This window comes from Ectobacillus ponti, assembly GCF_024294785.1.
GTDB lineage: Bacteria > Bacillota > Bacilli > Bacillales > Bacillaceae_G > Ectobacillus > Ectobacillus ponti.
Genome location: NZ_JANCLT010000002.1, coordinates 227,836 through 285,506, shown reverse-complemented (window position 1 = coordinate 285,506; position 57,671 = coordinate 227,836). Strand labels below are relative to the sequence as shown.

Here is a 57,671-nt window from a genome sequence, read left to right as displayed (position 1 = left end):
ATAGCGACTGCTTGATACATACGGCAGCATAGTCACAAAATCCTGCGCCTCACCCTTTGCCCATTTCTTCATAGTATATAGCAACAAAGAGAATGGGGGCGATGGTATGACGGTATTTGTTATCTTTCTCCTTTGCTTATTCCTGTGCTTCCTGGCTGCGGTCGGAGCCCTTCTCTGGAAAACAGGGCGCCACATTTCGGCCTACGAGCTGCTTTTGAAGGAAGAGCATTACGACGAGGGCCTCGATTGAAAAAAGGAACATGCCCTGCCTCCTCCTGTACTATAATCAAGACAGGGGGGATGTACGGTGCCAAGAGAGGAAACGCTGTATCAAAGGGATGGAGTCACCATCCGATGGGGGCTGCTGGAGGCTGGCGGAAAAATTTATTCGGCCAATTATTTTACCTCGGTGGAGAAGAAGGTCCACAAGCCGGATCCGCAGAAGGGGATGATTGCCAGCGTCTTCGGGCTGCTGGGCCTGGGGGTGTTCGCGTACCTGCTGCTGGCGGGCACATGGCCGCGCCTCATGTACATCCCGGGTGTGGCCGCTGTCTGCTGCTTCCTGTACGCCATCCGGCTCAATCTGAGCCAGCTTACGACATACAAGGTTATCGTGAAAACGACAAATGAAGGAGATATTGTCATCCCGGCAACAGGCGAACAGGATATGGGCCTCATCTATCAAGCGCTCGGCCGGGCCATTGCCGCTTGGGATGTATACGATACAAACCACTCGTTATAAAAATTCCACAAACCCGCCTCAAACCTTTTAAAAAAAGCTGTAAATTTTGTCAGCTTAGTCCGCAAAATTGGGCAATGTGTGGCATATACGTAAGATACGGGCCATACAATGGTATAAACCCAACAAAGAGAGTGTTTGAGGTGAGAAATCGTGGATCAATTGAATATAAATAGCAAAGCACCCAGATTTGACATACAGTACGCGAACTTGCCTGATCCCAAACAGCGAGTCTCATTTCACACTTCTCACATCCATTTTAGGGAGGCGAGCAGTGTGCACGATTACATCAAAGAGAGAACTATCAAGATTGGTAAGTATATCGTGGAGACCAAGAAGACCGTCCGTGTCATCGCGAAGGAGTTCGGCGTGTCCAAAAGCACGGTCCACAAGGATCTGACGGAGCGTCTGCCGGAAATTAATCCTGAGCTGGCCAATGAGGTGAAGGACATTCTCGATTATCACAAGTCCATCCGTCATCTGCGCGGAGGGGAAGCCACGAAGCAGAAGTACCGCAAGGAAGATTCAGAGGAAACCGTCCGTCAGTAAACCTGACATCTCGGGCAAGCATTCTGTTCTCCTGTAAAAGTTTTTTCACTGTAAAACCTTTTACATCAGTTACGTTTCTGATCGATATATGATAAAATCAGAAATTAGGTGTAAAAGAATTCGGGACCCTTATCGAGGGGGCATTACCAAGGAGGATAAGGCAGGAATGTTTGCGAGAGATATCGGGATCGACCTTGGCACAGCCAACGTTTTGATTCATGTTAAAGGAAAAGGTATTGTATTGAATGAGCCGTCTGTCGTAGCGATTGACCGTAATACAGGAAGAGTTTTGGCTGTTGGGGAAGAAGCAAGACGCATGGTGGGACGTACGCCTGGCAATATTGTTGCAATTCGTCCTTTGAAAGACGGGGTTATCGCAGACTTTGATATTACTGAAGCAATGCTGAAGCATTTTATTAATAAATTAAATGTAAAAGGATTCCTATCCAAGCCTCGTATTCTGATCTGCTGTCCAACCAATATCACATCCGTGGAGCAGAAAGCAATCCGTGAAGCGGCTGAGAAGTCCGGCGGCAAGAAGGTATATCTGGAAGAAGAGCCAAAGGTTGCGGCCATCGGCGCAGGCATGGACATCTTCCAGCCAAGCGGCAACATGGTGGTGGACATTGGGGGAGGGACAACGGATATCGCAGTGCTTTCCATGGGCGATATTGTAACCTCCTCCTCCATCAAAATGGCGGGCGACAAGTTCGACGCCGAAATCCTCAGCTACATCAAGCGCACGTACAAGCTCCTCATCGGTGAGCGTACAGCAGAGGACATTAAGATTAAAGTCGGAACGGTATTCCCAGGCGCACGCAAGGAAGAAATCGACATCCGCGGCCGTGACATGGTAACAGGCCTGCCGCGTACGATTACAGTCGGTTCTGAAGAAATCCAGCAGGCGCTGAAGGAAAACGCTTCTATTATTGTACAAGCTGCCAAGGGTGTGCTCGAGCGCACGCCGCCTGAATTGTCTGCGGACATCATTGACCGCGGCGTCATCCTGACCGGCGGAGGCGCGCTGCTGCACGGCATCGACATGCTGCTGGCAGAAGAGCTGCACGTGCCGGTGCTGATCGCGGAAGACCCAATGCAGTGCGTGGCAATCGGAACAGGCATTATGCTTGAGAACATCGACAAGCTGCCGCGCCGCAGCCTGCTGTAAGAATGAGAGCCGTCTCCCCAGGGAGGCGGCCTTTTTTCGAGAAGAAATATCTTGAATTAAGGAAATAAAAGAAAAAGCCAGAAAAATGGAGCAAATGGACCGGATTCCCACCAAAAATACCAAATTTGCCATTTCCATTTTTCTCTGCACTACTTTATAATCATGATTGAATACGACACATGGGGCAACGTGCTCCACTTCAAAAGTGGATCGAATCTTGCATATTGCCTTTCCCCTAACTTGGACATACACCCTTCTTACCTCCGTGTCTAGAGGTATGGCTTCCACCATTGTTTGCTTTTTTCAGGAAGGGTGTATGCTTTTTTTTATGCCTATAAATACCTATATAGGTATTTATGATTTGAGCAATTCAAGAAGCTGGGATGACCTGTGTGAATATTAGGATTTTATGATGAAAAACAAAATTTCGACAGAATATGATATACTCGTACGAGTGAATCTTTGTAGAGACTTACAAGTATAATGGGGGCAAGATTAAGTTGAAGATACAGCTGTTTCTCCGGGACGTCCAAACTGTGTCAGATGATGCAGTTTCTTTTGTAATCCAAGTAGATACAGATGAGAAGATCTCAGCTATTGCTGATGTAATGGAAGGATTGGTATTGCGTCAGACAGAAGATGCCCAGACAATTTTCCCAGTTTCTTCTCCATCGGTTCAGCACAAGGAAATGATTTGTACAGTTCCCATTCAAGAGTTTACTGGAATCCAGGGCGTCGGCACCTTGCAGTTGGCCTTGAATCTGGATGGGGACCGGATGATGTTAGATTTGCAGAATGGCTTGGCGAAGCCGTTCTCTCTATACACCAAGCAGCAAACGATAAGGATAGATACGAGGAATCTTAGAGATTCCCTGGTACATGTGTTAGTAGAAGGACCAGTATATTTAAATATAAATGTAAAAGGAATACAGCCGGCAGAGGAAGGATTTCGGGTAACGGGTATATTTGAAGCTCCTTTGAAGCAGGCCGGTGTTTCAATTTCGGGGTTTTTCCTTCAGCACCGGATTACGCAGGAGCAGCTTCAGCAGACAGCGTTCCAGATCAGTGCATATACCTTTTCTCTCCATATAAGCGATAGGGAGTTGTACAGCGGACAGTGGGATTTGTTTTGCTGCGGAAGGCTTGAGAATGAACCGCTTCAGGTCCCGGTGCACTATGCCGGCAAAGAGCTGCCGGGCCGTTATGTCAATGATAACGGGACACTGCACAGCTTAAAGGCCGGACGCACCAGCTGGAACGAACTCTTCTTCAGCCTGGAAAGCTGCGGTGAAGAGCTGATACAAACCACGGTGGAACAGTTGTATATACGTGACAATAAGCTGTTTATTAAGGGACAGGCAGCCCTTGCGGCAGAAATAGATTTAGAGCCTGCGGTTTCCAGGCTGGTTCTCACCCACAGGGTGTCCAGAAGCGAAAGGGTCTATCCGCTTCAATCGGTGCAAGGCTCCTTCCAGGGCGAATGCAGCCTGAGGGAAGCCGGCTTCCTGAAGGAAACAGGCGCATGGGACATGTCTATCGGATTTCAGCTTCCCGGTGCAGAGGGGCGTGTGCCATTAAAGGCGGATTCCGTGCAGCATTCGTCCGTTCACTTTCTGATCCTGCCGGAGACTGTATATAACGGGAACGGCCTCATCAGGAGGGTGCGTCCGTATCAAGCGCAGGATAACACGCTGGCTCTTTTGGTCAGGGAAGAGACGATATATGGCGACATTACAAGGCTCGACTATGAGGATGGGCGGATTACGGTAAGGGGTTCTGTTTGGGCGGATCACTTCGAGCTTCGCCTGAAGGATATGTATTTGCAGGATGCCGCCGGCGAAGTAACGCTTGGTTGTGTCAACCATTTTGAAGAGCGCGGGGGCAAGTGTTGTTTTGTGTCCTCCTATGATTGGTCTGCCTTCCGTATCCAGCATGGGCAGGAGTTGGACCTGTATGTCGTAGCTGAAGGCGAGATAGAGGGAGACCCTTTCAGCTTCAGGCTGCAGTTCAATGCCGATGATATCCTGCATAAGAAGCAGGCCATTATATATCCGGCCCTGCACAATGACATAGAGGGGTACCCGCTGCGGGTGCAGCCTCATTATACGGGCAGGAATGAACTGGCAGTGGCGCTCCGGCATTCCTTGGAGGCGCAATGTGAAGCGTTGCACATGAGCCGTTCCGGGGTGCAAATTCTGATTCGGCCGCACCTTGCACAGTCCTTCAGGCTGGAGAGTGTCCAGCTTGTATTCAGAAATGAGCAGGAGGACTTTGCATTTGGCTTTGGGCCGGGTGCGTTTGCGGACGGCGTGTATACGTTCGAGCTACCGGTGGACGCCCTCCGCGAAGAGGGGCTGTCAGCCGGACAGTGGCGGATGGATCTGACAGCGGCAGTAAATGGCTTCGTCCTCAGGACAAGGGTATACGCGAAGGACCAGAAGCTGATTCATAAGAACTCGCTCTTTAAAAGGAATGCGATAAAAATCGGCAAGCAGGCCTTCTTCTCGGTCTTTTTTGATCGAAAAACCGGTCTCATGACGAGTGAGGTTCGGGACTTACGGGCATTTGAACGGAAAGCTGAGGCACTGCGGTTTCTGGCTGCCAAGGGAGCTGCCCGCCTGCTGCAGCAGGTGCTCAAGAAGCCAATCTGGCTGGTGGGCGAGAATTTGGGCGAAGTGGCGCAGGATAATGGATTTGCCTTCTTCGAGCATTGTGCAGGAAAGAAGGCTGAGCGGGTCTACTATGTCAGCAAAGAGAATAACAAGAATGCTGAGAACCTGGACAAGCACCGCCGCCATGTGATCCGTTATGACAGCTTCCGGCATCTGGTGCTGTATCACTTGGCGCAGTACATGCTGGTCAGTCATGGCATCCGCGATACGGCCCCGAGCTATGTGCATAACAAGATGGGGATCAACACCAAGCAAATTATCTATTTGCAGCACGGGATCATTGCCATGAAGCGGCTGATGTTCAACCGTAAATCTTATAACGGCATGATTCGGAAGTTTGTAGTGTCTTCTGAGCAGGAGAAGGACATTCTGGTCAAGGAAATGAACTTCAGGGAAGAGCAGATTATGGTCACAGGCCTGGCGCGCTTCGACACACTGGCGGATACAAGCGGTGAGAAGGAGGCAAAGGAGATTCTGTTGATCCCGACCTGGCGGGAATGGCTGGTGGATTCCAAAGCGGACTTCTTGTCCTCTGACTTCTACCAGCATTACCGCGGGCTGCTGGAAAACCCGGATCTGCATGCTTTGCTGGACAAGTACAATCTTGTGTTGAAGTTCTTCCCGCATATTGAGATTCAAAGGAAATATCGTGACTACTTTCAATCGGAGAATCCGCGCGTTCAAATCGTGGAGGTTGGCGAGGAAAGTGTAAAGGACTTGATGCAAAGCAGCTCGCTGATGATTACAGACTACTCCAGCGTTGTATTTGATTTCGATTATATGCGCAAGCCGGTCATTTTCTACCAGTTCGATTTGCAGGAATACCTGAAGCACCGCGGCTCCTATGTGGATCTGAAGCGGGACTTGAATGGGGATATCGCTGATACAGGCGGGCAGGTCATCCAGTATATCAAAGAATATGCGGAGCGTGATTTCCGCTATAAGCCAAGGTTTCTGCTGCAATCTGAGCGCTATTTCGCATACCACGACCGCAAGAATGCCGAGCGGATTTATCAAGAAGTCAAGAAGCTGAGAGAGAAGTGACGTTCAGAATGGAGGCGGAAGCTTGAAGATTACATTTCTTGTATACAATATCTTTGGAATGGGCGGGACGGTAAGGACAGTTTCCAATACGGCCAACTACTTTGCCTCCCGAAACTATGAGGTGGAGATTATCAGTGTCAGACGAACAAGCGCCAAGCCGATGTTTGAGCTGGATGGGCGCATTACCATCAAGACAATCTTTGACGCAAGGCGCGGGAAGCTGTTCGGAAAGCATACACCGTTGTACCAAAAGATCATTAAGAGAATTCTTATGAAACTCCCAAGTGTTTTTATAGATAAAGCCGAGGACCTGTACCACATGTTCAATCTGTTCGTTGACCTGAAAATCATTGCGGCGCTGAGGCAGGTGAAGGAGGGTGTTTTCATTACGACCATTCCTTCCTTTAACATTTTGGCAACCAAGTATGTCAGCCCTCAGGTCATTAAGATTGGGCAGGAGCACAAGTACTTTGCCGGGCACGGCCCCAGTCTGCGCAAAAAGATTCGCAAGCATTACAGGAAGCTGGATGCCTTAACTTGCTTGACTGATTCGGAGATTGAGAGCTACAGTGAGGTCCTGAAAGGCAGCAAGGTTGCGCTCTATAAGGTTGAAAATGCCACTGCTGTCCCAAAAGAGACAGCCAAGCTGAATCAGAAGACGGTAATTGCTGCCGGCCGCTATGTGCCGGAGAAGGGCTTCGACCTGTTAATCTCCGCCTTTTCCAAGGTGCTGGAGAAGCACCCGGACTGGAAGCTGAAGATTTTCGGGGGCGGCCGCGAAGAGAAAGCGCTGAGAGATCAAATTATGGAAACAAAGACCTTCAATAATATCTATCTGATGCCGAAAACAAGTGATGTCTTGAAGGAAATGGAGAATGCCTCGGTCTATGCCCTGAGCTCCCGTGAGGAGTCCTTCGGAATGGTTATCATTGAAGCAATGTCTGTAGGGCTGCCTTGTGTAAGCTTTGCCTGTGCCGGACCGAAGGAAATCATCCGCCACCAGGAGGATGGGCTGCTGATTGAGGAAGGAAATGTAGAAGCGCTCGCCGATGGCCTTGTCCGGCTGATGGAATCCGAAGAGCTGCGCAAGGAATACGGCAAGCGCGCGAAAAAGAACGTGCTCAGCTACACCTTCGACGTCGTCGGCGGGAAGTGGGAGCACATACTGAAGGAGCAGAGTGAACTAAAGTTCCCGGAGAACAAGGGAACAGAGGAGCGGGATGTGAGGAAGGGAACAGCAGTATAGGCAGCCTGCTCCATCTGCTCCTGAACCAGAACCGGGGAAAGGTGATTGTATGCAGCGGGAGATGTTGGTTGCAGCATATTTGTTTGTGTTCAAAGTGCTGTTTGCTCTCTTTAAAATGATGCCTCTCCAAAGGAAGGTAACATTTGTGGTTTCGTATGGAGACAATGCAACCTATATATACGAAGAGATGCTGAGGCAGGGCTTGCAGTATCAGGTTGTGTTTTTATATAAGGAAACATGCCAGTACAACCTGGGGGCTTATCCAGAGGCGAAGGCTTTCCCATTTGAAACGGCAAGCCCGTTGAATATGCTGAGGGCTGCCTATCATTTGGCAACAGCCTCGCAGGTGATTGTGGATAATTACTTTGGATTTCTGGCCGGCGTCCGCTTCAAGAAGGGTGTGCAATGCGTGCAGACGTGGCACGCAGCGGGTGCAGTGAAGAAGTTTGGCATGATGACGCCTTCCTTCTATAGACGGAGCGGGAAAGCGCAGAAACGGTTTCGCCGGGTGTACGCAAATTTTCATCAAATTGTGGTTGGTTCCGATCTCCAGGGGGAGATTTACAAGGAGGCCTTTGGAGTGGAGGAGCACCAGCTGCTTAAGACCGGCATTCCGAGGGCAGATTTGTTTTTCGATGAGAAAAGGAAGCAGGACATTCTTTCGCGGCTGCTGAAGGAGAACCCGAAGCTGCGCGGAAAACGGGTCATTCTGTATGCACCGACCTTCCGTGATAAGGAATTGAAAGAATTCCGGCTGCAGCTTGATATGGAAAGGATGTATCAGGCCCTGCATGAGGATTATATCCTGGTTATGAAGCTTCATCCGGCCATCCGGCATCTGATGGAGTATGACCGGCGCTATGAAACGTTTGTATACGACTATAGCCAGCATCCGGATATCAACGATCTTCTTCTCCTTACAGATATCCTCGTCACCGATTATTCCTCCATTCCGGTGGAGTTCAGCCTGCTGGGCAAGCCCATGATTTTCTTTGCCTATGACCTGCAGCGGTACAGGAAGAAGCGGGGCATCATCGGCAGGTATGAGGATGTGCCAGGACCGGTTGTGTTCCATACGGAGGCCCTGATTGAGGCCATCCGGAGCAACCAATTTGACTATGAAAGAATTCAACGCTTCGCCGAGGATTGGAATCAATATTCAAACGGGCGCGCAAGTGAAGGCTTCGTAGAGGCTATGCGGCGGCAGCTTGGCGGGCGGCATACAGGGGGCCTGCCGCCGGAACGTCCATGATAAGCTGTTATTCTTTTCCTTTCCGAAACACATGACACATATATATAGGCCATGCTATAATCCTCTCTATGAATTCAACGGAAGTATATGTGTAAATCTGTGAATTATTAATATTAAATTATAGTAAAGTATATGGATGCTTGAATAGAGATTTCATATTCTGTAAGTGTTTTCTATGGGACAGCTTTTCCTGCGGTGCAGGAAAGGCTGATGTACAAGGTAAAGGAGGGAGGGAGAGGATGCGGAAAGTACTCACGTACGGAACATTCGACCTGCTGCATTGGGGACATGTGAATTTGCTGAGACGCGCGAAGGAGCAGGGAGATTACCTGATTGTGGCTCTCTCAACTGATGAGTTTAATGGGCGGAAGGGCAAGAAGTCCTATCACAACTATGCGCACCGCAAAATGATTTTAGAAGCCATTCGTTATGTGGATGAAGTGATTCCTGAATATGATTGGGACCAGAAGGTTAGTGATGTTCTCGAGCAAGATGTGGATGTATTTGTAATGGGGGATGACTGGAAGGGGCATTTTGATTTTCTGCGGGATCATTGTGAGGTTATGTACTTGCCCCGTACCATCGGCATTTCCACCACCAAAATCAAAAAGGAGCTTGTAGCTGCCAGAAGATAAGCGGTGCACTGCTTGTTCATGCCGGAGATGCGGCGAAAAAAACATCTAAGCATCCGGCGCCTTGCCGGAGCGGGGAAAAGCATGTACTGGACTTATAGGAAGCTTGGTACATGCTTCTTTTCCATTCATGGATGATAGAAATATATCTATATGTACTGTATGGATAACAAGGAAACGTGTAAGCCGGATATAGGGCTTCCGCTAGTAAACATCATTGGGGTAAGAATGGATGAATACGATAACAAAGATTAGAAGAGGCCTCATCACCAGACTATTGAGGCGCATGTTTGTTTGCATGAGCCGGCTTCCGGTCCGGGAGCGGCTTGTGATGTTTGAGAGCTTTCTGGGCAAGCAATACAGCTGCAACCCGCGGGCCATCTATGAATATATGCGGGAGCACCATCCGGATTTTCAAATGGTATGGAGTGTGAATGCCGATGCGGCCGGGTTGTTTGCGGAAAAAGGAATTCCGCATGTGAAGCGCTTCTCCATCAGATGGTTCTACCTGCTCGCCCGCGCGCGGTATTGGGTGACGAACAGCCGGATGCCGCTGTGGATTCCGAAGCCGAAGCATACGGTGTACGTGCAGACCTGGCACGGCACACCGCTGAAGCGGCTGGCCGGCGACATGGAAGAGGTGCATATGCCGGGCACCACAACGGAGGCGTATAAGGAAAACTTCTACAAGGAATCGCGCAATTGGGATTATCTCCTGTCTCCCAATGCATATTCCACGGCCATCTTCCGCCGGGCCTTCTGGTTCAACAGGCAGGTGGTGGAGGAAGGGTATCCGCGCAACGATGTTCTCTATAGAGCTGATGCGGCGCACATCCGCCGGATCAAGGACAAGTACGGGCTGCCGCAGGATAAGAAGATCATTCTGTACGCGCCGACCTGGCGCGACAACCAGTTCTATCAGCAAGGCAAGTACAAGTTTGACTTGGAGCTGGATTTGCAGCTGCTGCAGCGGGAGCTGGGCGGAGAATATATCATTCTGCTGCGGATGCATTACCTCGTGGCAGAGCATCTCAACCTGGAGCCGTTTGCCGGATTTGCCTTCGATTTCTCCCAGCGCGGCGATATTAATGAAATGTACCTGGCTGCGGATCTCTTGCTTACGGATTACTCCTCTGTCTTCTTTGACTATGCGAATTTGAAGCGGCCGATCATTTTCTACACCTACGATTTGGAGAACTATCGCGATACGCTGCGCGGCTTCTATTTCGATTTCGAGAAGCAGGCGCCAGGCCCGCTTGTGGAGACGACCCCGCAGGTGCTCGGGGCCATCCGCTATTATGAGGAGCATGGGCTTGGCAGGTTCCAAGAGAAATACAATGTGTTCTACAACCGCTATTGCCGGCTGGAGGATGGAGCCGCCACAAAGCGGGCAGTGGAGCAAATCTTCTTTAGAAAGGCACAAGATGATGAAAGCAATGATTATGGTGCTTCGGGAGCAGATCGGCAGTCTGTACCTGATCAGACGGCTGTCCTTATACGAGCTGAAAATCAGTAACAACAGCAACCACTTGGGAATGCTGTGGGAGGTCATCAATCCGCTCATCCAGTTGAGCATCTATTGGTTTGTATTCGGGTTTGGCATACGGGGCGGGAAGGGCGTGGAAGGTGTTCCCTTCATCTACTGGCTGTCTGTCGGGCTGCTCGTCTGGTTCTTTCTGAATCCGGCGGTGCTGCAGTCCTCGAAAGCCATCTACACAAGAATTGCGTTGATTTCCAAGATCAACTTTCCAATGAGCGTGATTCCCAGCTATGTGATCGCATCCCAGCTGTATCAGCACCTCATTCTGACAGGGGTTGTAATGATCGGGTTTCTGTTCACCGGCCGGGGCATTTCGCTTCATCTGCTCCAGCTGCCGTATTATACATTTGCCATGGTGATGATGATTTTTGCCTTATCGCTGATTACATCCACCCTGGCGACAGTGGTCCGGGATGTGCAGATGATTGTACAGTCTGTCATGAGAATGATGATGTACGTGACGCCCATTCTTTGGACGCCGGACAAGCTGCCGCACGCTGTGCAGAAGCTGCTGCTGCTGAATCCCTTCTATTACATTGTGGAGGGCTACAGACAGGCGCTGCTTGGGACAGGCTGGTTCTATCAGCATCTGCATTATATGCTCTATTTCTGGGCGCTCGTTCTGCTGCTGCTGCTTGTCGGCTCCGCACTGCATGTGAAATTCCGGAAGCAATTTGTGGATTATTTATAATGGAGCTGTTGCAATGAGTTACACAGTGAAATTTCATCATGTTATGAAGAAGTTTAAGATGCACGGCAAGAGTTCGGATAAGCTGAAGGACTTGCTGCTGCCCGGCGGCTACGGCGAGGATTTCTACGCGCTGCGGAATATCAGCTTTGAGGCCGGGGCGGGGGATGTCATCGGAATTGTCGGCGTCAATGGGTCCGGCAAGTCCACGATGTCCAATCTCATTGCCGGGGTGACCCAGCCGACAAGCGGCGGCATCGAGACACGCGGGCAGGCCTCGCTCATTGCCATTGCCGCGGGCATGAACAATCAGCTGACCGGTTTGGAGAACATTGAGCTGAAGTGCCTGATGATGGGGCTGGATAAGGAGCAAATTCGGGCCATTACCCCGTCCATTATCGAATTTGCCGATATTGGAAAATTTATCGGCATGCCGGTGAAGAAGTATTCCAGCGGGATGAAGTCCCGGCTCGGCTTTGCCATTTCAGTCAACATGGACCCGGATATCCTCGTCATTGACGAGGCGCTCTCGGTGGGGGACCAAACCTTCACGGACAAGTGCCTGCGCAAGATGGATGAGTTCAAGGAGCGCGGCAAGACAATTTTCTTCATCAGCCATTCCATCGGCCAGGTGAAGAAATTCTGCAAGCAGGCGCTCTGGTTGGAATATGGGGAATTGCGCGAATATGGAACAATTGAGGAAGTCATTCCGCATTATGAGCAGTTCCTGAAGGAGTATAAGGACATGAACAAGGAGCAGCAGCAGGCCTTCAAGGAAGCCGCCATGCGCAAGCAGGCCGGCGAAGGCTTGGAGCTTGCGGCTGCATCGTCTTCCTCCTGGAGCTTCTCCCGATTGTGGGGGAAGCGGTAAGGAGCATACGAAATACGAAGAAAAGGGGGGCTTCCTGCGGGAAGTCCCTTTTTCGGCTGTTGCAAAATGAATTTGTTCAGCAAAGGGAGAAAAGGAATCCCTGAATGGACCGAGAGAGAGCTGAGTGACCAAGAGAACCGAGAAACAGAATAAAAATCAACAAAGCTTTGCATGCCCATGAAGCGAAGGGCCGCCATGAAGCAAGAATTTCCACTAAAACGGTTATGCTAAGGAAAAATCGCTTGCTGGAGAGGAAGCCTGGACATGTTTCGAGATATTTTGGTCAACGTATTCATCATCCTTGCTGCATATCTGCTGGTCGGGAATTTCACGCAGGTACAGCCCGCTGCGGCAAATTGGCGCCAGCAGCTGCTGTTGGGCTTCTGGAACGGTGTGCTTGGGATTGTGCTCATTCTCTATGGCATTAACTTTCTGTACATGGGCATCAGCCTGGATTTGCGCCACATTCCCATTGTCATGGCCGCCACATTTCTTAATGTGCGTGCCACCCTGCTGACGGCGGCTGTCATTGCTGCTGCGCGCGCCTTCTATCCGTTCAATTTGGTTTCCCTGCAAGCCGGCCTCATGGTGATGCTCGCCGGCATCGGCAGCGCTGTCATCCGCCGCTTTGTCACCCAACAGCACTATCGCGCCATTCTCTCCTGGATTTGGAGCGTCAGCCTGCTGTCAGCCTGGTACTATCATCTGCTGAAGCAGAATTTAAGCGTCTCGCCGCCCCTTTTCTTTCTCAACTTCTGGGGGGCATCCGCGCTGACCGGCCTGCTGGCTTATTTCATTTTAAGAAGCGGGGCCCGTTCACAGAAGCGGGACCACATGCTGCAGGACAGCCTGAACATGCTGCGGGAGAAGAATGTGGAAATCAGCCGGCTCGCCACGAGCATCCAAGTGAACAGCGTCACCATCGAGCAGAAGAACCGGGAGCTGCAAGAGGCCAACCAGCAGGTGACGGAGATTCTGGAGAGCATTCAAGAAATTTTCCTTTCCCTGGACACCTCCTGGCGCTACATCTATATTAACAGGAAGGCGGAGCCCTTCTTGGGAAGAACGCGCGAGGATCTGCTGGGAAAGGGGATATGGGAGGAATTCCCCAATCTCCGGGGAACGGCCTTTGAAGAATATTACCGGCGTACGATGGAAGCGCGTGTGCCATGCGAATTCGAAGAGTATTTTGAGCCGCGCGGCGGCTGGTTTGAAGTGCGCACGTATCCGTCCGCCTTGGGCATCACCGTCTACATCCGGGATATTACAGAACGGAAAATCCTGGAGCAGAAGCTGCAGGAGCAGAATCTGAACCTGCAGGAGCTCGTCTATCATGATGCGCTGACGGGTGTCCGCAACCGCCGCTTCTTCGATATGATTCTGCATCGGGAATGGGCGGAGGCGTGCCACAGCCGCCGTCCGCTGGCGCTGATGATGATGGATATTGACTATTTCAAGCCGTACAATGACCATTTCGGCCATGACCAGGGAGATGCTTGCCTGCGGGCTGTAGCCCAGCAGCTGCATGAGACGGTGCGCCACAGCGATTACACGGTCCGCTACGGCGGAGAAGAGTTTGCCGTGCTGATGCCCAACACCTCGCTCGAGGAAGCGCTTCTCATTGCCAAGCGGGTCAATTCCAGTATCCGGCAGATGGCCATCCCGCATCCCCGCTCGCCGGTGGGCATTGTCACGGTCAGCATTGGGGCGAAGTCTGTCGTTCCAAATGCGAGAACGAATGTCAAAGCGCTGCTGCAGGGGGCGGACGCAGCCTTGTACCAAGCCAAGGAGGCGGGACGGAATCAGGTCATGCCGCAATAAAAAGGTGTTCACAAATGCGAGCAGAAATGCGATAATAGAATTAGGTATTAAGACCTGATAATAAATCAAGGGGTGAACCTCATGCTGGATATACAGCAAATTCAAGAAATTCTGCCGCACCGTTATCCGTTTTTGCTTGTGGACAAGATTGTGGAAGTAGAAGTAGGAAAGCGTGCTGTCGGCTTGAAAAACGTGACGATCAACGAGGACTTCTTCAACGGACACTTCCCTGGCTACCCGGTGATGCCGGGCGTGCTGATTGTCGAGCATGCCGCTCAGGTGGGAGCCTACGCGCTGCTCAGCATGGAAGAGAACAAAGGGAAAATTGCCTTCTTTGCCGGAATTGAAAAGTGCCGCTTCAGAAAGCAAGTGAAGCCGGGCGACACGCTGGTCACAGAGGTGGAGCTGTTGTCCTTCCGCCGGGGCATCGGCAAAGGCAAGGCTGTATCCAAGGTCGGCGATGCGGTCGCGATGGAAGCTGAGTTCACCTTTGCGGTTGAGCGATAAATACATAGAAAGAGGATGCTTCCAGAAGCCTGTACGCAGGCTTCTGGTGCATCCTCTTTCTTGTATAGGGCAGTTGTCATTACGGACCATAAATATTTAATTATTCATACTTTTACAACAAATATGTTTACAAATAGATAGTTGTATATTAAGATAAAATCATCACCAGAAAGGGGTTGGTTCCTTGCAGCTTTGTGAGAAGGTTTTATTTTTGCGTAATCATTTTCGTTCTCCGTACAGAACAGAAATTGTGACGACAGATGGCAGCATCTATGCGGAGGAGAGCATGCTTGAGCTTCTGAATCAAGCCTGTCTCCAGCACGGCAGCAATCTGCGGGGAAGGCAGGAGGCGGTGCGGCACCATACAGGCTACCATAAGAAGATCCCCCTGCCGATTACAGATCATGTATGCCTATTCCCGACGAAGTCGCTGAAGAATTTGAAGACCATCAGTATCTCTGTAGACAGAATCCAAGCAATGCGCCCTCAGGGGAGAGGCACCCTTTTCACCTTTCACAACGGCCATGAGCTGTATGTGGATATCGGCTACGACAGCATGCGGCTGCAGTATGACCGCGCCATTTGCGCCCAGGCGAAGCTGGGCTATAAGCTTTCCAAATGGAGGCCCCGCTCTTAAACTTACATAACCCGCGTCGTGCTCGCCTGCAGCAGCTTCAGCGCCGTCCGGTGCAAATACCGCACCTGATGAATCGACAGTCCCATCTCCTGTGCGAGACACGACATGCTTTTCCCGCCATAGAAGTGCCCTTGAATGACATGGCATTGCTCCGGACTCAGCACGTCCCAATCCAAGAGGTCCGTCTGCTCCTCAGCCGGTATCATCTCAAACATGGTATGCGGCGCTGCGGCGAACCGCTCCTCATGCCTTCTTTCCCGCTGCAGCTGCACCAGCAAATAGCCGCGCACGGTCTGCTTGGCATACGCCCCGAAATAGCCCTTGCCCTCTTCAAACTGCTCATAAGCCTTCCAGAGTGCCACCAGTGCACACTGGTAGTAGTCCTCCAAATCCCGATACAGCGACAAGCTCTTCAGCTGTGCCTTCAGCATCGGCTCATATTGCTGCACAGCCTCCTCAAACGTACGTGGCTTCATGCCCGGTCCTTCCGGGAAGACGCGCCTTCCATTGTATTCCGCGGTACCCTTACAGTACCGGAATCCGGAGGCTGCTTCACATGAAGAAACAGGCAGTATGAACGGCCAAACGCCCGGTTTGCCCGGCCCGTACAGCTTATTTCAAATACCGAACACCCTGAACGGCCACAAATGAAAATTTAATTAAACGTTTGTTTGAACCCCATGAACCCCAGGAACGGCGCCTTACAGCGTATTTTATTCAAACGTTTGTATAAACCGCTGAAACGAAAAAAACCCCGGGAGCCATGCTCCCGGAGTTCCATTTTTCCTGAATCCACAGGATCCAGAAAGGCCGCGCTTTAATTCTCAAATATGTAATAGAAAGCGCAAACAAAAAGAGAGACTGCCTGAGTCCCTGAAACTCAAGAGTTCCCCGCTATGCGCATAGGTGCCTGTGCCTTCGCTTGCAGGAAATCACGAATCTCCTGGATTGTCAGTCCTAAAGCCTTGGCTTCTGCCAGCAAGGCTACCCAACCCATGTCTACTGCTTCTGCTTTTTCTCCATTGTTTACTTCTTCTGCCATTCGAACGAGACTAATCAATATTGTTCCCTCCGCTTATGGCAGTCCGGCTGTCATAGCATGCACCATGCCTTAGACCCGTGACTTTGCGTCTCTACCTTTCAGTAGATTTGCCTTTTACGTCCTAATATGATATTTGAGTACACTTATCATTATAGAACGAACTATGTATAAATGTATATAGTGTATACTTAAATATGTATTGACAAATTACCACATTTTGAAGTTTTAGTAGAGTATGAAATTGACGCATGCTGTAGGATGCCAGTGTTTCCGCTATCAAGCATGCAGAACCACCAAGGTAATCCCAGTTGCATTGTCGAAAAATGAGGAAATTTATCAATAATAGAAAGCGCTTTCCGTACTTCTTCGGATTAACAATGTGAGTAATTAGTATTGTAAAACATGCTATTTATTTGTATTATCAGTTATGCGTATATTCAATTTTACAGTACGGAGAGCGTAGAATCGGAAAAAACGAATATTTTTGGAGGGGAATATGGAAGCAACAATTAATTTAAAAGAAATGCTTCAAGTGCTGCAGAAGCGCTGGATGATGATTGTAAGTATCACAGGTCTGGCAGTTGTATTGGCAGCAATTGTGAGCTTCTTCATCATCACGCCAGTGTATCAAGCATCTACGCAAATTCTTGTTAATCAAAAGCAGAAAACTGATAGTGAGCAAGTTCAATATAATCAGGTCCAAACAAACCTGCAGCTAGTAAATACATATAGTGTGGTCATTACCAGTCCGGCTATATTGGAAGAGGTAATTGGCCAGCTTGACCTTAATACCACTGCGGAGAAATTGGCTAAAAATATTTCGGTTACCAGCGAAAAGCAGTCACAAGTGATCTCTGTCAGTGTGCTGAACACGAGCCCAAAAAAGGCTGAGGCAATTGCCAATACGATTGCTGAAGTGTTTAAAGAGCAAATCAAACAAATTATGAATGCAGATAACGTGACCATTCTGGCCAAGTCTGTACCGGCAGACACGTTGTCTCCGGTTAAGCCGCGTCCGTTCCTGAACACTGCCATTGCTGCTGTAGTTGCTTTAATGCTTTCAGTCGGCCTCGCCTTCTTGTTTGAATACTTTGATACGTCTGTAAAGCGGGAGCAGGACGTGGAGGATATACTCGGCCTCCCGGTGCTTGGCGTAGTTGCTCAAATGGATACGGTGAAAGGCAAAGCAGTAACTCATACAACAAGAGTGAGGAGGAAGGCAGTTGGCTCTTAATTTTGGTTCTAAGCAGAAGACTTTCCAGGGCGAGCGGCAGCTCATTGCCCATACAACGCCCAAGTCGCCTATCACGGAACAATATCGAAATATTCGTACAAACATACAGTTTGCAGCAGTTGGTGAACAGTTTCGCACATTAATGTTTACCTCAGCGAATCCTTCAGAAGGAAAAACAACTACGACAGCCAATACAGCCGTTGTATTTGCCCAGCAGGGCCAGAAAGTGTTGCTTGTAGACGCGGATCTGCGAAAGCCTGCAACCCATACCATTCTAAGAGAGAAGAATGTAAACGGGTTAACAAGTGTGCTGGCAGGCCAACATCCGCTGGAGAAATGCATTCGCCCTACGCTTGTAGAGAACTTGTACTTCTTGTCCGCAGGGGCCATTCCGCCAAACCCGGCGGAGATGCTGGGATCATCCAGAATGAAGACCTTGACGCAGGAAATGCTGGAGCAGTTCGACCTTGTGATCTTTGACACGCCGCCTGTGCTGGCTGTTACAGATGCGCAAGTATTGGCGAATCTCTGCGATGGCATTGTATTGGTCGTTCGCAGCGGCCGGACAGACAAGGATGCCGCATTGAAAGCGAAGAATTTGCTGCAGAACGCAACAGGAAAACTGTTGGGAGCTATTCTGAATGATAAGCAGCAAAAAGAAAATGAGCATTACTATTACTACGGAAATTGAGGAGGAGAGCTGCAATGATTGATATCCATTCTCACATTTTGCCAGGCGTAGATGATGGCGCCCAAACAATGGAAGACGCCATTGCTATGGCGAGGGCTGCTGTAGAGGCCGGTATCCATACAATTATTGCAACGCCCCATCATCAAACAAGCAGATATTATAACGAGAAAGAGGAAGTCTTGCTGCGTGTGCGCGAGCTGAATCAAGTGCTGAAGCAGCAGGATATCCCTCTGCAGGTTCTGCCCGGACAAGAGGTTCGCCTCTACGGTGAATTACTTGAAGACTTGGCAGCCGATAAAGTACTGACGCTGAATGACACCGGGGAGTACATGCTTGTGGAATTTCCATCAAGCCATGTCCCCCGTTACGCAGAATCCCTGCTGTACCGATTGCAGCTGGAGGGAGTCACGCCTATCATTGCCCATCCCGAGCGCAACACGGAGATTGCCGAGAATCCCGATGTTTTGTACAACCTGGTGGAAAAGGGGGCATTGGCCCAAGTCACTGCTGCCAGTGTCGCCGGAGAGTTTGGAAAGAAGATTAAGAAGCTGTCTCTGCAGATGATTGAACACCAACTGGTGCATGTGCTGGCTTCCGACGCTCATAACATTTCAAATCGTTCATTCAAAATAAAAGAATCAAACGATGTTATTGAAAAAGAGCTTGGCTTCCAGGTCCTGTCTCAATTGCAAGAGAATGCGGAGGCCATTGTCAGCGGCAAATACATGCACAAGGAGCAGCCAAGGCAGCTTCGGATGAAAAAATTCTTTGGTATTTTTTAATCGCTCAGTCATATAACGGACTTACAAAAAAGGTAATGTCTCCTTACCTATATCAATGGAGGCACTCGGTCATGCTGTGGGGGGAATCCTCCCTTAGACGCCAGTCGTCGCGGGTATGATGTGAGGATGGGTTAAATGCCCGTTTTCCTTTGAAAGACTTAATGGCACGCTGGGTGGCAATCTTGCGTGCCATTATTAATTTCAAAATGTTTAAGATTTATATCATTACATAATGTCTACCTATTCAATGTTGCAATCCTTACATTGTCTTATGCTTTAATTTGTCGGGAGAAACTCCTTTGACAAGCCTATACAAAAACTGCCAGATAGAGTGGTAGGTCACATAAATTACTATATCTTTCGAGAATACGTGAAAATAAGCTCTATGGGAGAGAATGAAATGAAAAAAGTAAGAAAAGCGATTATTCCAGCCGCCGGGCTAGGAACAAGATTTCTGCCTGCTACTAAGGCCATGCCCAAGGAAATGCTTCCTATTGTTGATAAGCCAACCATTCAATACATAGTAGAAGAAGCAATTCATTCCGGAATTGAAGACATTATCATTGTAACTGGCAAAGGAAAGCGTGCAATTGAAGATCATTTTGACCATATGTTTGAATTGGAACAAAATTTGTTAGAAAAAGGAAAGCTAGAGCTTCTGGAGAAGGTACAGGCTTCCTCCAAGATGGTAGATATACATTATATCCGTCAAAAGGAACCAAAGGGACTTGGTCATGCTGTATGGTGTGCACGCAATTTTATTGGTAATGAGCCATTTGCCGTTCTTCTTGGTGATGATATTGTCCAAGGGGATAAGCCTGGCTTAAAGCAGCTTGTGGATGAGTATGAGAAGACACAGGCATCTGTCATAGGTGTTCAGAAGGTATCCATGGATGAGACACACCGTTATGGTATTATAGACCCTATTTCACAGTCTGGCCGCTGCTATCAAGTAAAGCAATTTGTGGAGAAACCAGAGCATGGAACATCGCCATCCAACTTAGCAATTATGGGACGCTATGTCCTAAATCCGGAAATCTTTATGTTCTTAGAAGAGCAGAATGTTGGTGCCGGCGGGGAAATTCAACTAACAGATGCTATTCAACGCCTCAATGAGATTCAACGTGTGTTTGCTTACGACTTTGAAGGTAAACGGTATGATGTCGGGGAAAAATTAGGTTTTATTACAACTACAATTGAATTTGCATTACAGCATGAGGATTTAAAGAATCAGTTAATGAGGTATATGACTGAAGTTATACAAAGAGAGAGTGTTTCAGTATAAGAATGGGAGGGAGAGAATGTGAGCGTTGTGAAATCAACGGTGAAAGAAATAGCAACGGAAGCAACCAATTCATTAATTGCAGGAGAGATAAAAGTTGCTTGGTCCTATGTGTTTTTTAAACGAATGATAGATTTGGCGGGCGCTGTATTCGGAATGGTTCTCTTGTCTCCACTATTTTGTGCGGTGGCAATTCTCATTAAAATTGAAGACCCAAAAGGTCCTGTATTCTTTAAACAGGTTCGAGTGGGAAGAGATGGAAAAGAGTTCTATATGTTTAAATTTCGTTCCATGGTTACAGATGCGGAACAGAGACTTCAGAACTTGCTCAAGCATAATGAAGTACAGGGGGCAATGTTTAAAATGAAGGATGACCCCCGTATTACAAAAGTGGGAAAATTCATACGCAAGACCAGCATAGATGAGTTGCCGCAGCTTTGGAATGTACTGAGAGGCGATATGAGTTTGGTTGGACCTCGTCCACCGCTTCCGCGTGAAGTGAAAGACTATACTGCCTATGATATGCAACGGCTGCTTGTAGTACCAGGATGTACGGGACTTTGGCAGGTCAGCGGGCGGAGCAATCTCAGTTTTTATGAAATGGTTGAGTTAGATATTCAATATATTCGAACAAGAACATTATGGGTAGACATTAAGATCATTGTAAGGACTATAGGCATGCTATTAGGTTCAAGAGATGCATTTTAGATAATTAAGCTTAAAGTCTTAATATATTGTTTTGATAATGAAGAGTTTGCCGGAGAAGGTTTATTTGGGTGTCTTTATGAATATGACAAGCATTTAAGGAGCAAAGCATGACAAATATATGTATGGTTTGTATGAATTCCTCAAGAGGCGCAATAGGGGATTCCTTTAAGAACATTTGTAACAGCCTAAAGGATAAGAAAAACATCTATATCTTAAAAAGTGATTGTTATATGGATGAAGAATTTGAGTTTGAGAAAAATAAAGTGCATAATCTGAGCTTTAATAAAAATGACACATACTCCTATTTGAATATGAAGAAGTGGGGCGAGATAAGTAAGTTCTTGAAAGTTAATCAGATAGAACATGTGTTCTTTTATTCCGAAAACCCATTTAATATAGTGATTAAATATCTAAGCTTTCGCACACCATACTCCTTCTGGTGGCATGACCCTGTGCCTCATTCTGGAGTAAGTAAGTTAAAGCAAATGCTGTTTTATTTTCACTCCTTCAACCTGTTAGCGGGAAAAAAGCATAGACACACATTTGTTGCTAGTGATCGTTTGCGGAGTATGGTTTTGCAGACATACAAGCATATAAGCGATAGAAAAATGAAGATAGTCAATTTGCCATTCATGGAGGAACTGACTCAATACTATAATCCAGCTGTTGAACAATCCAGGGAATATGATTTTATATTCTTCGGGCGTATCGAAGAATACAAAGGTTTGGACATACTTTACCAGGCACTGGAGAAGTTAAATGAAGAAAAAGCAGAATATAAGTGTTTAGTTGTTGGAGCCGGAAATATAAATAAATATTTTCCTGCCGGTTATGATCAATCCAATATAACTATTATCAATGAATACGTCAGTAATAAGGATTTGGCTGCCTATATTGCCAATGCCAAAACGGCTGTGTTCCCTTATAAAGATTCTACTGCGACACAAACGATACAAACTGCCTTATATTTTGGCTGTAATGTTATCGCATCAGATACAGGAAGCTTTAAGGAGTACTTGAAGGGAAAGGAAGATTATTTTGGAATGATCTTTCCGCCAAATGATGCGCAAAGGCTGTATGAATGTATGAAAGAATCTATGGCTAAAGGTAACTTTGATACGGACAAATATATGCCAGAGCTATTGGAGAAGTTCGACATAAAGAGCGTTTCTCAAAATCTGTATCATATTTTAATGGATGAGAATAGGTGAGAGTATTGAAGGTTCTAAGAGGCATAGCTTATATCATCCTAAGCTGGATGAAGATGATTTTCTTTGTGAGTATCGCAAAGTTTTATAGACAGTCCAAGATTAAAAAAGGTGTAAATTCTAAAATTTATTTCAATGCATTTATTAAATATCCGGATCATATAACGCTTGGGGATAATGTGTTTATTAATTATGATTGCATTCTGTGGGCAGCCCCCAATGGAAAGATTAAAGTGGGCAATGATGTATTACTAGGCCCGGGTGTGAAAATTATTGCATCAAATCATGGGACATCTGCAGAACAGTTGATTAGATTAAACCCCTGGGATGATGGAGATATTACAATTGAAAACGATGTATGGATAGGGGCTAATACAATAATTTTGAAAGGAATTACGATTGGGCAAGGAGCTGTTATTGCGGCCGGTTCAATTGTGAATAAGGATGTGCCTCCATATACAATTTATGGCGGTGCACCAGCAAAGAAGATACGAGATCGTATATGAAGTGTAAAATTGAGGGATGATTATGCAAAAAAGCTGGTACTTGAATATAACTTTCTTTTGTTTCTTATTTTTGCAGGCATTTATAGTAATTACAATTGCAGAAGGCATTCTTCCCCCCAAGTACTTTTATGACGCCAATACAATTAGAGACCAGTTTGCGCTAGCTCAACAATTTCCTTTTTCCTTTTCGACGGACTCTTTCATAAATACAGCCAAATTCTATCAATTACTTGGATTTGATAAATTAGGAATTCGTGTCCTCGAGGGATATGGAAGCTATGTTCTTGTGTATGTATGCTTAATTGTCATTCTCGTAAAGGCCAAAGCACATTTATCAATGAAGGCAATAACCATAGTTGTAGTGTGGAATGTACTTTTCGGAATATATCTAGGGCAACTAAGCAAAGACGTAATAGCATTTATTACCATTACATTGCTCCTGCTAATAATTCTGTTGGAGAGAAAAGCATCTGTTGTAGCTTATATCGGTTTATTCATTTTGTATGCATTACTATTTAGGACATATTGGTTTATCTATTTGTACTTTATTCTATTAAATTACATCATAATATTCAATTCATATAATACAAAAATTTTCTCACGGAAGTTTTCAAAGCTGTTTTTCTATGCTGCAGCAATAATAGTCTTGTTCTTTGCAGCGGATTTTGTTGGTGTACATTTAACAGATTCCCGCTCTGAAGTAAATATGTACCGTCTAGACAGTTCAGATGCAGTAACAATACTGATTAATCCTTTCGATAATAGTAGCTTCCTGACAGATGCATTAAATTGGATTATTGTGTGGTTTCTATGCTTCTTTCCAATCATGCTATTTAAAAACATGAATCTTCTTGTTTTATGCTTTGTTGGTTGGAATCTTTATAATACCCACTTGATTGCAAAAATAATTAAAAGCGGCTTTGTAAGCAGCAGGCCTTTAAAGCTCATAGTTTCCATGATTATTTCTTTCTCAGCAACACAGGCTTTGTTTGAACCAGATTTAGGATCTCTGTTGAGACATGAGCTTGCAGTAATACCGTTATTCATATTTCTGTTCTTAAAATTTACTGCTCAATTTGAAAAGAGAAAGGAGATGGACAAGGAATATCATGGAGCATAATTGCGGCAAAGTGAAGATCGTTTACATATGTGAGGCAATGGGTGGAGGTGTCAGAAGACACCTCTTAGATTTACTTAATCATATAGATTTATCCGAATACAATGTATCTGTAATATACGGAGGAGAGAGAGTAGACCGTGTATTTGCTCAGTCTATAGCACAGTTAGAGCAAAAGGGGATACACCTTTTCCAAGTTAATGAAATGGGAAGAGAGATTTCTCTTACTGCAGATATAAAAGCTTTTTTGAAAGTGATCTCCTTATTGGCAAAAATTAAGCCAGCCATTGTACATTGTCATAGTTCAAAGGCTGGTGGAATAGGACGGATTGCAGCCAGACTCATTGGGGTTAGGAAGGTTTTCTATACACCGCATGCATACATATTTCAAGACCCCAACTTATCTTTAAGAAAAGGCTTAGCCTTCCGTTTAGTTGAGAGGGTTCTAGGGTACATAACAACGCGTACAGTACATGTTTCAAAGGGTGAAGAGTCTGTTGCCCTACAAGAGAAGGTTATATCAAAAGATAAATCAGTTGTCATTTACAATGGGATTGAGGATGCTGCGGATGGCCAGCATCAACACTGTAGGGAGGATGATACCTTTACTATAGGAACAGTCGCCAGAATGGATTATCAGAAAAACCCTTGGGAGAGCATCAAAATTATTGAAGCATTGCTCCAAGTACATAGAAACATAAAGTACGTGTATGTAGGTGATGGTCCCTTTCTGTCAGAGATATCCCAATACGTGAAGGAAAAGAATCTCACGGAGAAGATACATGTTATGGGATTTAAAGACAATCCTTCTGAGTACTTAGATAAGTTTGATGTATTTTTATCTACATCTTTATATGAGGGAATGCCTTATGCCTTAATTGAAGCCCTATCTAAAGGTGTTCCAATTATTGCGAGTAAGGTAACTGGCAATGATGAGGTAATCCAGGATACTTTTAATGGTTACTTATATGAGTTGGGGCATATTAATGAAGCTATTGATCTTTTTCATGGTTTGATACGTAATCAGGAAATAGTTGAACAGTTGTCAATAAACAGTTACAAGGCCTTTAAGGAAAAATTCACAATAGGGAAAATGGTGCAGGCCCATCAGACTTTATATAGTAGCAAAGGCTAGATTATGTATAAAGCTTAGCTTTATACCAGGCATTGCTATAAGTCATCTGTTCAATTTGTGAATGAGGTCCGTCAATCCGAGAAACATATGAGAAGGCAGGTGTTAATTCTTTGTTTAAGGATACATTCTTTATGTTTTGCTCCCTAACTGCCCGGTTGGTTTCCAACTTTGTTATCTTTATGCTGCTGGCACGATTATGGGGCGCTGCGGGGTTCGGAGAGTTTATGTATGCCTATACATTAACACTCATAGTTGCAGTATTTATTGATTATGGATTTGTTACTAAGCTGGTAAAAGATATTAGCAGGACACCTGGTAAATTGCATGAGATAGTAGCACGTGCTTTCTATGCAAAAACGGTTTTGGCCAGTTTTGTAGCAATAATTAGTTTAATAGGTGTATGGTTCTTTACAGATATAAATTTCTATTTATTCTGCTGTTTGTTATTTGCGGGGATTTTGGGTTCATATGGGGGGTTCTATGCCTTCATACTCAGAGGGCTCTCAAAGTTTAAGGATGAAGCTACAATACTGTTTTACTCTAATGTGATTTTCTTTTTCATAATTGGATTGTTAGTATTTTTTAAGTGTAATCAGATTGAAGTTGCCATTGGGTTTCTGATAGCCCGCGTTATATATCTTGCCATCTCTGTTTATTATTCGAACAGAATAGTCGGGCGGATACCCCTGCCGCTTACAAGCGTACGTCATGCAATAGTAACATTAAGGCAAAATCTTCCTTATGCGAGCTTTATATTAATAGAGTTTTTGTACTCCCAATTGGATACAGTATGGATACATATGTTTCTTGACGACAGAGGGGTAGGTATTTATCAGGCTGCCTCAAGGATTGTAGTCGGAGGACTTATATTTACAGATGTCCTACAAAACGTGTATCTTCCGCGTATTTCCAGGGTGAGCGATGACATAGAAGCTGTAAAGGTGATTAGTAGGAGTATGCTCAGCCAACTATTATTCGTTGGTTCCATGGGTTCTATTTTACTGGCTGGGTTATCCTATATATCTATAGATATGATATACGGTAAAGCGTATCAAGCAGCAGGCGGAATTCTTAGCTTATTGTCCATTCTAATATTAATTGATTATTTTGGTAAAACCTATGGGATGATTTTGACCATTTCTAACAAGCAGGCATTCCGGGCAACAATCATATTTAGTACATTGCTCATCAATATTATTTTAAATACGTACCTGATTCCTAAGTTTGGTTTATACGGTGTTGTTTGTACTTCCATAGTCTCTGCATTGTTTTTAAACACTGTATATCTCATATTCGTAAAACAAATGATTGGCAGCCTGCTATTGACTAAGTTTGATAAAATGCTGATCGCCGGCACAATCGTTTCTATTTTCATTATGGTATTCTTCCATATATCAAATGTCAGCTTCCACATACAAATCGCATATTTGTTGGCTGTAATTACAATATTAATTTCTTTCTATATAAAAACATATTATTTAAAGCGTTCGAAAGAAGTCTATGCAGACTTGAAATAACATTATAGAGCCGTGCTTTGTCAGTGAGAAGAATTGATATTCCCGATGCGTAGAGGAGGTTCAAAGTTTATGAAATTTATATTACTTTCTGGTGGTTCAGGAAAGCGACTATGGCCATTGTCCAACGATTCTCGTTCCAAACAATTCCTGAAGGTTTTGCAAAATGAGGAGAATGAACTTCAGTCTATGGTCCAAAGGGTATGGGGGCAACTGGGGAAACTGAAATTAACGGATTCGGCTGTTGTTGCTACAAGTAAATCCCAGGTGGAAATGATTCATAATCAAATTGGCAAAAATACACCTATTATCATTGAGCCGGAGCGCAGGGACACGTTTCCTGCTATTGCACTTGCTGCCTCCTACCTGTTTTCAGAAGGCGGCGTACATGAAGACGAGGTAATAGGTGTCTTGCCAGTTGACCCATACGTTGAAGACAGCTTTTTTAGCAGACTTTTAGATTTAGAAGGAGTATTGAGAAGTTCGAATGCAGATTTGGCACTGATAGGTATTAAGCCAACATACCCCTCAGAAAAGTACGGTTATATAGTTCCTAACGTTGAGGAGTCTGCTGAGGGTTACATGAAGGTCAGCCACTTTAAGGAAAAACCGAAAGCAGCTGACGCAGAGAAGCTTTTGCAACAGCAAGCTCTTTGGAATAGTGGAGTTTTCGCATTCAGACTCGGCAGGATCATTTCCCTGCTCAAAGAGAAAGGGCTTCCTGTTTGTTACAATGAACTTTTGGAAGACTACAGTAAGCTTCCCAAAATCAGCTTTGACTACGAGGTAGTTGAGAAGACTGATCATATTGTTGCGCTTCCGTATGATGGTGAGTGGAAGGACCTTGGGACATGGAATACACTTACGGAAGAAATGGGGACAGAAATTCTCGGTAGAGCAAATATGAGCCATGACTGTGAAAATACACATATTGTTAATGAATTAGATATCCCAATTTCCGTATTGGGTCTCTCTAATGTTCTTGTTGCTGCAAGCCCCGATGGCATCCTTGTAACCGAGAAGGAAGCAAGCCCACGCGTAAAGGAACTGGTTGGGGAATTTGAACAGCGTCCCATGTATGAAGAGCGCCGTTGGGGTTGGTATCGCGTTCTGGAGCATACAAAGTACGAAAATGACAATGAGGTTTTAACAAAGCGGATTAAAATTGTGGCGGGTAAAAACCTTAGCTATCAATATCATAATTATCGCCAGGAGGTCTGGACAATTGTGAAAGGCGAGGGAATTCTCCTGCTTAATGATATATTTCATGTGATTCGTGCGGGGGACATAATTAAAATTCCTGTTGGTGCAAGACATGCAGTGAAAGCCGTAACAGATTTAGAATTCATTGAGGTGCAAACAGGAACAGAACTGGTAGAAGCAGATAATCACCGTTTACTCCTCACTTGGCAGGAAATTGAGGAAAAGGGATACGCCCTAAAATAATGGAATGGATGGACCACTAGTAAAATAGTGGTCCATTTTATTGTTGTCTAAAACATTTTATACATGAGAAAGGGAAATGAAAGTATGGAATTGTTAACAATAACAAAGCAGCGTGTACAGGTGGAAGCAATGCAATCACCCATATTCCTGCAGCCTGTCCTACAGGAGCGCATTTGGGGTGGGACGGCTATGGAGAGCTTTGGATATGAACTGCCATCTGTCCGGACTGGGGAATGTTGGGGCATTTCTGCTCATCCAAATGGTCTAAGTATTGTATCAGAAGGGAGATATAAAGGGAGAACATTAGAGCAATTATGGCTGGAGAATCAGGAGTTGTTTGGCCATTATCCGTCCAAGAAGTTTCCGTTGCTGACAAAAGTTTTAGATGCAACAACAGATTTATCTGTACAGGTGCACCCTGACGACAAGTTCGCTTATGAAAACGAAAGCGGAGGTTTTGGTAAAACAGAATGCTGGTATGTTATTGATTGTGAAAAAGACGCGGAAATTGTCTATGGCCATACTGCAAGAACAAAGCAAGAGTTTCAAACAATGGTGAAGAATGGTGAGTGGAACAGTCTTTTACGCCGTGTACCAATTAAACCGGGAGATTTCTTTTATGTTCCGAGCGGTACTATTCACGCCATCTGTAAGGGGACATTAATTTTGGAAACACAACAAAGCTCTGATACAACATACCGTGTGTATGATTATGAACGCTTGGATGACAATGGGGAAAAACGTGAACTGCACCTGGACAAGGCATTAGCTGTTTCAAGTATTCCACATGAGGATACAATGTGGAATATCAAGAAGGTTACAGAAAACGGAGTCACTATTACTACATACATACAAGGAGAATACTTCTCTGTATATAAATGGGAAATTCACAAAGAGGCATTCTTTAAGCAAGACAAACCATTTCAGCTTGTGAGTGTCATTGAAGGAACGGGTATGTTCAAGACAGCGGGAGGAGAGTTCTCTATTCAAAAAGGTGGGCACTTTATTTTGCCCTATGACATGGGGGAATTTATTATTGAGGGGGCTGTGCAACTGATTGTGTCCCACCCATAATAAGCAGCTCATGCCGATTCAAAACAGATTTACAATTCTCTTATAATAGCATTTACGATCCTATTGAATGGGGTATGTTAATCATACTGAAGCGCCTCTAAATAGCTATATCTCAAAGGAAGCAGCCATGACTATGCTAAGGCTGCTTCTACTCTTGGTTCCAATGAATGCCCCAGATGTTTGATCTTGGGAGAACGGCAGTTCCAAGTGCTGATGATGTTTCAGACTTGAAGCTGCCGTCCACAAAATGCGGTTCTTCGTTAATAGCCTTGCCAAAGTCCCCTTAATAGACTAGCTTTTAAAATACTGGTCTACAAGCTTCTTCAGTTCCTCCTTGTTCAAAACCAACTGAGAGTTGTTGTTCTTTAAGATATCATCATACATAGTTTTAAACTCGCCGCTTACCTGATGGTATTGAAGCTGTGTACCAGGGTCAAAATTCTTAACGGCCAGACCTACACTTAACATGTCTGCAGTAGAAAGATTAGTGGCAACGAGGAACTCCGGAACCTTCTTCACCAGTTCAGGCAGCTTTGACACGTTGGATGGGTCCAAGGCCGCCTTGGCAATGCCAGAAATGGCTTCCTTCTGCAGCATTTGGCGGCCATACTCGCCGCTTTGCAGGGAATAACGCTCATGGACAACCTCAGAAACCATTTGGCCGTCAAAGAAGTGTGACCCAGTTGTAATCACCTTGTTTTGGTTTTGGGCATTCCAAGCATGTGTGAGCTTTACTTCAAAAGGAACATTCATGTTGATTCCCCCTAAAGCATCCACCATAGCCTGAAGCCCCCAATAGTTCGTTTGGGCATAATAGTTAAAAGTAATGCCTGTGAGATCACCGATAGCCTTAATGGCTGCCTGTACGCCTGCTTCAGTCCCTTTGTTTGCCTGTACAATGTATTGTACACTTGTCAGCTTTGTGTAGCCGTATCCATCCAGGTACACGCGTGTATCACGCGGAATACTAATAATATGATACATCTGCTTGTCCAAGTCTATATGGGCAATCATCATAGAATCCGTATGCCCAAGTTTGTCGCCTTTTCGCTGATCTGATCCCATAAGGAGAACATTAAATGCATTATGCTTTGTTGGCGCAGCAGGCTTGGCTGCTTCAGATGGGTTTGCAGGGTTGAGAACAGGCACTGTCTGAAAGTGCTGGGATGGCTGCAGCTTCCAATACGCATAGGCTCCTGCTCCTGACCCGATAATCAGGACAGCCAATAAGGTGTACAAAATAACTTTCCATTTTTTCTTCATCATATGTAATCCTTTCTAAAAAAAGCTTTTCCTTGTTTAAGGATAATCGTATATTGCTAATAGGGCAATATATATATTACAGAAAAAATGAAATAATGTTATATTTTGTTTATTTGATAACGAGGTCTTATCAGAAGACTGCAATTTGGTGCAAAATGTTCTACAGAATAAAGGTCTAGAGGAATGCGGCAGTGTCTCCCACAGGGGAATGGTCTAATCATTGTAAGTGATGAACCGGACCTTAATATGGCTGCATCCTCCGTAAACCAGTTATATGTGCAAGAACGCCCAAGCTAAGCATCTGACTCTGCACTTTACGCTGCTGCTGGGCTGCAGCCAGAAGAAACATGATACGCAGTGATATGTACAAGCTCACAAGTGCGTCAATGTAATGTATGTAAAAAGGCCCTTCTGGCATGCAGGCCGGCAAGAAAGCCATATGTGGATCCTATTCCAGTAAGTTAGGCTGTGAGAGTGTACCAACGCTCTGAAAGGAAGGACTCAAGAAACAAGCTTCCCCAGCGCGTGCAGCACTGCCTCCGCCTCAAACGGCTTCACAATGAAATCCCTTGCTCCCGCGCGGACTGCCTCAATGACGATGCTTTGCTGGCCCATGGCCGAACAGACAATAATCTTGGCATGGGGATCACTCTCGCAGATTGTCTGAATGGCTTCAATGCCATTTGCACCCGGCATGGTAATGTCCATGGTCACCACGTCCGGCTTGTGCAGGAAGTATGCCTGGGCTGCCTCCAGTCCATCCCCGGCTTCCGCCACTACTGTATGTCCTGCTTTCTCAAAAATGGTTCGCAGCATGTTCCGCATGAACATGGCGTCATCTACTACCAGAATACGTGCCATATGTAAAACTCCTTCTATTCATATAATCGGATTGAAAGCCCTCTTATGATATTACTGGGCGTTTAGGAATCTAGCAAGCAAAACAAAGCATAGTCTAACATAATAAATCGGCTGCTCCTGACAGCAAAAGCGGCGCAATTCTTCATCCAATAAAGAGCTAATCAAACGTTTGTTTAAATATCATCTAATTCAGACAGAAAGCCGTATTGCAAGATTTCATCAAACGTTTGTTTAAGAGGTGTCATCACTACGTGAAATACTTATAGTTCCGATATATGAATATAGTGATTATCGAAGAATGAAGTAAAAATTTTACATCGACAAACTTCTACATGATTCCGCATCAGCCTCTATTAGAACACCTCTATTTTCAAAACTTCCTCCTCCAAGTCTCAAAACAGCTTTCTATATATAAGAAATTATGAATGAACTATACAACTATTATGCAAAACATGTCGAATTGTGTAATAACATGACTGAAAAAGAAAGCGGATTCAGGTAGAGTCTGTCTATGTTTGTTACAATTTGGTATTGTAAAAGAGTATGGTTGTGCGTATTATTATGTATGTATATTCCCTTAAAAGAACAAATGATTTCATTAAAAAGAAAAAACAGATATATGGAGGAAACTATGGAAGAGACGATTAGTCTAAAGGAACTGTTCCAGGTGCTGCGCAAGCGCTGGCTGATGATTGTCGGCATCACGGGAATTGCTGCGATCGCAAGTGCTATCATAAGCTTCTACTTCATGACCCCGGTCTATCAAGCTTCTACACAAATTCTTGTGAATCCAAAGCAAGCATCAGACACGGCTCTGGTGAAAAGTGATGACGTGCGGTTGAGCCTGCAGCTCATTAATACATATAAGGGCGTACTGACAAGCCCTGTCATTCTGGATGAGGTCGCCAAGGGCTTGGAGTTGAACATGAAGGGAACGCAACTGGCAAAGAACGTGTCGGTCGCAAGCGAACAAGAATCACAGATCCTGACAGTGAACGTAATGAATACAAGCCCGAAGCTGGCAGAGCAAATTGCCAACAAGCTTGCGGAAGTATTCCAAACACAAATCAGCAGCATTATGAAAATTGATAACGTGACCATTCTGGCAAAGGCAGAGCCGGCTGCCGAGCTGAGCCCGGTTAAGCCGCGCCCGCTGCTGAATGTCGCCATCGCCATGGTGGTCGGACTCATGAGCTCCATCGGTTTATCGTTCTTAATTGAGTATATGGATAATTCCATTAAGAAGGAGCAGGAGCTGGAAACAGTCCTTGGCATTCCCCTTCTCGGCGCTGTTGCCCAAATGACAGAAACCAAAGAGAAAGCTGCACCCGCTGCAGTACAGGTAGGAGGAAAAGCAGTTGGCTCTTAAGTCTATCTTCAAACGAAAAGCTGTACAGGGCGAGCGGCAGCTGATTGCGCAAACAGCCCCGAAATCTCCGGTGACAGAGCAATACCGCAACATCCGGACGAATATCCAATTTGCAGCGGTAGGGGCTTCACTTCGTTCTGTAGTGGTAACATCCGCCAATCCGGCAGAAGGAAAAACAACCACCACCGCCAATTTGGCAGTAGTATTTGCCCAGCAAGGCCAACGCGTCCTGCTGGTGGATGCCGACCTGCGGAAACCGGCATTGCATACTGTTTTAAAAGAAAAAAATCTGCAGGGATTAACAAGCGTACTGGCAGGGCAGAAGACGCTGCAGGCCTGCATCCGAAAAACAGCTGCGGACAACCTGTCCTTCCTGCCATCCGGACCGGTCCCACCGAATCCGGCTGAAATGCTCGGTTCACCGAAAATGAAGGACATCCTGCAGGAATTGCAGGAGAAATTCGACCTGATTATCTTTGATACCCCGCCGGCATTGGCTGTAACAGATGCACAGGTGCTGGCAAACATCTGCGACGGCAGCATTCTGGTTGTCCGCAGCGGACAGACGGACCGCGAGTCGGCACAAAAGGCAACAGCCCTGCTGCAGAGCACAAGCGCAAGGCTGCTGGGCGGCATCCTCAATGACCAGGAGCAGAAGGGCCAGGATTATTACTACTATTACGGTAAATGAGGAGGAGACTTGTGATGATTGATATTCATGCACACATCCTGCCAGGGCTGGATGACGGAGCGCAGACAATGGAAGAAGCCATTGAAATGGCACAGGCAGCCGTGCAGGCAGGCATTCATACAATCATCGCAACCCCTCATCACGGAACAAGCAAGTATGAGAATGAGAAGGCAGTTGTGATGGAGAGTGTGCGCCGGCTGAATGAGGAGCTGGGCAGGCAGGACATTGCCCTGCGGGTGCTGCCGGGGCAGGAGGTCCGCATCTACGGAGAACTCCTGCAGGATTTGCAGGCCGGCAAGGTCCTGACGCTGAATGACACCGGGGAGTATTTACTGGTGGAATTTCCATCAAATCATGTACCGCGTTATGTGGAAGCGCTCTTCTATGACCTGCAATGTGAGGGTGTTACCCCCATTATTGCCCACCCGGAACGCAATGCTGAAATCATAGGCAACCCGGATATCTTATACAACCTGGTGCAGAAGGGTGCATTGGCACAGGTGACAGCCGCAAGCTTGTCAGGAGGCTTCGGCAAAAAAATTAAGAAGTTCTCCATGCAATTGGTTAAGCATCACTTGATTCATTTTATAGCTTCCGATGCCCATAATGTATCTACTCGTTCATTCAAGATGAAAGAAGGGATGGGGGAATTAGAGCAGGAGCTTGGCCAACAGCATACATACCTGCTTCGAGAATCCGCAGCTGCAGTAGTAAGCGGAGGCTATATTCATAAGGAAGATCCTAAGCATATTCGGATTAAGAAAATCCTTGGTGGTCTCTTCTAAAACGAATTGTTGTTCTTTTGAAAGAACAGGATGATGTCTCCTTATCCGTATCAATGGAGGCACTCGGTCACGCTGTGGGTGAAGCATTGCCTTAGACGCCGGTCGTCGATGGCGTGATGTGAGGATGGGTTAGATGCCCATTTTTATTCTCTAAAGAGTTTAATTGTACGCAAGGCAGCAGCCTTGCGTACAGTTAAGGTTTTTAGTGTATTTAATATGCCTAATTTTATATTTAAAAAATAATATAAATTTAGGATGTGATCGCTGGAGCATAAAGCTAGTGAGGCTGCTTATTGGTAGATCAAGTATAAGGATAAATTTACATCTATGAAATTCGTTTAAATAAATTATGTAATTAAGGTTTATCTCATTTTAGGGAAAAGGGGGAGAGACAAGTGACGTATAAGAAACGGATGGCATTTCTAGTGTTAGTAGATTCATTGATTGTGTTAACGTCCGTATTTCTCAGTTACTGGTTTTTACATGCAGACTTGGTGATGAAATTTCCAAGAGGACTCATTATTAGCTCAATCGCGCTGCTGGTCAGCCATCACCTTTTTGCACAATACTTTAAGCTTTACAAGAAGGCATGGGAATATGCCAGTGTGCCAGAACTCCTGAACATTTCGAAGGCTGTCACTTTTTCAATTGCTGTCGTGGCTCTTGCCCAAGAGGTTACATCAGGGGATATGTACGTAAGAATTCTCGCTATTGCTTGGATGCTGCATCTTCTGCTGATTGGCGGATCCCGTTTTGTCTGGCGAGTTTTCCGTGATACCTACATAGTAAAGGATAAAAGCAAGAAGCGTACACTGATTGTCGGTGCCGGTTCTGCCGGAACTATGGTTGCGCGGCAGCTTCTAAAAAATCAGGATTCCGAATTCTATCCTGTTGCATTCGTAGATGATAATGAAAGAAAACAACGATTGGAAATCCTGAACATTCCAATAGTGGGGAAGACAGACGCTATTGAAAGCATTGTAGAGAAGTATGAAATTCAAAATGTTATTATTGCGATTCCTTCATTGAACCGCAAACAAGTAACTAAGATTTTTGAACAGTGCACAAAAACTAAGGCAAAAACACAGATTGTCCCTATGCTGGAGGATATTCTGGAAGGCAAGGTATCAGTAAATGAATTCCGGGATGTCCAGGTGGAGGATTTACTCGGCCGGGAACCCGTGCAATTGGATGATGTCGGGATAGGCGAGAACCTTACAGGTAAAACCATTCTTGTAACCGGAGCTGGGGGATCCATTGGATCAGAAATTTGCCGGCAGATTATGAAATACAGCCCAGCTAAAATGGTTTTGTTGGGGCATGGAGAGAACAGTATTTACAAAATTGAAATGGAGCTTCTGAACTTATACCGGGATCGTGTTGAAATTACAACAGAAATTGCCGACATTCAGGATCGCCATAAAATTTTTCAAATCATGGAAAAGCATAGACCGTATATGGTCTATCATGCAGCCGCCCATAAACATGTTCCATTAATGGAGCGTAATCCGGAAGAAGCCGTAAAGAACAATGTAATTGGAACGAAAAACGTGGCAGAAGCTGCTGATACATTTAGGGTCAATACATTTGTCATGGTATCTACTGATAAGGCAGTAAATCCAACCAGTGTGATGGGTGCAACAAAAAGGGTTGCTGAAATGATTGTACAGTACATGGATGAGATCAGCGAAACAAGATTCGTTGCTGTTCGTTTTGGAAACGTGTTGGGAAGCCGCGGCAGTGTTATTCCGTTGTTCAAAAAGCAAATCCGTAAAGGCGGTCCTGTTACCGTTACGCACCCCGACATGATTCGTTACTTTATGACAATTCCTGAGGCATCAAGACTTGTAATTCAAGCGGGATCACTTGCTAAGGGTGGAGAGGTCTTTGTGCTGGATATGGGTGAACCTGTTAAGATTGTGGACTTGGCTAAGAACCTCATTACTCTTTCTGGACATAAGGTAGAGGATATCGGAATTGAATTTTCTGGTATACGTCCTGGTGAGAAGCTATTTGAGGAACTGCTTGGTGAAGAAGAAGTTCATCCGGAACAAGTATTCCCTAAGATACATATTGGAAAAGCAAGAGGCATTAACATAGAGGTAATTATGGACTTTATTACTTCGTTTGAGGGGCTTACAGGGCTGCAAATCAGAGAGCGTTTAATGGAATTGGCCCATTCTAGCCATAATCGTGCCCAAGTGTAAAGCATTCCACGTATGCATTCATTCAAGAGAGAATGGGAACTTGGTATTCCTCAAGTTGTTAGATTGCCGACAATATCTCATCTGAAGAATGACTTGTTAAAGAAAAGGGGTTTTCAGAAATGAGTAATAGAATCTTCCTCTCATCACCGCATATGAGTGATGAGGGCTATGAACTGCAATATGTAAAGGAAGCTTTTGAAACAAACTGGATTGCACCTCTTGGTGAGAATGTAAATCAGTTTGAGAAAGAGCTGGCTACTAAAGTTGGTGCCGAGGCAGCTGCAGCGCTTTCCTCTGGTACAGCAGCCATTCACTTGGCATTAAGGGCAGCTGGAGTAGGTAAGGGGGATATTGTATTCTGTCCAACACTTACATTTGCGGCCACAGCAAACCCAATTATTTATCAAAATGCTGTCCCTGTCTTCATTGATAGTGATGAGGAAACCTGGAATATGTGTCCTAAGGCGTTGGAGGGAGCTTTCAAGAAGTATCCGAATGTGAAGGCTGTCATTGTAGTTCATCTGTATGGGCTGTCAGCGAATATGGATGAAATTATGGAAATCTGCAACAGATATAATGTTCCAGTAATTGAGGATGCGGCTGAAAGCTTAGGAACCTATTATAAGGGAAAGCATACAGGAACTTTTGGTGACTACGGCATCTTCTCTTTTAATGGAAATAAAATTATTACCACATCAGGCGGCGGAATGCTGGTTTCCAACAATGAGGAGAGAGTTGCCAAAGCAAGATTTTGGGCTACTCAATCCAGAGACACAGCAAGGCACTACCAGCACAGCGAATTAGGATTCAATTATCGAATGAGCAATGTAGTGGCCGGTATTGGCCGAGGACAGCTGAAGGTGCTGGACCAACGAGTAGAAAAGAAAAAATATATCTATGGGTTCTACAAAAAAGAACTAGGCTCTTTAGAGGGAGTTCAATTCATGCCGGAGAACGAGTGGGATCAGCCAAATTACTGGCTCAGCTCTATTGTACTCACAGGAAAGGTAAAACCAATTGACCTGATGGATGCATTAGAGAAAGAGAACATCGAATCCCGGTCTGTATGGAAACCAATGCATTTACAGCCGTTCTTTAAAGAGTATGACTTTGTTGGTTCTGGCGTAGCAGAAATACTGTTTGAAAATGGAGTCTGCCTGCCATCTGATACGAAGATGACAGATGAAGACCTGCACAGAGTGGTAGAAACTATAAAGAAGTTGTGGTGATGATAATGAGTGGTGCTACAGGTGGTTTTTATAAGAGATTTGTGAAAAGGCCTATGGATTTTATCTTAGCATTAATAGCAATTATTTTGTTAAGCCCTACGTTTCTAATTGTTGCTTTATTAGTGAGGGGAAAGTTAGGGAGTCCAATACTTTTTAAACAAGAACGACCGGGGCGAAATGAGAAGATTTTTAAAATGTACAAGTTCAGAACGATGACTGATGAAAGAGATGCTGAGGGTAACCTCCTTCCAAATGATGTACGTTTAACTCAGTTTGGGAAATTACTTCGGTCCACCTCTCTCGATGAGTTACCTGAACTTTTTAATATTTTAAAGGGTGATATGTCCATAGTAGGGCCAAGGCCGCTGCTAGTTGAATATCTATCCTTATATGATGAACAGCAAAAACTCCGTCATAAAGTAAGACCTGGATTATCAGGACTAGCTCAGGTTAATGGCAGGAATGCAATTAGTTGGGAAGAGAAATTTAAGTTTGACGTTCAATATGTAGATCATGTCAGCTTCCTAGGTGACTGTAAAATTATTTTCTTAACTATCAAGAAAGTGCTCATTCGAGAAGGGATTAATTCAAATAACATAGTTACCATGGAGCGGTTTCAAGGAACTAGAAAAGGAAGTGTTAGTTCATGAAGGAAAAGCTTCTGATTATAGGTGCTGGAGGGCATGGAAGAGTAGTTGCAAATATTGCATTAAGTATGGAAAGATGGAAAACTATCAGTTTTTTGGATGATAGTGAAAAACTAAAGGGATTTGTGGGTATTAATGTCATAGGAAAAATCTCTAACATCCATAAGTATGTTGAGGATTATGACATTTTCGTAGGTATTGGTAGTAGCAGTATAAGAGAAGAACTTCAAAAAAGTGCTCAAATGCATGGTGCTCATATTCCTACTCTAATTCACTCAAGTGCAATAATCGGTGAGCAAGTCAATATTGGTGCTGGAACGGTGGTAATGGCCGGCACAATTATTAATTGCTGCACAACTATTGGAGAGGGCTGTATTATTAATACCGGTTCTACAGTAGGTCATGATGGAGTAATTGGGGATTATGTTCATGTGTCTTCTGGAGTTAATCTAGCTGGAACGGTTAAGATAGGAAATAACTCTTGGATAGGTATTGGTAGCGTAGTAAGCAATAATATAAAAATAATCAACAACTGTAAAATTGGTGCGGGTGCAGTGGTAGTAAAGGATATAAATATACCTGGAACATACATAGGAGTTCCGGCTAGAAAGATTAGCTAATAAAAAATTATAAAGGTTGGGGCATGTAAGTTGAAAATATTATACGTCACCACAATATCAAATACAGCTAACACATTCCTAGTTCCTCACATAAGAATGTTAGTTGAACAAGGGCATCAGGTAGATGTGGCATTTAATATTAAACAAGATGTCAATCCAGATCTCTTGCAACTTGGATGTAAAGTGCATGAGTTGGAGTTTCAAAGGTCTCCTTTAAATAGAAAAAACTATTCAGCGTATAGAAAGCTGAAGAAGGTTATAAAAGATGGCACATATGACATAGTTCATACACACACACCTATTGCCTCTGCTTGTGTACGGATGGCCTGTAGAGCATTAAAGAGTGTTAAGGTAATATACACAGCACATGGATTTCATTTCTTCAAAGGGGCGCCTCTTAAGAATTGGTTAATATATTATCCTATTGAAAAGTGTCTAGCAAAATATACGGATGTTTTAATTACTATTAATAAAGAGGATGCTGAGAGGGCTAAAAAATCATTTAATGCAGGAAGAGTTGAATATATCCCTGGAGTTGGTTTAAACACAGAGAGAATTAACAATACCCATATTAATTGGTTAAGTAAACGCAAAGAGTTGGGAATACCACATGATGCATTCGTTATAATTTCCATTGGCGAACTCAATAAAAATAAAAATCATGAGACGGTTATTAGAGCTATTGCAAAATTGGGAAACCCTAAAGTTAGGTATTTAGTGTGCGGTGTTGGACCTTTAATGGAATATTTAGTAAACTTATCTAAGGAATTAGGAATAGAAGACCAAGTAAAGCTTTTAGGTTATCGAGGGGATGTAATTGAAATCTGCAAAATGTCCAATATCTTTTGCTTCCCTTCAATGAGGGAAGGATTAGGTATGGCAGCATTAGAGGCGATGGCTTCGGGACTCCCTATTATTACATCAGATGTACATGGGATTGTTGATTATTCCCTTCAAGGTATAACAGGCTATACTTGTAATCCAACAGATATAGATGCATTTGCCCAAGGTATCAAAGAGCTCTCACTGAACCCTGAATTATGTAAAAGGTTTGGTAACACAAATATGGAAGCTGTAAAAGGATTTAGTTTGTCTAATGTTCTTAGACAGCTTAAACAGATATATGGTGCATAAATGGCCTAGATGGGAGGGGGATATAATGCCTAAGGTTAGTGTGGCAATGAGTGTTTATAATGGGGAAAGGTACCTAGCAGAAGCTATAGAATCCATCCTAAATCAAACCTATTCAGAATTTGAATTCATTATATGTGACGATGCCTCTAATGATAGATCAGTCATTATAGTAGAAGAGTACATGAAAACAGATAGCAGGATAACTCTTATTAGAAATGAAAAAAACATGGGTCTAGCAGCTTCACTCAACAGATGTATAGAAGTGGCTCGAGGAGACTATATCGCTAGAATGGATGCAGATGATATTTCCTTCCCTAATAGATTTCAGGAGCAAATAAGTTTTTTAGACAATAACCCCAACATTGCTTTTGTATGTGGGGGTGTACATCTAATAGATGAGAATGGAGTATGGGGGAGCAGGCTAAGTAAGACTCCGCTGACTAAGGAAAATGTCTATAAGTATCAACCTATTGCACATCCTACCACTATGATAAGGAAGGATGTTTTAAAAGAAGTAGATTATTATACGGTCGCACCTTATACAGTTCGCGGACAGGACTTTGATCTCTGGTGTAAGATTTATGCAAGAGGTTATATTGGTATGAATATAGGAGAGTTTGTACTCTATTATAGGGAAGACAAGGATGCTTACAAAAGACGTCGTTTTAAGTATCGTGTAGATTCATACAGGATAAGAAAACTGTGGAGGCTCAAGTTGGAATTTCCACTTTTTTATGATATTTATGCATACAAACATATTATAGCTGGTCTAATACCTAAGTCGTTTATGGGTAAATATCATAAGAAGAAATTCAGGAGTAGCTGAAAAAACTTTAAGATTAAATTCATCTATAAATAGTTATAGGACCTACAGGTATAACCACTTTTATGTACCGTTATCAATTCTATAGGTGAGTACCTCTTAATGGACCTTCCTTTAACAACAATAAAATTAAATTTTAAGAATAGCATCGGAGTGAACCTTTATGAAGAAAGTAGTTTTTGTTATAGGGGTATTAAGTGATGGTGGGGCCGAAAGGGTTATATCAGTGTTATCAAAGCAATTAACTAAAATTGGATACAAAGTAGATATAGTTACAATATATGGAGATAAAAATGATTATTTGGATGACCAAAGTATTAATATAAAGCCGGTTGTCCACAAGTCGAAGAATAAGCTGTTTAGAACTTTGGGCATTATATCCGAAGTACGTAATTTTATTAAAAGCAGCAAACCAGACTTGGTAATCTCGTTTGTCGCCATTGTAAATATATATACAATTCTATCATGTTTATTTCTAAAGACTAAGTTAATAATATCAGAAAGAAATGATCCTTATCAGAACCCTGAAAATAAATATATTAGAACATTGCGTGATGTTTTGTATAAACTTTGCGATGGCTTTGTCTTTCAGACACCGGATGCAAGAGATTACTTTCCAAAAAGAATTCAGGATAAAAGTACAGTCATACCTAATCCAATAGTTTCTGACCTTCCGGAATGGGATATAGAGAAATCAGAAGAGGTCATAATTTCGGCCTGCAGGCTTGCAAAACAAAAGAACCTTCCAATGATGATAGATGCATTTGCCAAGTTAAAACAAGAGTTTCCAGAGTATAAATTAAAAATTTACGGTATCGGACCACTACGAGGGCAATTGCTGTCTTACATTAACAAACTAGGGTTAAAGGATGATATTTTACTCCCTGGATTCTCAAAAGATATTCATCAAGAAATGGCTAAATCAAACTTATTTGTTATATCTTCAAACTATGAAGGGATATCGAATTCTATGCTTGAAGCACTAGCAATTGGAATGCCTGTTATCTCAACAGATTCCCCTATAGGTGGAGCAAGAATGTTTATTAAAAGTGAAGAAAACGGAATGTTAATTCCGGTGGGTGATACTGAAAAACTGTATCAAGCAATGAAAATGGTGATTTCTGACCGAAATTTTGCCATAAGTCTGTCCAAGGAGGCACGGGGAATACGGAAAAAGTTACTCCCTGAAGTAGTAGTAAGTAGCTGGAATGAATATATAACAAGTGTTTGTGAGGAAAGCCATGGAAGACTTAAATAAAGGCTCTTATCAACTAAGAAAAAAGAATATGGCGATTAGTATTAGCGCATTATTTATAAATGCAATAGCCTATTTACTCTATGTATTAATATTCCCAGTCAATAGTTCAAAAGGCCTTTCCGATATGGTATTTCTAATGAGTTGGATAGGTATTTTTATAGCCATATATATTTTTAGAAGTTGGTATAAACTTACGGGAACTATATTCTCATTGTATACCATATTTATTTTTTTTTATTTCTTGTTCAACTATGGACAGTGCATAATGTGGGCACTTGGGGTTCATATACCATCGGAGATTGGAATGGAACCTGTATATCCAGGATACAACACCCCTTCTAAAGGTAATATAATCAGCGGTCAGATAGTTACATGCATGTGTATCTTAATGTTTCATCTGGGATCATTATTCTGTTATAAGCCTAGAAGAGTAAGAGATAAGGCATTAGAAGCTGAAGGACATAAGGTGAGAAACACATTAACTTTAAAGGCTATATTTAATACCAGTGTCATAATAGGTATTTTTTCTATACCAATTAAATTATATGATGCGGTAAGTTCATTTAAAATCGCAACACAGTATGGCTATAATGCTTTATACTATTCAGAGTTTGCTGACAAAGGAATAGGTATCTCTACTATAGGGAACATGCTCTTTTTCTCTAGCCTTATTGGGTTATTAATAGGTAGTGAATACAACAAAAAAATTAGGTTATTTGTCTATTTTACATTTGGATTTTATCTTTTACTTAATCTACTCGCTGGGGATAGAGGAAGTTGGGTATACAAGATTGTCCTATTAGTTTGGCTAAGCCACGTATGCTATAAACCATTAAACTTTAGAGCCATGTTGAAGTATACTGTGTTATCGTTTATAGGATTTTATATAATCGGAGCTATCGTCTCGCTAAGAAAATTAGGCTTATCCAATATTACAATGGATGATTTCTTAAAATCTTTCTCTTTTGAGAACTCACCTATTGTATTAACTATTTTTGAGATGGGAGGATCCATGCGTGTCCTATTAATGCTACTAATGTATGGGTGGGATGTTTGGCCATATACAAATACATATCTATTGGGTATTTTGGGGATGGTCACTAATAAAATCATTTATATTTTGGACCTTCCATTTTCATTAGTAAGTAGTTGGTTTTCACAGAAATATTTAAATATATCTTGGGGAGCAGGCTTTTCTATTGTTGCTGAGGCTGTATTAAACGTAGGGCCATTTTTTGCGCCAATGGTGATGATGGTTATAGGCTATTTAATGACATCAATGATGTATCTTAATGGAAAGGCAGATTACAGGAAAAATCCACTTCATTTTATATTTGCTGTGAGTACATTACATACATTCCTACCTGTAACTAGAGGATTTTTTCACTTGCTACTAAAGGATTGGTTTTACGGTGTATTACTTTATATTGTACTAGTCCTGTTAGTACGATTCTTTCTAGTTAACTTTACTAAAAAATATAAATTAGCCTATAATTCTAGCATTTTAACCAAAGACAAACAATTGTAATTTAAATTCTAAATGGAGATCATATTCATTTACATACCAATTCTGATACAGGAGAACGGTTACATTTCAAATATGGTATAAGAATTCTATAGTACCTCCCTCATATTCCTACCTGGAATTGGGAATGTGAGGGAGGTAGATGAGTTCAATTTTACAGATTTTAGCGCTAGTATAATAATAATTGTAGAGGAAGATGAGAATATGGATAGAAGTGCGAAGGTCAATAAGTTTCTAAGTAATCCCTATTCAATAATTCCACACCTATCATCTAAAGGACTTTTAAAGTGGATTCCCGATAAGATGTACCTAAAGCTAATATTTCGTGCAAGAATGGAAAGGAAATTAAATCTTACAAATCCTAAAACCTTTAATGAGAAATTACAATGGCTTAAATTACATGATAGAAATCCTCTATACGTAGAGTTAGTTGATAAATATAAGGTAAGAAAATATATATCTAATTGTATTGGAGAGGAGTACTTAATTCCTTTATTAGGAAAATATCGAAGTTTTGAAGAAATTGACTTTGATAGTTTACCTTCACAGTTTGTAATGAAATGTACGCATGACTCGGGAGGGCTTGTGATTTGTAAAGACAAATCTAAGTTGGATATAGAAGTTGCAAGGAGAAAAATTAATAAGAGTTTAAACCGAAATTATTACTACTATGGTAGAGAGTGGCCATATAAGGATATAGAGCCACAAATTATAGTTGAGAAATATATGGTGGACGAGTCTGGAACTGAACTAAAGGATTATAAGTTTTTCTGCTTTAATGGAGAACCAAAGTTCTTATACATTGCAACTGACAGAGGTGTGGATACTAGATTTGATTTTTTTGATATGGAATTTAAACACCTGCCTTTTTGGCAGCACTATCAAAACAGTGAGAAAACAATTAATAGGCCTCCAGGCTTCAATGAAATGATAAGATTAGCAAAAATATTATCTAAAGGGATTCCGCATGTGCGTGTGGATTTCTATGATATTAATGGAAAGATTTATTTTGGGGAACTTACTTTTTATCATTTTAATGGACTCGAAAAATTTTATCCTGATAAATATGATGAAGTTTTCGGGAGTCTAATAGATCTTCCCGATAAGTAGAAAGAACTCTTAAATAGAGTAGAAATTACACTTAACCTATAAAGAATTAATTGGAATCTATGTGGATAGATCTTAAACCCATTAGATAAGAAGGAGCAAGTAGAGGTGACAGAAAACAGTTTTCAAGGCAAGGTCATTACTGCAGCTAAATGGTCAACCATTACCCAAGTAGCTTCAAAGATTATTAGTCCTCTTACTAATATGATTTTAGCTAGAATACTTGCACCTGAGGCTTTTGGTGTCATAGCAACAATCACTATGATCACTAGTTTCGTGGAAATGTTTACTGATGCAGGTTTCCAAAAGTATCTTGTACAGCGTGAGTTTAAAAGTGATGATGAAAAGCATAAGAGTGCAAATGTTGCTTTCCTAACAAACCTTATGATGTCTATCATATTTTGGATAGTGATTGTGATAGCAAGGGAACCCATTGCTGTATTGGTGGGCAACCCAGGCATGGGGAATGTTGTAGCGGTTGCTTGCTTCCAATTGCCACTTACAGCGTTTTCAAGTATACAGATGGCACTTTACAGAAGAGACTTTGATTTTAAAACACTCTTTATTGTTAGAATGGTTTCCACTGGCATCCCGTTTATTGTGACAATCCCACTTGCAATGCTTGGATTAAGTTACTGGGCATTAGTGATTGGGAACATTCTTATGTATTTGTCCAATGCCATAGTTCTAACAATAAAATCAAAGTGGAAACCGAATTTTTATTATAATATTAAAATTTTAAAAGAAATGTTTTCTTTTAGTATATGGTCTCTGATTGAAGCAATTTCTATATGGCTAACAGTATGGATTGATGCTTTTATTATAGCCAACGTCCTGAGTAATTACCATTTAGGTATATATAAGACATCTACCACAATGGTAAATGCACTTATGTCCTTGATCACAGCATCAGTTGTGCCAATCCTCTTTTCAGCATTATCAAGGCTTCAGGATAACAATGAAATGTTTAATAGAACCTATTTCAAAGTACAGAGGCTAGTAGCACTGTTTGTCTTTCCAATAGGTATAGGAGTTTTCCTGTACAGTGATTTAGCAACATCCATTTTATTGGGGAATAAGTGGGGGGAAGCGAGCAAAGTAGTTGGGATTTGGGCTCTAACAAGCTCGATAATGATTGTACTTGGTAATTTTAGTAGTGAGGTCTATCGAGCAAAGGGAAAACCCAAATTGTCATTTTTAGCACAAATGCTTCATTTGATAGTGTTAGTACCAACCTGCCTAATTTCGTCTAAATATGGATTTTTAGTGTTAGTATATGCAAGGTCATTAATTAGGCTGCAGTTTGTCCTGGTACATTTCTTCTTAATGAGGTTTGTGATAGGTATACCTATGATGCAAACAGTTAGAAATATAACGCCACTTGCCATTTCGGCAGCTTTAACGGGAGGATTTGGTTATTTTTTAAGACAGATGAATGAGGGTTTAGCTTGGAATTTGGGATCAATTCTCCTTTGTGTAATGTTCTATTTTGGGATTGTTCTCTTGTTTTCAGGCATCCGTCAAGAAGTAAGGTCCCTTTCCAATAGAGTGCTTTCTAGAAAGCAAGTCTATCGTGCCTGATAGTTCTACTATGTGGAAGGTATGTTTCTATGCCTAATAAATAGAAGCGTATATCAAGTGGCAGGTAACTATAGAGTCAGAAAAAGGAGTTGTCAAAATGTATAAAATAGCCGTAGCAGGAACAGGATATGTCGGTCTGGTCGCAGGCGTGTGTTTCGCTGAAGTTGGCCATCAAGTAACTTGCGTGGATATCGATGAGAGCAAGGTAGAGTTAATGAAATCCGGAGTTTCTCCAATTTATGAGGAAAATCTAGAAGAACTCATGCGTAAAAACTACGCAGTTGGAAGAATTAATTACACAACAGATTATCAGGTAGCATACAAGGATGCAGATGCAATCTTCATCGGCGTAGGCACTCCAGAACAGCCGGATGGTTCTGCAAACCTTTCTTATATTGCGACTGTTGCAAGACAAATTGCGGAATCTGTTGAAAAGGATTGCCTGGTTGTCGTAAAATCCACAGTTCCAGTAGGGACAAATGATAAGGTGGAGCAGTTCATTCAGGATTTCCTGGTTCATGATGTGCGGGTAGAGGTTGCATCCAATCCTGAATTCTTGGCACAAGGTTCTGCTGTGCATGATACATTGCATGCAGAACGAATCGTAATTGGCACAGAAAGCAAGTGGGCGGAAGAGGTATTAATGGGCATCTATGAGCCGTTCCATTTACCAATTGTTTCTGTAAATAGACGCTCTGCTGAGATGATTAAGTATGCTTCCAATGACTTCTTGGCACTAAAAATCTCTTATATGAATGATATTGCAAATCTCTGTGAGCTTGTAGGCGCAGACATTCAGGATGTAGCCCGTGGGATGAGCTTTGATGCCCGCATCGGCAGCAAGTTCTTGAATGCTGGTATCGGCTTTGGCGGCTCCTGCTTCCCTAAGGATACAAAGGCGTTGGAGTATATTGCCAAGCAGCAAGGATATGAGCTGAAAACAGTAAAGGCTGCCATTGATGTAAATAAGGAGCAAAAGACCATGCTGTACAAGAAGGCCAGCAAGAGGCTAATTACATTCAGTGGTCTGAAGGTAGCTGTGCTTGGATTGACATTTAAGCCAGGAACAGATGACCTGCGTGAAGCGGCCTCCCTTGAAAATGTGCCTTTGTTGCTTGAACAAGGTGCGGACATTTATGCTTACGATCCTGTTGGGGCGAATAACTTTGCAAAGGTGCATCCGGAAGGTAAGCATGGCAGAGGAAGTATCACTTATGTATCCAATGTAGAGCAGGCATTGGAAGGTGCAAATGTATGCTTCATCTTCACAGAATGGGGAGAGGTAAAGGCGATTACACCTGAAGCCTATGAGAAGCTGATGATGACACCGCTTGTGTATGACGGAAGAAATATCTATAGTGTTCAGGAGATGGAAGAAGCTGGGGTAGAGTACCATTCCATTGGCAGAAAGCAAAGCAACAGAGGACAAGGAAAGGGGCAAAAGCATCATGAGCTACAAACCATTGGACTCTAAGAGGGTATATCTTGTTACTGGAGCAGCAGGCTTTATTGGCTACTATTTATCTAAGAAGCTGTTGGACCAAGGATGCCGCGTCATTGGCATTGACAATGTGAATGATTATTACGATGTAAACCTAAAACACGCCCGTCTGGAAAAGCTGTATCCCTATGAAGGCTTCACCTTTATCAAGGGAGATATTGCTGATAAGCTGGTCATTACAAAGCTTTTCGAGGAATACAGACCTAATATTGTTGTGAACCTGGCAGCTCAAGCTGGGGTTAGATACTCAATTGAGAATCCGGATGTTTACATTCAAAGCAATATTATTGGTTTTTATAATATATTGGAGGCGTGCAGACATTATCCAGTAGATCATCTCGTGTATGCTTCCTCCAGTTCTGTCTATGGAGCAAATAAAAAGGTTCCGTTTGAAGAGACTGATTTCGTGGATACACCGGTGTCTCTATACGCATCTACGAAGAAATCAAATGAGCTCATGGCTTTCACTTATAGCCATCTCTATAAGATCCCGGCTACAGGACTTAGATTCTTTACGGTATATGGTCCTATGGGACGTCCGGATATGGCGTACTTTGGATTCACTGACAGCTACTTCAATGATAAGCCAATTAAAATTTTTAATAATGGTGACTTTGAGAATGACTTGTATCGGGATTTTACATATATCGATGATATTGTGACAGGCATTGAGCGATTGCTTAGCAATGCTCCTGTAGAGGCTGTTCCTCATAAGGTGTATAACATTGGAAATAACAATCCGGAGAAGCTGATGTTCTTTATCGAGACTTTGGAGAAATGCCTAAGTAAGGCAACTGCTGAAGAGGTTGTATTCCATAAGGTATTTGAACCCATTAAACCAGGGGATGTTCCAGCAACCTATGCATCTACGGACGCATTACAAAAGGCTGTAGACTTTAAGCCAGAAACACCAATTGAAGAGGGTCTGCAGAGATTTGCTGACTGGTATGTAGAATATTACAAGGTAGGCAAGCCGAAAGCACAAGAAGTTCAAATATAAATATTGTACAAAACAGCAGGAATGAGATGTCCTGCTGTTTTTAATTAGAGAGGAGACTAGGGAAGTGAAAGTCAAAAAGGCAATTATCCCGGCAGCCGGGCTTGGCACACGTTTTCTTCCAGCAACCAAAGCAATGCCAAAGGAAATGCTGCCAATTGTAGATAAGCCTACAATTCAATACATCATTGAAGAGGCAGTGGAGTCTGGAATCGAAGACATTATTATTGTAACCGGAAAAGGCAAACGCTCTATTGAAGATCATTTTGATCATGCATTTGAATTAGAGCAAAACCTCTTGGAGAAGAAGAAATTTGAACTGCTGGAGCAGGTTCAAGCTTCTTCTAAAATGGTGGATATCCATTATATTCGTCAGAAGGAGCCAAGAGGACTCGGCCATGCGGTATGGTGCGCACGTAAGTTTATTGGAAATGAGCCGTTTGCCGTTCTGCTTGGAGATGATATTGTACAAGCAGAAAAGCCATGCTTACGTCAGTTAATGGATGAATATGAGAAGACGTTATCTTCCGTGATTGGTGTACAAACTGTGCCGCAGGAGGTAACTCATAGGTATGGCATCATTGACCCTATAAATAGCCAAGGACGCCGCTATCAGGTTCGTAACTTTGTTGAGAAGCCGCAGCAAGGCACAGCACCTTCCAATCTGGCAATTATGGGACGCTATATTTTAACCCCGGAAATTTTCATGTTCTTGGAGCAGCAGGAGATTGGTGCGGGCGGGGAAATTCAATTAACGGATGCCATTCAGCATTTAAATGAAATTCAACGTGTGTTTGCTTATGATTTCGAGGGCAAACGGTATGACGTTGGAGAAAAATTCGGCTTTATTGAGACAACAATTGAGATGGCCTTACAGCGAGAGGACTTACGAGGGTTGTTGTTGGACTTTATGAAGCAGAAAGTGGATGAATGCTTGTTGACTGCAAAGTAAGACAGTAGTATGAGTGTTATATTCCTATAGACATAGTTTACTCCTGTAGATATAAGACAAAGATTATATTCTACTTAATAAACAAGAGAAGTGTTTTACAACAAAGAAGCGGGTGTCTGCCATGTGCAGATGCCCGCTTCTTTGTTATGTAAGTGCTTTTGGTGCCGGCAACCCTTAAGGTTGCGACTTAGCCACCATGGCCTTGATTGCGCCGCTGACTACCTTGATCATGTTGGAATCCGCCGTTAACTCCTCCGCTTTTATGGCCAATAGGGTTCTTAGCGAGAAGATGTTTTCACCGACGTTGAGTGCGGAACCAGGTGAGGTCAGCACTTCCTTTTCTGCCTGATTTATAACCTCCTGCTCATTTTTCCCGCTTCGAATGACCTCTACATATCCAGCCGAAAAGATAAACTGTACACCAAATAATTTCTTTTCCATAACTTCTCCTCCTCTGTATGGGCTGCTGTATATTAGTGCAAGTGGTCTGTCACTTCCGCTGCCGCTGCACGGAAGGGATCAATGGCCACAAATTTGACCAGCCTCAATGGAACATCGATCTCCCCAATCTGAATCAGATCATCGGGGGGCTTGTTCATGATCCGCTCGATATCTCTGGAAAGCTCCTTTTCACTTTTGCTGGCGATAATCTGTTGGAGCGATCCATTTTTCAGCGTGAATGTTACTAGAAATAGCTGTCTCAAGGTACGTCCTCCTTTCTTTTTAATATAAGTTTATTCTAATAATTTAATTAATTAATTTCAAGGGAAAAAAGCATGATTATAAGAAAAAAATTCCACGTCGAGCCCATTGTTTCAGAGTAAGAGCAATCTATATCATGAGGGAAACAAACGAATGTAGTCGTTTCCTTGTAATCCTGCCGCAGAGCTGTCAGCAGTATCTAGACCAGATTGAAAGTGATGGGGAAGAAACGAAAAAATCAGCATAGGCAGGTCTATGCTGATTTTTTCGTTTCTGGAGAGACTTAGTGCTGCATCAGGGACTCCCGGAGGGCATGGACCTTGATGTATTGGATGGACGGGATGGAAATGGATACGCCGCCAATTCTCAAGTGTCCGTCAGGATTTGCGCGCATCATTTGTTCCACAAAGGCGAGAACCTCCTCTTGGTTCCGGGCGGCCACCACCTGCTGGAGGTTGTTTTCTTTTAGGGTAAATGTCACTTGAAAGAGCCGTCTGTTCAACCTGGTTCCCCCTCTGAATGGTATAAGCCTACTGTAATCCATTCCAATCCTCGCAGCAAAGAGGGAAGCTGCGGATGGTGTCCTGTGAAATTCTCCATATCCCCTGGGGAAAGTGCAGAAATGAAAGGGTGGAAAAGAAGTTTTGCGCTCCGGTGCTTGTGCTATGGCAAGGGCACGCCGCAAAAATGAGAGTCTTCTTATTTCATTCTTATGCTCTCATCATCAAGCCTTCATGTTCCTCCCACCCAAGCGCTCTATACTGGGCATAGAGTAAGGAGGTGGCAAGATGAAGGAGAAAAGCAAGAAGAAAAGCCGATTCCGTTGGCTGGCATGGCTTCTGCTCATCCCGGTGCTGGCAGGTGCCCTGTTCGTTGGCATGCATGCGCTCAGCATGGAAGGCGGGAAGCATGAGAAGCGGCAGGTGGCTGTGGCTCAGTTCCATCAGGGTGAGAAGCAGTTCTCCCGTGTCAAGCAGGAGCAGTCATGGGGCGGCGAGAAGGAAAGAGGCCGTCACGGAGAAGGCAAGGAGCATGAGGAAGAGTGGGACGGCATGCCGGTTGCTTTCGGTGCAGAGCTGCTGCTTCTCATTGCTGGCTGGCTTGTGTTGAGAAAGTCGGAGGGAAGCAAGGCGAAGAGATGGACAGGTCTGGCGCTTGTAGCGCTTGGCGCGCTGCCATTGCTGCCGGTGATCGCGCTTGTGGCTGGTGCAGTGTGGCTCTATAAGAGAGTCAAGCAGCAGGATGAGCTTGTGCCGGAGAGCTTTGGAGCTCATGATTTCCCTGAAATCAGCAGCCAGAATGCTGCGCTGTTGGATCAATGGGAACAAAACATTCGTAAGGAGGAGAAATGATGGGCATTTGGAATCGGGTGAAACGAATCGTAAGCGCTGATGTGCATGAAACATTGGATAAGCTGGAGAATCCAGTCAGCATGCTGAAGCAATATCTGCGCGAGACGGAGCAGCAGGTGGAGCAGGCGCGGCAGGCTTTGGCGCAGCAGCTGTACTTGGAAAAGAAGTATGAAACGCTGATTGCGGAAGCGGAAGGCGTGGTGGTGAAGCGGGCACGTCAGGCGGAGCTGGCGGTATCCCGTGGTGAGGATCAGATGGCGAAGCTGGCGTTGCAGGAGAAGCTTGTGGCGGAGAACAAGCTGTCTCTGTACCGCACAAGCTACGAGCAAACCAAGCAGCAGACGGCCGCTTTGCATCAGCAAATCGACCAGCTGCAGGAGAAATACCAGGAGCTGCAATTCAAGAATCTGGTGCTGGTATCCCGCTTACATGCGGCGAAGACTCAGCAGCAGAACCGTGAGCTGCTTACTTCCTTCCACGCAGAAAACGCAGTCAAAGGCTTTGCCCGTGTGGAAGCCTATGTGCAGAAGCTGGAAGCCCAAGCGGCTGCCAGTGAGTACTTCTCTGCTCTCGGCACACCTGTACAGCACGTAGAGCTGCAAGAAGAGGTGCAGAAGCAGCTGGAGCAGCTGAAAGCAAAGTAATAGATGTAGAAGCTCTCTCGCCTTCCCCTGGCGGGAGAGTGTTTTTTTGGCTGGAATGGTCGGTCATCCCATTCTCCTTTCATGCATTTGCTGCCGCCTCCTGAGTGAGCCGCAGTAAATAGTTATTCGTCTTGCAGGAAAGAATGGAAATGAAATGATGCGAAGGAGGAGCAGAGTATGTCAGAGAAGCAGAGTGAACACCGGGCTTTGCTGAGTAAGGTGCCAGAGGTCACGATGTTCTTTTGGATAATTAAGGTACTGTGTACAACGGTCGGTGAGACATTTGCTGATTTTCTCAATTTCAATCTGGGATTTGGCCTGACTCTCACGACGGTCATTATGGGAGTTGCCTTTTTTGTTGTACTGTATCTGCAATTTCAAGCGGCAAGCTATAAACCGGGCATTTACTGGACCACGGTTGTGCTGATCAGCGTATTCGGCACGCTGGTAACAGATAATTTGACGGATGCTTTAGGAGTTCCGCTGGAGCTCAGTACGTTGGTCTTTTCCTTGCTGTTGGCGCTTACGTTTATGCTGTGGTACCGCAATGAAAAAACGCTTTCCATCCACTCGATTTATACGAGAAAGCGGGAGACCTACTATTGGCTGACCATTCTGTTCACCTTCGCGCTTGGGACGGCAGTGGGTGATTTATATTCCGAACAGCTGGGCCTTGGCTATCTGAACACAGGGATTATGGTTGCCGTCATCATAGCCTGCGTATTTCTGGCATGGAAGCTCCTGAAGCTGGACAGCATCCTGGCATTCTGGGTTGCTTATATTCTCACCCGCCCGCTCGGAGCATCGTTGGGGGATTACTTGTCCCAGCCGAAGAATAACGGCGGCTTAGGCCTTGGCACTACGATTACCAGCCTTATTTTCCTGGTTGCCATCTTGGCCATTGTTGTGTTTCTGGCTGTCACCAAGGTGGATCTCACAGCTAAAAGGGAAGAGGCAGAAGTCCCCGGCAGGAATCGTGCTTCCACACAGACCATCGCTGTACTGTGCCTGTTCCTGGTGGCGGGAATTGGCGGCTATATGTGGCGGAGCGCGTCTATTGCCGCAAAAACGGATTCTTCTCAAGCCACCTTGTCCGGCCAATTGACAAGCTTCATTCAGCTTGAACAGGATATGCTGAACAACGTAAACACCAATCACTTCAATGCCGCGAAGAAGCAAGCAGACACCTTGGAGCAGGAATGGGATACAGCCGAGCCGAAGCTTCGGAAAATCGACAGCGCATCCTGGACAAAAATTGACGGAACCATTGACAGCGTTCTGGCAACTGTTCGCTCCTCTAATCCGGATGCCGGCAAATGCAAAAGTGCCCTGAACGATTCTCTGAACACCTTGAAAAAAGTGAATCAGTAGCAACCATGTACCGCTTGGGGCCGATCCTCAAGCGGTATGTTCGTTTGTGGGGGCAATCAACTTGGAGCATTGTACCCTCTTTGTTAAAAATATTCTGAATAGAAAGGTAAAAGAGTTGCTTTATGGAAGCTGTCACCCTATAATGTGTTTACATTCCTGATTTAGGAAGTGAATTGGAAGATGGATTGTGTAAATAATGGATCAATCCAGAGTTTGGTATGGTTTTCGGGAATAGATAGGCAGAATCAGGGCGAAATGAGGAATCTACTTGGGGTACGAAATTGATAATCTGGACCGCGGCATTATGAAATGTCTTTCGAAGGATGGGAGAATGTCCTTCACCGAAATTGCGTCCCAGCTGGATGTGACGGAGAAAACCGTCCGGCTGCGCTATAAGAATCTGATCGATCATGGGGTGATGGAGGTTGTCGGGGTGGTGAATCCGACGGCGCTCGGCATCAAGTCCGGTGCCATTATTCAGCTGAAGGTCACATCGCGGGCCATTCATCAGGCCATTGCCGCGCTGAAGGAAATCCGGGAGGTCCGCTATATTACCATGATTACCGGCCCGTATTCGCTTCTTGTGCAGATTGCGGTTCCGGGGCAGGAGGATATTACGAGCGTGCTGTACCGGATCAACGACATTCCGTGTATTACGGAGGTCAACACGATTATCCAGCTCGATGTCTACAAGAATACATACGACTATTTTTAATAGAAGGGGGAATGGGAATGCGAGTGGTACAAGCTGAGGATTTATACAGGCTGAAGTCAGTGGCGAACCCGCAGCTTTCGCCGGATGGACATTCGTTTGTGTATGTGGTGACAACTATTGACCGGGAGGCAGATGCGTATACGTCCCACCTGTTTTTTCAGGAGCTGGACAGTGATGAGTCCGTGCAATGGACATTTGGAACGGGGAACAACCATACACCGCGCTGGTCACCGGATGGAAGCAGCGTCGCCTTCGTTTCCAATCGCAGCGGGAAGAATCAGCTGTATGTGCTGCGTGTGAACGGCGGGGAAGCGAGACAGCTGACCTTCCTGCCGGGCGGTGCAAGCAATCCGGTCTGGTCGCCGGATGGAACGAAGCTCGCCTTCACCACGTCACTGCCGCCGGGAAGCACGGTGGCTGACAAGGAAGAGAAACAGGCGGATCAGCCTGTTCCGCTTGAAGTCACCCAGATGAAGTACAAGTCGGATGCCGCAGGCTTCTGGAACGGAAATTATGCGCAGGCTGCGATGGTGGACGTGGCAAACGGAACGCTGACGCAGCTGACGGATGCCCGCTATGATGTGCGGCTGTACAGCTGGTCGCCGGATGGCGCACAGCTGGCGGTGGGGGCCAACATCAGCGAAGACCAGGATTTGTCGTTCCATCAGGATGTGCTGCTTTTGGACGTTGCCAGTAAGGAGCTGCAGTCTGTGACAGGGGGCCGCGGGTATTTCGAGCATGCGGTGTGGTCGCCAGATGGCACATACGTGGCCATGACCGGTCATGAGCGGACGTATGAAAATGCAACGCTGCCCAAGCTTTGGCTGTATGACACGGCAGCCGGCACGTTATGCTGCCATACCGCATCATGGGATGTGCCGGTGGGAGACTTGATGATCGGTGATTTCCAGCAGGGGGCAGCAGCTCCTGCCATCACTTGGGCGGATGACAGCAGTCTCTATTGCCTGGTGACCGAGCAGGGCAGCACCAATCTGTATACGGTAGGCCTGAACGGGGACATCCAACCGATGTATACAGGGGAGCAGCATTTCTACGGACTCTCCATCCATTCCGCGTCACAAACAGCAGTGGCAGCCATCAGCACACCGACGGAAATCGGCGATTTGTACCTGCTGTCCTTGGGTGATGAATGTCTGTCAGCCAAGCTGACTGCGGCGAACGAGGATTTTGCACTGTCGAAGCCGGAAGCCTTCACCTATGCCGGGGCCAAGGGCTGGGAGGTGCAGGGCTGGCTGATGAAGCCCGCCGGTTTCGAGGAAGGCAAGAAGTATCCGCTTGTGCTGGAAATTCACGGCGGCCCGCACGCGATGTACGGCAACACGTATATGAACGAGTTTCAGATTCTGGCAGGGAAGGGCTATGCAGTCCTGTACGTGAATCCAAGAGGAAGCCATGGCTACGGCCAGGCCTTTGTCGATGCGGTGCGCGGCGACTATGGCGGCGGCGATTATGAGGATGTGATGCTGGCGGTGGACCATGTGCTTGCCAACTACGATTTCATTGACGAAGCACGCCTTGCCGTCACGGGCGGAAGCTACGGCGGATTTCTGACAAACTGGATTGTCGGCCATACAAACCGCTTCAAGGCCGCAGTCACGCAGCGTTCCATTTCCAACTGGATCAGCTTTTATGGTGTCAGTGACATCGGCTATTACTTCACCGAATGGCAGGTTGCGGCTGACCTCGGTGATGTGGACACGCTGTGGAAGCATTCGCCGCTTGCCTATGTGAAGCAGGTGGAGACACCGCTGTTGATTTTGCACAGCGAGAAGGATTACCGCTGCCCGATTGAGCAGGGGGAGCAGCTGTTCATTGCGCTGAAGCGCCTTGGCAAGGAAACGACATTCATCCGTTTCCCGGAGGAGAACCACGAGCTGTCCCGCAGCGGCCGGCCAAGCCTGCGCAAGAGCCGTTTGGACTATATTGTTGATTGGTTTGACACGTATATACAATGAAGAAACTTGTTTGTCCATGATTCATGGCACATGAAAAAGTCCGTTTTCCTCTTCACGTACGAGGAAAACGGACTTTTTATATGAGGCATTCTTTGCATACATCTTTCCGCAATCGTCCTGTTTCTGAACCTGGGCAATACGAGATATTGAAGCTTCTTTGCTGAAAATGGCTATATTATGAGAAGACAGCCCCTTGGTCCGCTTAACCTCCTTATTCCCTGAACCATAAGGAAAGAGCAGGGAGCGCCATGCTCCCTTTGTGGTTGAAATGATGAAGCAACGAGATGAAAGGTGATGTTTAGTAGTGGCTCATTCAGTTCGGTCATACGTTCAAGAAATGATTCATTTATATTCACAATACGCTGATGAAGCATATGCTCAATGGTCTAAGAATTATGTGAGAAACCAATTCAGCTTTTTAGGGATTCGAACACCGGAACGTCGAAGGTTAACCAATCAATTTATCAAAGAAAATGGGCTGCCAAGAAAAGAAGAACTGCATGATGTCATCTATATGCTCTGGGATCTTCCAGAACGTGAATATCAAAAAGCGGCCCTTGATATCCTAGCGAAAACAAAAAAGGAATTAACCACTGCTGATATGCCATGGCTGTCAGATTTAATCTTAAAAAAATCGTGGTGGGATACGGTTGATGTGCTTTCCCCTCATATTATAGGTTATATGTTTTCAAATAATAGGGAGCTCGTTCTGTCGTTTGCTGATAAATGGATTGATGATGAAAATATCTGGTTACAGCGGTCAGCGATCTTGTATCAGCTCTATTTTAAAAGTGAAACAGATGAAGAACGCCTATTCCGATATATTATAAGACGGGCAAATAGCGATGAATTTTTTGTACAAAAGGCGATTGGCTGGATATTGCGGGAATATGCCAAAACGCGCCCTGAAAACGTCATATCTTTTGTTGCCAACCATCAATTGAAACCACTGAGTAAGCGAGAAGCGTTAAAGCATTTCAAAGACATACTGATATAATGTTGTTAAAAAGGAAGGGGGAGCCCCCATAGATGGAGGTTCCCTGTATTCGTAGAAAGCGATTGAAGGTTTGGTATCTATGATGATAACTCGGTTGCAAGAGAGGCCATCAGTCGTTCGCATTCAGGACTTACGTGCGGGTTCTCCTGAACAGAAGGCCGCTGCGCTGCTATTCCCTCTTTGTGCTCCGCCGGCTTCTCCAAAGCAGAAAGGCAATATTGGCCGTAAATCCGAGTACGGCTAGGCTTGCGATGAGAAT

55 protein-coding genes, 1 pseudogene and 1 riboswitch (1 of these 57 running past the window's edge) are annotated in these 57,671 nt (G+C 44.5%); of the genes and pseudogenes, 48 read left to right on the top strand and 8 right to left on the bottom strand.

Annotation, left to right across the window (positions count from 1 at the left end):
• Positions 1 to 106: 106 nt before the first annotated feature.
• The 14 genes and pseudogenes from NK662_RS04895 (at position 107) to NK662_RS04830 (ending at position 15,366) form a co-directional block, all read left to right on the top strand.
• Positions 107 to 250 (top strand): hypothetical protein, encoded by a 144-nt coding sequence (locus NK662_RS04895; protein ID WP_254757784.1) that lies wholly within the window; start codon positions 107 to 109, stop codon positions 248 to 250.
• Positions 251 to 307: 57 nt separating this feature from the next.
• Positions 308 to 742 (top strand): DUF6232 family protein, encoded by a 435-nt coding sequence (locus NK662_RS04890; protein WP_254757783.1) that lies wholly within the window; start codon positions 308 to 310, stop codon positions 740 to 742.
• 273 nt (positions 743 to 1,015) lie between these two features.
• Complete coding sequence (spoIIID, locus tag NK662_RS04885) at positions 1,016 to 1,288, top strand: sporulation transcriptional regulator SpoIIID (RefSeq protein WP_254757782.1); 273 nt, start codon at positions 1,016 to 1,018, stop codon at positions 1,286 to 1,288.
• 166 nt (positions 1,289 to 1,454) lie between these two features.
• Entirely contained in the window at positions 1,455 to 2,456 is a 1,002-nt protein-coding gene (locus NK662_RS04880) for a rod shape-determining protein (protein ID WP_254757781.1), read from the top strand.
• Between the two features lie 500 nt (positions 2,457 to 2,956).
• Positions 2,957 to 6,172, top strand: coding sequence for a CDP-glycerol glycerophosphotransferase family protein (locus tag NK662_RS04875; RefSeq protein ID WP_254757780.1), 3,216 nt, complete (start codon positions 2,957 to 2,959; stop codon positions 6,170 to 6,172).
• A gap of 22 nt (positions 6,173 to 6,194) precedes the next feature.
• Positions 6,195 to 7,418, top strand: coding sequence for a glycosyltransferase family 4 protein (locus tag NK662_RS04870; RefSeq protein WP_254757779.1), 1,224 nt, complete (start codon positions 6,195 to 6,197; stop codon positions 7,416 to 7,418).
• Positions 7,419 to 7,467: 49 nt separating this feature from the next.
• Positions 7,468 to 8,670 carry a CDP-glycerol glycerophosphotransferase family protein gene (locus NK662_RS04865; protein WP_254757778.1) on the top strand — a complete coding sequence of 401 codons (1,203 nt, stop codon included), beginning with the start codon at positions 7,468 to 7,470 and terminating at the stop codon, positions 8,668 to 8,670.
• 239 nt (positions 8,671 to 8,909) lie between these two features.
• Positions 8,910 to 9,305 carry a glycerol-3-phosphate cytidylyltransferase gene (gene tagD / locus NK662_RS04860; protein WP_254757777.1) on the top strand — a complete coding sequence of 132 codons (396 nt, stop codon included), beginning with the start codon at positions 8,910 to 8,912 and terminating at the stop codon, positions 9,303 to 9,305.
• 229 nt (positions 9,306 to 9,534) lie between these two features.
• Positions 9,535 to 10,818, top strand: a complete 1,284-nt coding sequence (locus NK662_RS04855) for a CDP-glycerol glycerophosphotransferase family protein (RefSeq protein ID WP_254757776.1) — start codon at positions 9,535 to 9,537, stop codon at positions 10,816 to 10,818.
• Complete coding sequence (locus NK662_RS04850) at positions 10,730 to 11,533, top strand: ABC transporter permease (protein WP_254758031.1); 804 nt, start codon at positions 10,730 to 10,732, stop codon at positions 11,531 to 11,533. Before NK662_RS04855 ends, NK662_RS04850 begins: the two co-directional genes overlap by 89 nt.
• Before the next feature lie 13 nt (positions 11,534 to 11,546).
• Positions 11,547 to 12,341 (top strand): annotated as a pseudogene (tagH, locus tag NK662_RS04845) (teichoic acids export ABC transporter ATP-binding subunit TagH); the annotation flags it as partial.
• 324 nt (positions 12,342 to 12,665) lie between these two features.
• Positions 12,666 to 14,222, top strand: a complete 1,557-nt coding sequence (locus tag NK662_RS04840; protein WP_254757775.1) for a GGDEF domain-containing protein — start codon at positions 12,666 to 12,668, stop codon at positions 14,220 to 14,222.
• Positions 14,223 to 14,303: 81 nt separating this feature from the next.
• A complete protein-coding gene (gene fabZ / locus NK662_RS04835) occupies positions 14,304 to 14,729 on the top strand; it encodes a 3-hydroxyacyl-ACP dehydratase FabZ (protein ID WP_254757774.1) in 426 nt (141 codons plus the stop codon).
• Positions 14,730 to 14,940: 211 nt separating this feature from the next.
• Entirely contained in the window at positions 14,941 to 15,366 is a 426-nt protein-coding gene (locus NK662_RS04830; protein ID WP_254757773.1) for a competence protein ComK, read from the top strand.
• A gap of 2 nt (positions 15,367 to 15,368) precedes the next feature.
• Here NK662_RS04830 and NK662_RS04825 read toward each other — a convergent pair whose 3' ends face one another.
• Together NK662_RS04825 and NK662_RS04820 are read right to left on the bottom strand one after the other, a co-directional pair.
• Positions 15,369 to 15,842 carry a sigma-70 family RNA polymerase sigma factor gene (locus tag NK662_RS04825; RefSeq protein ID WP_254757772.1) on the bottom strand — a complete coding sequence of 158 codons (474 nt, stop codon included), beginning with the start codon at positions 15,840 to 15,842 and terminating at the stop codon, positions 15,369 to 15,371.
• Positions 15,843 to 16,246: 404 nt separating this feature from the next.
• On the bottom strand, positions 16,247 to 16,426 hold the full coding sequence (locus NK662_RS04820) for an anti-repressor SinI family protein (protein ID WP_306470817.1): 180 nt from the start codon (positions 16,424 to 16,426) through the stop codon (positions 16,247 to 16,249).
• A gap of 16 nt (positions 16,427 to 16,442) precedes the next feature.
• Positions 16,443 to 16,530, bottom strand: a riboswitch (cyclic di-GMP riboswitch).
• Positions 16,531 to 16,904: 374 nt separating this feature from the next.
• Here NK662_RS04820 and NK662_RS04815 point away from each other — a divergent pair.
• The 12 genes from NK662_RS04815 (at position 16,905) to manA (ending at position 29,105) form a co-directional block, all read left to right on the top strand.
• Positions 16,905 to 17,642: a YveK family protein gene (locus tag NK662_RS04815; RefSeq protein WP_254757771.1), complete on the top strand. Its 738-nt coding sequence runs from the start codon at positions 16,905 to 16,907 to the stop codon at positions 17,640 to 17,642.
• A complete protein-coding gene (locus NK662_RS04810) occupies positions 17,632 to 18,333 on the top strand; it encodes a CpsD/CapB family tyrosine-protein kinase (protein ID WP_254757770.1) in 702 nt (233 codons plus the stop codon). Before NK662_RS04815 ends, NK662_RS04810 begins: the two co-directional genes overlap by 11 nt.
• A 14-nt stretch (positions 18,334 to 18,347) precedes the next feature.
• A complete protein-coding gene (locus tag NK662_RS04805; protein ID WP_254757769.1) occupies positions 18,348 to 19,115 on the top strand; it encodes a tyrosine-protein phosphatase in 768 nt (255 codons plus the stop codon).
• Between the two features lie 400 nt (positions 19,116 to 19,515).
• On the top strand, positions 19,516 to 20,400 hold the full coding sequence (galU, locus tag NK662_RS04800; RefSeq protein WP_254757768.1) for a UTP--glucose-1-phosphate uridylyltransferase GalU: 885 nt from the start codon (positions 19,516 to 19,518) through the stop codon (positions 20,398 to 20,400).
• Between the two features lie 75 nt (positions 20,401 to 20,475).
• A complete protein-coding gene (locus tag NK662_RS04795; RefSeq protein WP_368736054.1) occupies positions 20,476 to 21,105 on the top strand; it encodes a sugar transferase in 630 nt (209 codons plus the stop codon).
• A gap of 230 nt (positions 21,106 to 21,335) precedes the next feature.
• Positions 21,336 to 22,316 (top strand): glycosyltransferase, encoded by a 981-nt coding sequence (locus NK662_RS04790; protein WP_254757767.1) that lies wholly within the window; start codon positions 21,336 to 21,338, stop codon positions 22,314 to 22,316.
• Positions 22,313 to 22,819, top strand: coding sequence for an acyltransferase (locus NK662_RS04785; RefSeq protein ID WP_254757766.1), 507 nt, complete (start codon positions 22,313 to 22,315; stop codon positions 22,817 to 22,819). The genes NK662_RS04790 and NK662_RS04785 overlap by 4 nt, the downstream gene beginning before the upstream one ends.
• 22 nt (positions 22,820 to 22,841) lie before the next feature.
• Entirely contained in the window at positions 22,842 to 23,939 is a 1,098-nt protein-coding gene (locus NK662_RS04780) for a hypothetical protein (protein WP_254757765.1), read from the top strand.
• Between the two features lie 10 nt (positions 23,940 to 23,949).
• Positions 23,950 to 25,071, top strand: a complete 1,122-nt coding sequence (locus NK662_RS04775) for a glycosyltransferase (RefSeq protein ID WP_254757764.1) — start codon at positions 23,950 to 23,952, stop codon at positions 25,069 to 25,071.
• Positions 25,072 to 25,181: 110 nt separating this feature from the next.
• Positions 25,182 to 26,588, top strand: coding sequence for an oligosaccharide flippase family protein (locus tag NK662_RS04770; RefSeq protein ID WP_254757763.1), 1,407 nt, complete (start codon positions 25,182 to 25,184; stop codon positions 26,586 to 26,588).
• Positions 26,589 to 26,657: 69 nt separating this feature from the next.
• Positions 26,658 to 28,031, top strand: a complete 1,374-nt coding sequence (locus tag NK662_RS04765) for a sugar phosphate nucleotidyltransferase (RefSeq protein ID WP_254757762.1) — start codon at positions 26,658 to 26,660, stop codon at positions 28,029 to 28,031.
• A gap of 129 nt (positions 28,032 to 28,160) precedes the next feature.
• Positions 28,161 to 29,105, top strand: coding sequence for a mannose-6-phosphate isomerase, class I (manA, locus tag NK662_RS04760; RefSeq protein ID WP_254758028.1), 945 nt, complete (start codon positions 28,161 to 28,163; stop codon positions 29,103 to 29,105).
• A gap of 291 nt (positions 29,106 to 29,396) precedes the next feature.
• Here manA and NK662_RS04755 read toward each other — a convergent pair whose 3' ends face one another.
• Positions 29,397 to 30,368 carry an LCP family glycopolymer transferase gene (locus tag NK662_RS04755; RefSeq protein ID WP_254757761.1) on the bottom strand — a complete coding sequence of 324 codons (972 nt, stop codon included), beginning with the start codon at positions 30,366 to 30,368 and terminating at the stop codon, positions 29,397 to 29,399.
• 501 nt (positions 30,369 to 30,869) lie between these two features.
• A complete protein-coding gene (locus NK662_RS04750) occupies positions 30,870 to 31,229 on the bottom strand; it encodes a response regulator (protein ID WP_254757760.1) in 360 nt (119 codons plus the stop codon).
• A 631-nt stretch (positions 31,230 to 31,860) separates the two neighbouring features.
• Here NK662_RS04750 and NK662_RS04745 point away from each other — a divergent pair.
• From NK662_RS04745 to galU (NK662_RS04670), 16 genes are all read left to right on the top strand, one after another.
• A complete protein-coding gene (locus NK662_RS04745) occupies positions 31,861 to 32,598 on the top strand; it encodes a YveK family protein (RefSeq protein WP_254757759.1) in 738 nt (245 codons plus the stop codon).
• Complete coding sequence (locus NK662_RS04740; protein WP_279663613.1) at positions 32,588 to 33,289, top strand: CpsD/CapB family tyrosine-protein kinase; 702 nt, start codon at positions 32,588 to 32,590, stop codon at positions 33,287 to 33,289. The genes NK662_RS04745 and NK662_RS04740 overlap by 11 nt, the downstream gene beginning before the upstream one ends.
• Before the next feature lie 14 nt (positions 33,290 to 33,303).
• A complete protein-coding gene (locus tag NK662_RS04735) occupies positions 33,304 to 34,074 on the top strand; it encodes a tyrosine-protein phosphatase (RefSeq protein ID WP_254757758.1) in 771 nt (256 codons plus the stop codon).
• 395 nt (positions 34,075 to 34,469) lie between these two features.
• Positions 34,470 to 36,281, top strand: coding sequence for a polysaccharide biosynthesis protein (locus NK662_RS04730; protein WP_254757757.1), 1,812 nt, complete (start codon positions 34,470 to 34,472; stop codon positions 36,279 to 36,281).
• A 119-nt stretch (positions 36,282 to 36,400) separates the two neighbouring features.
• Complete coding sequence (locus tag NK662_RS04725) at positions 36,401 to 37,510, top strand: DegT/DnrJ/EryC1/StrS family aminotransferase (RefSeq protein ID WP_254757756.1); 1,110 nt, start codon at positions 36,401 to 36,403, stop codon at positions 37,508 to 37,510.
• A gap of 5 nt (positions 37,511 to 37,515) precedes the next feature.
• The gene (locus NK662_RS04720) at positions 37,516 to 38,160 is read left to right on the top strand and encodes a sugar transferase (protein WP_254757755.1); all 645 of its coding nucleotides are present in this window, start codon (positions 37,516 to 37,518) and stop codon (positions 38,158 to 38,160) included.
• Entirely contained in the window at positions 38,157 to 38,777 is a 621-nt protein-coding gene (locus tag NK662_RS04715) for an acetyltransferase (protein ID WP_254757754.1), read from the top strand. The genes NK662_RS04720 and NK662_RS04715 overlap by 4 nt, the downstream gene beginning before the upstream one ends.
• Positions 38,778 to 38,807: 30 nt before the next feature.
• On the top strand, positions 38,808 to 39,911 hold the full coding sequence (locus tag NK662_RS04710) for a glycosyltransferase family 4 protein (RefSeq protein ID WP_254757753.1): 1,104 nt from the start codon (positions 38,808 to 38,810) through the stop codon (positions 39,909 to 39,911).
• A gap of 25 nt (positions 39,912 to 39,936) precedes the next feature.
• Positions 39,937 to 40,737: a glycosyltransferase family 2 protein gene (locus NK662_RS04705; protein ID WP_254757752.1), complete on the top strand. Its 801-nt coding sequence runs from the start codon at positions 39,937 to 39,939 to the stop codon at positions 40,735 to 40,737.
• A gap of 160 nt (positions 40,738 to 40,897) precedes the next feature.
• Positions 40,898 to 41,992 carry a glycosyltransferase gene (locus NK662_RS04700; RefSeq protein ID WP_254757751.1) on the top strand — a complete coding sequence of 365 codons (1,095 nt, stop codon included), beginning with the start codon at positions 40,898 to 40,900 and terminating at the stop codon, positions 41,990 to 41,992.
• Positions 41,976 to 43,520 (top strand): O-antigen polysaccharide polymerase Wzy, encoded by a 1,545-nt coding sequence (gene wzy / locus NK662_RS04695; RefSeq protein ID WP_254757750.1) that lies wholly within the window; start codon positions 41,976 to 41,978, stop codon positions 43,518 to 43,520. The genes NK662_RS04700 and wzy overlap by 17 nt, the downstream gene beginning before the upstream one ends.
• Before the next feature lie 126 nt (positions 43,521 to 43,646).
• Positions 43,647 to 44,627 carry an ATP-grasp fold amidoligase family protein gene (locus NK662_RS04690; protein ID WP_254757749.1) on the top strand — a complete coding sequence of 327 codons (981 nt, stop codon included), beginning with the start codon at positions 43,647 to 43,649 and terminating at the stop codon, positions 44,625 to 44,627.
• 105 nt (positions 44,628 to 44,732) lie between these two features.
• Positions 44,733 to 46,205, top strand: a complete 1,473-nt coding sequence (locus NK662_RS04685; RefSeq protein ID WP_254757748.1) for a lipopolysaccharide biosynthesis protein — start codon at positions 44,733 to 44,735, stop codon at positions 46,203 to 46,205.
• A 97-nt stretch (positions 46,206 to 46,302) separates the two neighbouring features.
• The gene (locus NK662_RS04680) at positions 46,303 to 47,679 is read left to right on the top strand and encodes a UDP-glucose dehydrogenase family protein (protein WP_254757747.1); all 1,377 of its coding nucleotides are present in this window, start codon (positions 46,303 to 46,305) and stop codon (positions 47,677 to 47,679) included.
• On the top strand, positions 47,654 to 48,706 hold the full coding sequence (locus tag NK662_RS04675; RefSeq protein ID WP_254757746.1) for a GDP-mannose 4,6-dehydratase: 1,053 nt from the start codon (positions 47,654 to 47,656) through the stop codon (positions 48,704 to 48,706). The genes NK662_RS04680 and NK662_RS04675 overlap by 26 nt, the downstream gene beginning before the upstream one ends.
• Positions 48,707 to 48,770: 64 nt before the next feature.
• On the top strand, positions 48,771 to 49,655 hold the full coding sequence (gene galU / locus NK662_RS04670; RefSeq protein ID WP_254757745.1) for a UTP--glucose-1-phosphate uridylyltransferase GalU: 885 nt from the start codon (positions 48,771 to 48,773) through the stop codon (positions 49,653 to 49,655).
• Between the two features lie 174 nt (positions 49,656 to 49,829).
• Here galU (NK662_RS04670) and NK662_RS04665 read toward each other — a convergent pair whose 3' ends face one another.
• From NK662_RS04665 to NK662_RS04655, 3 genes are all read right to left on the bottom strand, one after another.
• The gene (locus NK662_RS04665) at positions 49,830 to 50,096 is read right to left on the bottom strand and encodes a hypothetical protein (RefSeq protein ID WP_254757744.1); all 267 of its coding nucleotides are present in this window, start codon (positions 50,094 to 50,096) and stop codon (positions 49,830 to 49,832) included.
• A 32-nt stretch (positions 50,097 to 50,128) separates the two neighbouring features.
• Complete coding sequence (locus NK662_RS04660) at positions 50,129 to 50,359, bottom strand: hypothetical protein (protein WP_254757743.1); 231 nt, start codon at positions 50,357 to 50,359, stop codon at positions 50,129 to 50,131.
• Between the two features lie 281 nt (positions 50,360 to 50,640).
• Positions 50,641 to 50,859, bottom strand: coding sequence for a hypothetical protein (locus NK662_RS04655; RefSeq protein WP_254757742.1), 219 nt, complete (start codon positions 50,857 to 50,859; stop codon positions 50,641 to 50,643).
• A 286-nt stretch (positions 50,860 to 51,145) separates the two neighbouring features.
• Between NK662_RS04655 and NK662_RS04650 the strand changes: the two genes are divergently transcribed.
• The 6 genes from NK662_RS04650 to NK662_RS04625 all read left to right on the top strand — a co-directional run bounded on the left by NK662_RS04650 (position 51,146) and on the right by NK662_RS04625 (position 57,412).
• On the top strand, positions 51,146 to 51,709 hold the full coding sequence (locus NK662_RS04650; RefSeq protein WP_254757741.1) for a hypothetical protein: 564 nt from the start codon (positions 51,146 to 51,148) through the stop codon (positions 51,707 to 51,709).
• A complete protein-coding gene (locus tag NK662_RS04645; protein ID WP_254757740.1) occupies positions 51,709 to 52,353 on the top strand; it encodes a PspA/IM30 family protein in 645 nt (214 codons plus the stop codon). The genes NK662_RS04650 and NK662_RS04645 overlap by 1 nt, the downstream gene beginning before the upstream one ends.
• Before the next feature lie 177 nt (positions 52,354 to 52,530).
• Complete coding sequence (locus NK662_RS04640; protein WP_254757739.1) at positions 52,531 to 53,724, top strand: COG4705 family protein; 1,194 nt, start codon at positions 52,531 to 52,533, stop codon at positions 53,722 to 53,724.
• 268 nt (positions 53,725 to 53,992) lie between these two features.
• Positions 53,993 to 54,439 carry an Lrp/AsnC family transcriptional regulator gene (locus NK662_RS04635; protein WP_254757738.1) on the top strand — a complete coding sequence of 149 codons (447 nt, stop codon included), beginning with the start codon at positions 53,993 to 53,995 and terminating at the stop codon, positions 54,437 to 54,439.
• Positions 54,440 to 54,450: 11 nt separating this feature from the next.
• The gene (locus tag NK662_RS04630; RefSeq protein ID WP_254757737.1) at positions 54,451 to 56,415 is read left to right on the top strand and encodes a S9 family peptidase; all 1,965 of its coding nucleotides are present in this window, start codon (positions 54,451 to 54,453) and stop codon (positions 56,413 to 56,415) included.
• 304 nt (positions 56,416 to 56,719) lie between these two features.
• Positions 56,720 to 57,412 (top strand): DNA alkylation repair protein, encoded by a 693-nt coding sequence (locus NK662_RS04625; protein ID WP_254757736.1) that lies wholly within the window; start codon positions 56,720 to 56,722, stop codon positions 57,410 to 57,412.
• A gap of 169 nt (positions 57,413 to 57,581) precedes the next feature.
• Here the strand turns inward: NK662_RS04625 and NK662_RS04620 are convergent, their stop codons facing one another.
• On the bottom strand, positions 57,582 to 57,671 hold the 3' end of the coding sequence (locus tag NK662_RS04620) for a hypothetical protein (protein WP_254757735.1). Its footprint extends 225 nt past the window's final position; 90 of the gene's 315 nt are visible here — the last part of the coding sequence; the start codon falls outside the window, past its right edge; its stop codon occupies positions 57,582 to 57,584.

Coding starts and splice junctions, on each gene's coding strand:
- NK662_RS04640 (WP_254757739.1), top strand. CDS start 52,531: ATGTCAGAGAAGCAGAGTGAACACCGGGCTTTGCTGAGTAAGGTGCCA.
- NK662_RS04645 (WP_254757740.1), top strand. CDS start 51,709: ATGGGCATTTGGAATCGGGTGAAACGAATCGTAAGCGCTGATGTGCAT.
- wzy (WP_254757750.1), top strand. CDS start 41,976: ATGGAAGACTTAAATAAAGGCTCTTATCAACTAAGAAAAAAGAATATG.
- NK662_RS04855 (WP_254757776.1), top strand. CDS start 9,535: ATGAATACGATAACAAAGATTAGAAGAGGCCTCATCACCAGACTATTG.
- NK662_RS04750 (WP_254757760.1), bottom strand. CDS start 31,229: ATGGCACGTATTCTGGTAGTAGATGACGCCATGTTCATGCGGAACATG.
- NK662_RS04675 (WP_254757746.1), top strand. CDS start 47,654: ATGAGCTACAAACCATTGGACTCTAAGAGGGTATATCTTGTTACTGGA.
- NK662_RS04720 (WP_254757755.1), top strand. CDS start 37,516: ATGAGTGGTGCTACAGGTGGTTTTTATAAGAGATTTGTGAAAAGGCCT.
- NK662_RS04680 (WP_254757747.1), top strand. CDS start 46,303: ATGTATAAAATAGCCGTAGCAGGAACAGGATATGTCGGTCTGGTCGCA.
- NK662_RS04805 (WP_254757769.1), top strand. CDS start 18,348: ATGATTGATATCCATTCTCACATTTTGCCAGGCGTAGATGATGGCGCC.
- NK662_RS04715 (WP_254757754.1), top strand. CDS start 38,157: ATGAAGGAAAAGCTTCTGATTATAGGTGCTGGAGGGCATGGAAGAGTA.
- NK662_RS04780 (WP_254757765.1), top strand. CDS start 22,842: ATGCAAAAAAGCTGGTACTTGAATATAACTTTCTTTTGTTTCTTATTT.
- NK662_RS04790 (WP_254757767.1), top strand. CDS start 21,336: ATGGATGAAGAATTTGAGTTTGAGAAAAATAAAGTGCATAATCTGAGC.
- galU (WP_254757768.1), top strand. CDS start 19,516: ATGAAAAAAGTAAGAAAAGCGATTATTCCAGCCGCCGGGCTAGGAACA.
- NK662_RS04725 (WP_254757756.1), top strand. CDS start 36,401: ATGAGTAATAGAATCTTCCTCTCATCACCGCATATGAGTGATGAGGGC.
- NK662_RS04850 (WP_254758031.1), top strand. CDS start 10,730: ATGAAAGCAATGATTATGGTGCTTCGGGAGCAGATCGGCAGTCTGTAC.
- NK662_RS04735 (WP_254757758.1), top strand. CDS start 33,304: ATGATTGATATTCATGCACACATCCTGCCAGGGCTGGATGACGGAGCG.
- NK662_RS04705 (WP_254757752.1), top strand. CDS start 39,937: ATGCCTAAGGTTAGTGTGGCAATGAGTGTTTATAATGGGGAAAGGTAC.
- NK662_RS04815 (WP_254757771.1), top strand. CDS start 16,905: ATGGAAGCAACAATTAATTTAAAAGAAATGCTTCAAGTGCTGCAGAAG.
- NK662_RS04865 (WP_254757778.1), top strand. CDS start 7,468: ATGCAGCGGGAGATGTTGGTTGCAGCATATTTGTTTGTGTTCAAAGTG.
- NK662_RS04700 (WP_254757751.1), top strand. CDS start 40,898: ATGAAGAAAGTAGTTTTTGTTATAGGGGTATTAAGTGATGGTGGGGCC.
- NK662_RS04665 (WP_254757744.1), bottom strand. CDS start 50,096: ATGGAAAAGAAATTATTTGGTGTACAGTTTATCTTTTCGGCTGGATAT.
- NK662_RS04630 (WP_254757737.1), top strand. CDS start 54,451: ATGGGAATGCGAGTGGTACAAGCTGAGGATTTATACAGGCTGAAGTCA.
- fabZ (WP_254757774.1), top strand. CDS start 14,304: ATGCTGGATATACAGCAAATTCAAGAAATTCTGCCGCACCGTTATCCG.
- tagD (WP_254757777.1), top strand. CDS start 8,910: ATGCGGAAAGTACTCACGTACGGAACATTCGACCTGCTGCATTGGGGA.
- NK662_RS04755 (WP_254757761.1), bottom strand. CDS start 30,368: ATGAAGAAAAAATGGAAAGTTATTTTGTACACCTTATTGGCTGTCCTG.
- NK662_RS04765 (WP_254757762.1), top strand. CDS start 26,658: ATGAAATTTATATTACTTTCTGGTGGTTCAGGAAAGCGACTATGGCCA.
- NK662_RS04895 (WP_254757784.1), top strand. CDS start 107: ATGACGGTATTTGTTATCTTTCTCCTTTGCTTATTCCTGTGCTTCCTG.
- NK662_RS04880 (WP_254757781.1), top strand. CDS start 1,455: ATGTTTGCGAGAGATATCGGGATCGACCTTGGCACAGCCAACGTTTTG.
- NK662_RS04825 (WP_254757772.1), bottom strand. CDS start 15,842: ATGAAGCCACGTACGTTTGAGGAGGCTGTGCAGCAATATGAGCCGATG.
- manA (WP_254758028.1), top strand. CDS start 28,161: ATGCAATCACCCATATTCCTGCAGCCTGTCCTACAGGAGCGCATTTGG.
- NK662_RS04840 (WP_254757775.1), top strand. CDS start 12,666: ATGTTTCGAGATATTTTGGTCAACGTATTCATCATCCTTGCTGCATAT.
- NK662_RS04745 (WP_254757759.1), top strand. CDS start 31,861: ATGGAAGAGACGATTAGTCTAAAGGAACTGTTCCAGGTGCTGCGCAAG.
- NK662_RS04650 (WP_254757741.1), top strand. CDS start 51,146: ATGAAGGAGAAAAGCAAGAAGAAAAGCCGATTCCGTTGGCTGGCATGG.